Here is a 57,037-nt window from a genome sequence, read left to right on the forward strand (position 1 = left end):
CAGGCACAGCTTGCCCAGGAAGCGGCGGTGCTTCGTCTGTTCCGGCGTGAGCCGGGAACCGCCGGGGGAAGTTTGCATGCTCGTAGAGGTCACGGGGGATTTTCCTTCTCTTCTGTGGGGAGCGCGAGGGTCCGGAAAACGACGTGTGTGGAGGCTTCAGATGCTCCACTGCCCGCGCTGAGAGCGTTCACTAATCGAACGTTGCGTTCGAAGATATGGCACCCATCACACCACCGTCAACCCCCACTACGGCCATGGGGCAGAGCATTGACAGTGACCCATCTAACAGATAAATTGAACGTCACGTTCATTTAATGAACGCCCCATGTTTCCCGTTTCGCCAACGGCCAAGGAAGTAGCATCCATGAAGAACCAACCGCTCAGCCTGTTTGCGTTTGATGTTTTTGCCCCCACCCACCTGACCGCCGGCACGTGGCGGAACGCGGCGGACCAGGGCCACCGCTACACGGACCTGTCGTACTGGACGGGTGTGGCGCAGATGCTGGAGAAGGCCGGGTTCGACGGCATCTTCTTCGCCGACAACGTGGGCTACCACGACGTGTTCCGCGGGAACGGGGATGCCGCGCTGCGCGACGCCGCGCAGTTCCCCATCAATGACCCGACAGTGCTGATCAGCGGCATGGCCGCCGTGACCAAGCACCTCACCTTCGGGGTAACCTGCTCGGCCACCTACGAGCCGCCCTACCTGCTGGCCCGCAAGTACAGCAGCCTGGACCACCTGACTTCCGGCCGGGTGGGCTGGAACATCGTGACCTCGTATTCGGAGGCCGCCGCCCGGAACCTCGGCAAGGAACAGCAGCTCACTCCCCTGGAGCGCTACGACATGGCCGACGAGTACATGGACGTCGTCTACAAGCTCTGGGAATCCTCCTTCGAGGACGACGCCGTCATCCACGACGCCGCATCGGCCACCTACATCGACCCGGCCAAGGTGCACCCGATCAACCACGCGGGCACGCACTTCACGGTGCCCGGATTCCACCTGTGCGAGCCCTCCCCGCAGCGGACCCCCGTGCTGTTCCAGGCCGGCTCCTCCTCCCGGGGCATGGAATTCGGCGGCAAGCACGCCGAGGCCGTGTTCATCCAGGCCACCTCCGTGGAGGGCGCGACGCGCACCGTGGCCAAGCTCCGCCAGGCGGTGGCCGACGCCGGCCGCGATCCCCGGGACGTCAAGATCGTCATCCTGCTCACCGTCGTGGTCGCCCCCACCGACGAGGAAGCCCGCGCCAAGTACCAGGCGGCCGTGGACAACGCCCCGATCGACGGGATCCTGGCCCGCTTCAGCGGCTGGACCGGCATCGACATGTCCGACTACGACCTGGACACCCCGCTGCGCTCGGTCGGAACGAAGGCCGGCCAGTCCATGGTGGACATGTTCTCCAAGGCCGACCCCGACCGGGACTGGACCCCGCGCCAGATCGCCGAGTTCCTCGCCGTCGGCGGCAGCGGGTCCACCATCGTCGGTTCTCCGCAGACGGTCGCCGCAGAGATCAAGCGCTGGCGCGACGAGGCGGACATCGACGGGATCAACCTCAGCTACATCACCAAGCCCGGCGGCTGGGAAGAGTTCATCGACCTGGCGCTGCCGGAACTGCGCGCCCAGGGACTCATCGCCCCGGCCCCCGCCGCGGACCAGGAGCCGGTCACCCTGCGCGAAAAGCTCTTCGGTGCCGGCAACCGGCGCACCCTCCCGGGCCACCCCGCCACCGCGTACCGGGCTGCCGCCCGCGTCGGTTCCGCCGTCTAGCGGCACCCTTGGCACGAGCAACAGATACAGCACAAGCAACAGATACAGACAAGCAGGAGAGAAGCACCCCATGACTGAAACCACCGACGTCGTCGTCATCGGCGCCGGCCTTGCCGGCCTGGTCACCGCCCGCGAGCTCGGCAACCGCGGCCACCGGGTCGTCGTCCTGGAGGCCCGGGACCGGCTGGGCGGGCGCGTGTTCACCGAGAACCGGCTGGGCCGGACCCTGGAGCTCGGCGGGAACTGGCTGCACTGGACCCAGCCCCACGTCTGGGCCGAGGTCACCCGCTACGGGCTTGAGGTCTCCCGCGGCCCCCGCTCGGAGGAGACCTACTGGCTCGCCGGCGACCAGGTCCGCCGCGGCAACCTGGACGACTTCATGAACCTGATCGACCCGGGCATGACCCGCCTGCTTGAGGACACCACCAAGTGGATCCCCCGCCCCGACGCGCCCCTGACCAACCCCGATCTGGCCGAGGTGGACCGGTACAACCTGCAGGAAATGCTGGACAAGCTGGATCTGTCCGAGGACGAGCGCAACGCCAACGAGGCCGCCTGGGTGGGCCACTTCAACGCGCCCCTTGACCAGTGCGCCTACGTCAACGCCCTGCGCTGGACCGCCGGCTCCTCCGGCCACTGGCACCTGATGCACGAGGCCTCCGCGATCTACCGCCTCAAGGACGGCAACGACGGGCTCGTGAACGCCATCGCCGCCGACGCCAACGCCGACATCCGCCTCGACTCCCCGGTCACCTCGATCCGCCACCACGAGGACGGAGCCGTCGTGACCTACGGGGAGGACAAGCGGATCTGGGCCCAAAAGGTCGTCATCACCCTGCCGCAGAACATCCTGCACCGGCTCGACGTCGAACCCGCCCTCTCCGAAGGCAAGCTCGCCCCCAGCCGCGAGCGCACCGCCTCCCAGGGCGTGAAGGCCTGGATCCGGGTCAAGGGACCCATCAAGCCCTTCTTCGCCTACTCCGCCCAGGACAAGCCCCTCTCGGTGATCCGCACCGAGTTCGTCGGCGAGGACGACGCCGTGCTGGTGGGCTTCGGCGCCGACGCGAACCGCATCGACGTCACCGACAAGGACCAGGTCCAGGCCGCCATCAGGGTCTGGCGCGACGACCTCGAGGTCCTCGAGGTCACCGGCCACAAGTGGGGCGAGGACCCCTACGCCGAGGAAACCTGGCAGATCCAGCGCCCCGGCCAGCTCACCAAGTACCACGCCGCCCAGCAGGCCAGCGAGGGAGTCCTGCACTTCGCCAGCAGCGACACCGCCAACATCTGGGCCGGCTTCTTCGACGGCGCCATCGAATCCGGCCTGCGCGCCGCCCGCGAAATCCACGCGCAGGTTTCCGCCGCCTCCGCCACCCCTGCAACCTAAGGAAGAGCCATGAGCCTCGAGACCCTCTCCCCGGCGATCGAGCCGGACCACTACCGTGCGGTCATGCGCCACTTTCCCACCGGCGTCGCGGCGATCTGTTCGACCGACCCGGTGACCGGCAAGCCCTGCGGGCTGATCGTGGGCACGTTCCAGGCGCTGTCCATGGAACCGGCGCTGGTGACGTTCAGCGTCACCCGGACCTCCACCAGCTGGCCCAAGATCTCCCGCTCCGGGTCCTTCAGCGTCAGCCTGCTCGCCGACGGCCAGCAGGGAGTGTGCAAGGCCCTGTCGGGCAAGGCCGAAGACAAGTTCGCGGCGATCGGCTGGGAGGAGTCCCCACGCGGAAACCCGCGCATCGACGGCTCCCTCGGCTGGATCGACTGCACCGTCCACCAGGAGCTCGACGGCGGGGACCACGTGCTGGTCGTCGCCAGCGTCCAGGAGATGCGGGCCGCCGACGGCGAACCCCTCGTCTTCCACGGCGGCAGGCTCGGCGGCTTCCGCGAAAGCACCGCCGCCTGACCCTTCGCACGGCAGCGCCACAACCACACGGCAGCGCAACAACCCCACCGGACGGCCGCGCGGCCCCGGATGCGGACGGCCCACCCGCCCGCATCCGGGGCGTTTCCGCCAACCGACCCCCAGGAGAAGATCCATGACCGCCATCACCACAGCTTCCACCGCCACCACCTCCCTTGAGCTGGAGGAGATCCTGGCCGTCGCGCACCAGGCGGCCCGCCCCTGGGCCGCCCTGCGCCCGGCCCAACGGGCGGACATGCTCGATGCGGTGGCCTCCGCCCTGGACGAGGCGGCCGCTGAACTCATCCCCCTCGCCGCCAAGGAGACGCATCTGGGCGACGCCCGGCTCGCGGGCGAACTCAAGCGCACCACCTTCCAGCTGCGCCTCTTCGGCCGGGTGCTGCGCGACGGCGCCTACCTGGACGCGCGTATCGACCACGCCGACCCCGACTGGCCCATGGGCGCCCCGCGTCCGGACCTGCGGCGGGCCCTGCGTCCCCTCGGTCCGGTCCTGGTCTTCGCGGCGAGCAACTTCCCCTTCGCCTTCTCGGTCGCCGGCGGGGACACCGCTTCCGCCCTGGCCGCCGGCAACCCCGTCCTCCTCAAGGTCCATTCGGGCCACCCGGAGCTCTCCGCCCGCACCGGCCAGATCGTGGAGTCGGCCCTGCGCGCCGCGGGGGCACCGGAAGGCGCCTTCGCCCTGGTCCGCGGGCTCGAGGCCGGAGGCGCGGCCCTGCGCGATCCGCGGATCAAGGCCGCCTCCTTCACGGGCTCGATCCCGGGTGGGCGGGCCCTGATGGACATCGCCGTTTCCCGGCCCGAACCCATCCCGTTCTACGGGGAGTTGGGCAGCAACAACCCGGTGTTCGTCACCCCGCGGGCCGCCGCGGCGCGGGGCACGAAGATCGCCGAGGAGTTCATCGCCTCCTTCACCCTCGGCGCCGGCCAGTTCTGCACCAAGCCCGGAACGATCATCGTCCCGGCGGGCTCCGGCATGGTCGAGCACCTGCGCTCCGCCGCCCTGCCCCAGGGCGCGCAGCTGCTCAACGGACGCATCCAGTCCGGCTACGTCGAGTCCCTCCAGCAGCTTTCCGCCCACCCCCACGTCAGCGTCTTGGTCCAGGGGCCGGAACCGCTGTCCGACGCCCCGTCGCCGACCCTGCTGCTCACCCGCGCAGAGCACGTCCTCGCCGCGCCGCGCGAGCTCGAGGCCGAATGCTTCGGGCCCACCGCCGTCGTGGTCGAGTACGACGACGAGTCCCAGCTGGTGCCCCTGGCCCAGACCTTCGAGGGCCAGCTCGCCGCCACGGTCCAGGCCCAGGACGACTGCCCCGTCGCCGAACTGGTGCAGGTGCTGGCCGAGAAGGCGGGCCGCGTGCTCTGGAACCAGTGGTCCACGGGCGTCTCGGTGACCTACGCGCAGCAGCACGGCGGACCCTACCCCGCCACCACCGCTCCCGGCACCACGTCGGTCGGCACGGCCGCGATCGAACGCTTCCTGCGCCCCGTCGCCTTCCAGGGGTTCCCGCAGCACCTGCTGCCCGAGGCCCTCCAGGACAGCAACCCGCTCTCCGTCCCCCGGATGGTCAACGGGCAGCGCTGACCGGCAAACACGATCCTGAGAACACAGTGAAGCCCGGCCCCAAAGGGGCCGGGCTTCACTGTGTTCCTGCCTCGGCGGCTTGGACAAAGACCTACTCCACGGACAGGCCGACCCATGGCAGGCACGTGACGGTTCCAAACCCGCAATAGTCGCACGGTTCCCCGGGGCGCTCGTGCACCGCCCGGCCGGAGCCCGGGAGGGTGCGGCTCCGCTGGCCGAAAACAAAGGTGTACAGGCTACGCATGCTCGCTCCTCACCGTGATCACGTTCCCGGTCCGAAGCGCTCGGGGTTGCAGGAATCCAGTCACTCAATAATTTGAACGTCATGTTCATAAGTTGAACATGGTTAAAGAGTGGCATGGATCACACCTCGCGGCAACCCCCAGAGTGCCTCTTTTTTCGTTTCGGGGGTCCTCTTCCACCCTCCCGGAGTCGCCGAAAAGGGGCCCCCGCCCGCCGCGCACGGAAGCGGTGCCGCGCCGGGTTTTTGCCTCCGCCCAAGGGTTGTCCCGTTTGGACCGGCGTGCCTACGGTGGCACTCCCGACCCTTGGTTAAGGAGCTACGGAAATGACCACTGTACGAGAAATCATGACGTCCGGCGCGGAGTGTATCGGCGAGAACGAGACCCTTGAGCAGGCCGCCCGGAAGATGAAGGACCTCGACGTCGGATCCCTTCCCATCTGCGGAGAGGACAGCCGGCTCAAGGGCATGGTGACCGACCGCGACATCGTCATCAAGTGCCTGGCCGAGGGCCGGGACGCGCGCGAGGTCCGGGCCGGCGAACTGGGCCAGGGCAAACCGGTCACCATCGGGGCCGACGACTCGGTCGAGGAGGCCATCCGGACCATGAGCGAGCACAAGGTCCGCCGCCTGCCGGTCATCGATGGGCACGACCTCGTGGGCATGCTCACCCAGGCGGACATCGCCCGCACCATGCCCGAGGACCGCGTGGGCGAACTGGTCGAGCTCATCTCCTCCAGCAGGCACTGAATCGGGAAAACGCCGAGGTGCAGGACGCGCCGGAGCGCAGCGATCCCACCTCCAATAAGCCGCCAACGCAGGCGGAGTGACGCGTCCCGCCCGGATGCCGGGGACGGCCATGACATCATGGCCGTCCCCGGCCCCTCCAAGGTAAGGAGCATTTGATGAGGATTGCGATCATCGTCGGAAGCACCCGTCCGCACCGGAATGCCAAGGTGGTCGCGGATTGGGTGTTCGAGCGGGCCCAGGCGCGCACCGACGCCCGGTTTGAGCTGGTGGACATTGCCGATTACGACCTGCCGCTGTTGGACGAACCGCTTCCGCCCTCCATGGGCCAGTACAAGAAGGAGCACACCAAGCGCTGGGCCGCGACGGTCGAGTCCTTCGACGGATTCGTCTTCGTCACCCCCGAGTACAACCACTCCGTTCCGGCGGCGCTGAAGAACGCAGTGGACTTCCTCTACGCGGAATGGAACAACAAGTCCATCGGCTTCGTCAGCTACGGCAGCGCCGGCGGAACCCGGTCCGTGGAAGCGTGGCGGCTCATTGCCGCAGAAATGCAGATGGCCGATGTGCGCGCGCAGGTCTTCCTGCCGTTCGACACGCATTTCACCAAGGAGTTTCGGTTCGCGCCCCGCGACGAGGCGGCGGAGGCCCTGGAAGTGGTCTTCAACCAGGTGATCGCTTGGGCCACGGCCCTGCAGCCGCTGCGAAACGGATAACACCCGCACCCGAACAGGTCCCCGACCGCCAGCGAACCGGGGACCTGTCCTGCGCCACAGCCCAATCAGGACTTATTCAGCTAGGTTGCGGAGACGAGGTTGGAGTCCTCCAGCAGCACGCCGTCCCGTGCGGACCAGAAGACGACGGCGTCGTCGCCCGGGCGCAGGCCGTTGCTTTCGGACAGCGGAGTGCGCACGATGCCCGTGGAGCCGTCGGCCAACCGCAACTCGTACTTGTGCCCGGAACCGAGGTAGATGTTCTGCACGACCTTGACCGGGACGGTCACGGCGCCGCGCGGGGCTTCGTCCGCCCGCGGGGCGACGCGCAGCTGCTCGGGCCGCAGGACCAGGGCGCCCCTGCCGGAGACGGGCCGCGCCGCCGGTCCGCGCAGCCGGGCGCCGTGGAAGTCCATGGACCAGTCGGAGCCGGAGGCCTCGACGTCGGCGCGGAACACGGTCGACTCCCCCATGAACTTGGCCACGAACAGGCTGGCGGGCCGCTCGTACAGCTCGGCGCTGGTGCCCACCTGCTCGATCCGGCCGTTGTTGAAAATGGCGATCCGGTCACTGAGGATCAGCGCCTCCTCCTGGTCATGGGTGACGAAGACGAACGTCCGGCCCACCTCCTGGTGGATCCGCTTGATCTCCAGCTGCAGCTTCTCGCGCAGGTTCTTGTCCAGGGCGCCCAGCGGCTCGTCCATCAGCAGGGCCCGCGGGTTGAACACCATGGCGCGGGCGAACGCAACACGCTGCTGCTGGCCGCCGGAGAGTTCCTTGGGGTAGCGCTCCCCGTAGCCGGCCAGCCCGACGGTCCGCAGCGCCGCATCGATCAGCGCCTTCTGCCCGGACTTCGGGGTCTTGCGCTGCTGCAGCGGGAACGCAATGTTTTCCGCCACGCTCATGTGCGGGAACAGGGCGTAGTGCTGGAAGACCACGCCCAGGCCGCGCTTGTGCGCGGGCACGTTGTCCACGCGCTGGCCGTCGATCTCGATGGACCCGCTGCTCAGGTCGGTGAAGCCGGCAATGAGATTCAGCGTGGTGGTCTTGCCGCTGCCGGACGGGCCCAGCAGGGTGATGAACTCGCCGGGCTCGATGGTCAAGGAGACGTCGTCGACCGCGACGGACTTGGCGTAGCGCTTGGTGACGTTCTGGATGTCGATCCGGGTTCCGGCCCCGGTCAGCTTATTGGACACGTTTCCTCCTGCGAATGCTGAGCAGCCCCACCGCGATGATGGCGGTGGTCAGCAGCATGATCATGGTTGCGGCGGCGGCGATGGTCGGGTCCGTGTCCCTGGTGACGGACGCGTACATCTTCACGGGCAGCGTCTCCAGGTACGGGCTCTTGATGAAGATGGACAGGACAACCTCGTCGAAGGAGGTCACGAAGGCGAACAGGGCCCCGGAGACGACGCCGGGCATGATCAGCGGCAGCATGACCCGGCGGAACGCGGTCCAGCGACCGGCACCCAGGCTCGACGCCGCCGTCGTCAGCCGCCCGTCATAGCCGGCGAGCGCGGCGGTCACCGAGACGACGACGAACGGCACCGCGAGCACGGTGTGCGCCAGCACGAAACCGGTCAGCGTCCCCAGCAGGTGCAGCCTCAGGAAGATCGCGTACACGCCGATCGCCAGGATGATCGAGGGCACCACGATCGGGGCCAGCAGCAGCGCCTGCGTCGACTTCGCGGCGCGGCGCCGCGTCCACCGCTGCAGCCCGACCGAGGCGGCGGTGCCGGTCGCGGTGGCCGCCACGGCGACGACGACGGCGATCAGCACCGAATTGCCGAAGGCCGACGTCCACGCCGGATCGCTGAAGAAGTTCCCGTACCAGCGCAGCGACCAGCCCGACGGCGGGAAGTTCAGCGACGCCTTGTCGGTAAAGCTGAGCGGGATGACGACGGCGGTGGGCGCGATCAGGACGAACGCCACCAGGCCCGTGTAGGCCCACAGGATCGAGCGGGTCGGCACCGAATGCCTCACAGCAGCCCTCCTTCGTCGCCGGCGGCACGTTTGGCCTTCTTCATGAGCAGGGCCAGCACGGCCAGCAGCGCCAGCGTCGCCACCAGCAGGATCACGCCGAGCACGCTGCCGTGGCCCCACTGGAGCTGACCGTTCACCTGCAGGTAGATGGCCTGGGAGATCAGCAGCTCGGACGGCGAACCCAACAGCGCCGGGGTGATGTAGAAACCGAGCGCCTGGATGAACACCAGCAGCGAGCCGGACACCACTCCCGGCAGCGCCAGCGGCATGAAGATGCGGGTGAACGTGACGAACGGACGGGCGCCGAGGCTGCTGGAGGCCTGCAGCAGCCGCAGGTCCACGTTGCTCATGGCCGCGTACAGCGGCAGCACCATAAACGGCAGCAGCACCTGGACCATGCCGATCAGCACGCCGGTGGTGTTGCGGATCAGTTCGAACGGGCCCAGCCCCAGGAAGCCGAGGATTCCGTTGATGATCCCGCTGTCCTGGAGCAGGATGATCCAGGCGAAGCTGCGGATCATCAGCGAGGTCCAGAACGGGATCAGGACGATCACCACCAGCGCGGCACGCACCCTGGGTCCGGAAAGCACCATGAGGTACGCGTACGGGTACGCCATCCCCAGGCAGATCGCCGCGGACAGCAGCGCGATCCACAGGGTCCGGCCGAGCACCGCCCAGTTGGCGGCGCCGGAAGCGAACCATTCGTAGTTCTGGCCGCCGAGCACCGGATCCGAGACGCTGCGCCACATCGCCTCGGCCAGCGGGTAGGCGAAAACGCCCACCATCAGCGCCAGTGCCGGCACCAGCAGGAGCACCGGGCTCAGCCGCGGGCCGCCCCGCGGGCTGGCGGTGGGCCCGCCGCCGGTGCGGCCGGCGTCACCGGCCGGCCGCACCGGCTCCTTGAGCGCCAAACTCACTTGGCGACCCAGGCCGTGAACTTCTCGAGGACGCCGGCGTAGTTCTCGCCCCACCAGGCGAAGTCGGAGACCAGGGTCCTTTCCGCGATCTCCGGCTCGGTGACCAGGAACTTCCGCCCGTTCTCATTCACCTGGGGCTTCGCGTCCACGTGGGCCGGGGAGTAGGAGGTCTCCACGCTGAGCTTCTCCTGCTGCTCCTTGCCCAGGTAGTAGTTGATCAGGGCCATGGACGCCTTCGGGTTCTTGGCGCCCGCGGGGACGCTGAGCACGTCCATGTTGACCACGCCGGTGTCCCAGGCCGGCTCGAACGGGGCGCCGTTCTCCACCGCGCCGAAGGCACGCCCGGACCAGATCACCGCCATGTCCACTTCCTGGGCCTCGAGCATCTGCTGCGACTGGGCGCCCGTCATCCAGTAGACGAGGCTGCCCTTGATGGTGTCCAGCTTCCTCAGCGCCCGGTCGATGTCCAGCGGATACAGGTCCTCCGGCGCCACGCCGTCCGCGATCAGGGCGCCTTCGAAGATGCCCGCGCCTGCGTCGTTGCCCTGCACGGCGCGCTTGCCGGGAAACTTCTTGGTGTCGAAGAAGTCCGCCCAGGTCTTTGGGCCGTCGCTGAACTTGTCCTTGTTGTAGACGACGACATTGGCGTACTGCACCGCGGGAACGGAGCAGTCGCTGGCCAGGCCCTCGGGGATGCTGGACTTGTCGATGATGGTGTAGTCCAGCTTCTGGAGCAGCTTGCCGCACTGGCCGAGCGCCCAGTTGGAGTCGGTGTCCACCACGTCCCAGGTGACGTTGTTGGATTCGACCTGCGCCTGGACCTTGGCGTACTCCATGGGCCCGTCGGAGAGGACCCGGGCACCGGATTCCTCGCCGAACGGCGTGACCGCGGCCGCCATCTGGCCGTCCTGGTAGATGCCGCCCCAGGACGCGAAGGTCATGTTCATGCCGTCGAGCGCGCCGGCCTTGACGGTTCCGGCCGTCGCGGGGCCGCCACCGAGGTCGACCTCGGCCGAAGCCGCGCCTCCGGATCCGCCGCAGGCGGTCAGGAGCAGTGCGGCGGTGGCCATCAGGCCCAGCGGCAGGGCCTTCATACGGCGGCGCGAAGTGGTTGCTGACATCTTTTCTCCTTCTGACGGAAAGACTTTGCTGACTTGTGGGGATGGTTCAGGGGCTGGGTGGACTGAGCCCCGGGGTCGCCCCGCTTCTCCACCTCAGCCTTGGCGGACTAGCGCGGGACGTTGACGCGGGCCTCGGTGATGGCGCCACCCTCGATGCCATATTTGGCCAGCACGGCGGCATACTCGGCCGAGTGGATGATCTCCTTCATCGCCGCCGCAACGGCCGGGGTCAGCTGGCCACCCTTCGGCAGGCCCATCCCCACCGGCAACACGTTCTTCGTGCCGGCAATCTCAATGCCCGGTTCCTGTTTGGCGGCGTGGCCGAGAATCGGCAGGTCCGCGAAGACCGCGTCGTTGCGGCCCGAGGCCATGGAGGTGATCGCTTGGCGGGTGTCGTTGAACTGCCCCACAACGATCGCGGGTTTGCCGGCCGCGGCGCATTCGGCATCCATCGCGGGCACGTAGGCCGTCACTTGGTACGAGCCGGTCAGCGCGGCGACCTTCTTGCCGCACAGGTCCGTAATGCTGAGCTTGCCGGGGTTCCCTGCCGGCACCGCCAAGGCGCTGCCCATCTTGACGTAATCGACGAAATCTAGCGCGGCGAGCCGTTCCTTGCTCACAGCCATCGAGGACACGGTCATGTCGAAGCGGTCCGCGCTGAGTCCCGGGATGATCGAATCAAACGTGCTCACCACGATCTCGATCTTGAGGTCCAGGGCCCCCGCGACGAGCCGGGCAAGGTCCGGATTGATGCCCGTCATGATTTCCGTTCCCTCCCGGAAATACTGGGTGGGGGGTTCGTTGGTAGGGATGGCGACCCGCAGGACCCCGGCTGCGCGGATGTCCGCCGGAACGAGTGCCGCGGCCTCCGCAATGGGCGCCATGGTGGGCTCCGCGACGGCGGCCGGCGATTCCGTCTGCGCGGCGCCGCCGGCGGCGCACCCGCTGAGCGTCAGTGCCGCGACGACGGCGACGGCGGCGAGCGCCGCCGGGGCCGTACGGCGGGGAGCCGACGGGATGGAATTGCTCCGGACGGAACCGCGCAAAATCGAATTGCGCAAAATCAGATTGCTCAAAGGCACATCCTCCTTGATGTGGTGGAACAGGGTCTTAGCTAATGCGGCTGGGGGTGATGGCACGGTGTCGGAGCAGTTCGGCGCCCCGCTCACGAACCTCGGCTACCGTGTCGCAGCCCAGCAGGCACATGGTGCGGACAATTTCCTGGCGGAACAGATCGATGACGTGCGCGACGCCGGCTTCCCCTTCGGCCGCAAGGCCGTACAAGTAGGGCCGGCCGATCGAAACCGCGTCGGCGCCCAGGGCGAGGGCCTTGATGACATCCGTGCCGCGGCGGATGCCGCCGTCGACGTAGATCTCGATCCGGCCCTGGACCCGCTCGACGATTTCGGGCAGCACGTCCAGCGGGCTCGCCATGTGGTCGAGCTGGCGCCCACCGTGATTGCTGATCTGCGCGGCATCCAATCCCATGTCGGCCGCCCGAACCACGTCGTCGGCGTTCACGCAGCCCTTGAGGACGATCTTTCCGGCCCAGCGTTCGCGCAGGTCGGCCAGGTCGTCCCAGCCGATGGGCACGAAGGCGCCGCCCATCAGGCTCCGCCACATGTCCGGAGTGCTGGTGAGGGGGCCTTCGGGCCGGCGGCCGTCGAGGTTGGGGAACGCCACCGCGTCGTTGAGCAGGAAGCCCAAGGACCAGGCGGGCCGGGTGATGCCTTCGATGACGGTTCCGAGCTTGATGGTGGGCGGCGCAGTGAACCCGTTGCGATAGTCACGCTCACGGTGGCCGATGGTTCGGGCATCGATGTTCACGAGCAGCGCCTCGTACCCGGAATCGGCGACCCGATCCAGGAGTGCCTGGGTCGCGCCACGATCGGGCCGCGGCTTCATGTTGAACCAGCGCCGCGCATCGGGCGCCGCCGCTGCGACGTCCTCCATGGGGGTGTTGCTCAGGCTGGCAAGGCCATAGGGCACCCCGGCGCGTGCAGCGCCGCGGACCACGGCAACCTCGCCCTCCGGGCGGAAGAGCCTGGTTCCCCCGGTCGGGGAGAGCATCAGGGGCAGCTCGCTTCTTGCGCCCAGGATCGTGGTGCTCGGATCCGGGTAGCGGAGGCTCCCCCAGCGAGGCACGAAGGCATAGTCCCTGTAGGCATCCTGGTTGCGGCGAAGCGAGGCCTCGTCTTCGCCGCCACCCTCGATGTAGTCAAAGATGCTGCCGGGGAGGCGGCGACGGGCGCCCTGGCGCACGTCCTCGACCGTAAGGTACTTGCTCCGGACACGCTCCTGCGGCGTCCGGGCGCGTTGCGGCAGTTGCACGAGCCCGAACAGGTCTGAGGGCTTCATTCCACTCCTTGATTTCTGTGTTCTGTCCCACCAGTTTGGGTTCCGGGCGGGACAGCCGTAATGGAGAAATCACCGGACATATGGGGCAATCACTATAGAATCCTCCTATGACCTCGACTCCGGCTCCCCCGGCTTCCGCGTTCACGGTCTCCGGTTGCGCCGAGCTCCTCACGTCGAGCCTGGTGACGGTGTTGGGCAGCGAGAAGCAGCTCGCCCGCATCGTTCGGGGCGTGACCCTGCACGATCCGCTCGCCCCGCACGCGGAGGTCGGCGGCCACCTCGTCCTGGGGATCGGCCTGGACCCCCATTCCCCGGAGTTTCCCTCCAGCGTGTCCGCGTTCGCGCTGAACGGCGCGGCTGCCGTGATCGTCAAGGCGCGCGACAGCCGCGACGCCTTTGTCACCCACGAGTTGGCGGAAGCCGGCTGCGCCATCATCGTCATCCGGCCCGACGCCGACTGGGCGCTCATCGCCTCCGTTGCGCGTTCCGTTGCAGAGAGCCGTCCCACCGCAAGCGCGAGCGGCGTCCCCATCGGCGATCTCTTCGGACTGGCCAATGCCTTGGCGAGCCTCGCGGGCGGTGCCGTGAGCCTCGTGGACTACGTGGGCCGCGTGGTGGGCTATTCAACCCTGCCCGAGCAGCCCATCGACGAGATGCGCCGGCAATCAACCCTTGCGTTGCAGGAGCCTGTGCCGCCGGCCGCCAGCCCCAGCTACGCCGCGCTTTACCGCAGTGCCGGTGCAGTCTTCATTCCGGGCAGTGAGGGAAAATACGGAAGGGTGGCAGTCGCCATCCGGGCAAATGGTGAGGCCCTCGGTGCCATCTGGGTCATCCAGGTAGATCCCGGTGGCGCGGAACAAACCCTGGCCCTGTTGGACTCGGTCGAGCCACTCGTGGCGCTGCACATGTCGCACGCCAGGCGGGCGATAGCGGGCAGCGAGCAGCGCAGCACCGACCTGCTCCGTACGCTGTTCGAGGACCAGGGCCACGCCCACCTTGCGGCAACCCAACTCGGGCTGCTGCCGGAGTGCTCCCACTTCGTGGTGGCCTTCGGCCTGCGCGACGACGCGAACCGCACCCTCGGCGGCGGGCAGCAACGGCTGCTCCACCTCATCCGCACGCATGCGCACCTGCGGTTCCCGTGGGCACAAACCGCCTTGCTCGGCCCCGCCGTCGTCGCCCTGGTGGCGAGCGACTCGGCGCCCGCCGTCCGCGAGTTCGCCGAACGCACCGTACGGGTCTCCGAACAGGGTCCCGAGCACCTGGCCTGCGCGGGCATCGGCGGCTCTGCCGCAACGATCGCGGAGATTGGGCGCAGCTACCGTGAGGCCATGCAGGCCACGGGCGCCCTGCTCTCCCCCATGGGCTCGCGGGCAAGCACCAGCGGCGGCCACATCGCCGCCTTCGACGAGGTCCGGGTGGAACTCGGGTTGGCCCGCCTCGGCGAGCTGCTCAGCGAGCAAGGCCTTGACTCCGGCGACGACGTGGCCCGATTGCTCGCACACGACCGCGAGTACGGCGGAAGCTTCGCGCTCACCCTGCTCACACTGCTCAACCGGCAGGGCAGCGTGAGCGAGACCGCGGCGGAACTGCACGTGCACCAAAATACGGTGCGCTACCGGATCGAGCGCGCCAAAAAGGAACTCGGCATCGACCTCAGCGACGCCTCGGCGCGGCTCTGGCTGTGGCTGCGGCTCGCTACCGCCCGGCAGCCCTGACTGCGCACACGGAAAGGTCCCGGCCGGTGCGCCTTTGCGCACCAACCGGGACCGCTTCCGACGGAATTTGCGGAATTCCCGGGATCGCTAGGGGATGACGGCGACGGCGTCGATCTCGACGAGGAAGTCACCCAGGAACGAACCGACGGTGGTCCGTGCCGGGTAGGGGGCCTCAACGAACTCTTCGTAGCTGGCGTTGAACCCCGCGAAGTCCCGGCCGGGATGGTGCAGGTGGACCGTTGCCTTCACGACGTGGGAGAAGTCCAGGCCATGGGCGTTCAGGACGGCGCCCAGGTTTTTCATGGCCTGTACCGTCTGCTCCCCGATGGTGGTGCCGACCGTGTCTCCGGTGACGGGGTCGTGCGGTGTCTGGCCCGCGGTGTAGAGGAAGCCGTTGGCGGCGATGGCCTGGGAGTAGGGGCCGGCCGGGCTGGGCGCGAGGTCCGTGGTTACCTGCTGTCGAGGCATGGGGATGGTTCCTTTCTTGCGGCCGGCGCAGCGGCCGGCCTGGGGTGGTGATGTTCTAGAGGACCTTGGAGAGAAAGGCCTGCGTGCGTTCGTGCTGCGGGTTGCCCAGCACGTCGGCGGGGTCTCCGCTCTCGACGACGACCCCCTGGTCCATGAAGACGACCTGGTCGCTGACCTGGCGGGCGAAGGCGAGTTCGTGGGTGACGACGACCATGGTCATCCCGGCCTCGGCCAGGGACTTCATGACGTCGAGCACCTCGCCGACGAGTTCTGGATCGAGCGCGGACGTCGGTTCGTCGAAGAGCATGAGCTTGGGCTTCATGGCCAGTGCCCGTGCGATCGCGATCCGCTGTTGCTGCCCGCCGGAGAGTTCCTGGGGGTATGAATGCCCCCGGTTGCCCAGTCCGACGCGGTCCAGCAGGGCCTGTGCTTCGGCGGTGACTTCCTGCCGGGGACGGCCGAGCACGTGGATGGGCGCCTCCACGACGTTCTCCAGCACGGTCATGTGCGGGAAGAGGTTGAACCGCTGGAACACCATGCCCGCGTTCAGCCGTGAGCGCGCGGTCTGGCGCTCCTTCATTTCATAGAGCCGCCCGTTGCGCTCCGCGTAGCCGACCAGGTGCTCGTCCACGTACAGGCGGCCGGCGTCGACCTTTTCCAAGTGGTTGATGCACCGGAGGAAGGTCGTTTTTCCGGAGCCGGACGGGCCGATCAGGCAGGTCACCGAGCCGCGTTCGACCCTCAGATCAATGCCCTTGAGGATTTCCGTTGAGCCGAAGCTCTTGCGGACTCCCCGGGCCTCCACCATGGCGGTGCTCATCATGCTGTCCTTGTCTTTGGGCTGCGGGTCCGTCGCGGCGTTGCGTCGAAGCCGCGGCCATAGCGCCGTTCGAGTTTGGTTTGGAAGAAGCTCAGGATGGTCGTCATGAGCAGGTACCAGAGGCTGGCGACGATGAGCAGCGGGATCGTCTGGTAGTTGCTCGCGTAGATGATCTGGGCCGAGTAGAGCAGGTCGGAGATCGCCAGCACGCTGACCAGGGCCGTGCCCTTGAGCATGGAAATGACCTGGTTTCCGGTCGGGGGGACGACCACACGCATGGCCTGGGGCAGGATCACCCGGCGCATGAGCTTTCCGCCGCCCATCCCCAGGGCCCGGGCCGCCTCATACTGGCCCTTGTCCACGGATCCGATGCCGCCACGGATGATCTCGGCCATGTAGGCGGCCTCGTTCAGGGACAGCCCCAGCAATGCGGCGCTCAGGGGCGTGATGAGCACGTTGGCCGATCCCAGGACCAGCGAGGGACCGCCGAAGGGAAGCCCGAAGGCAATCACCGGATACAGGGCGGCAATGTTGTACCAAAAGATCAGCTGCACGAGCAGCGGCGTGCCGCGGAAGAACCAGATGTAGCCGCGGCTGATGGTGCTCACGATCGGGTTGGCCGAAAGCCGCATGATCGCCAGGACCGTGCCCAGGGCGATGCCGGCAGTCATCGATACCACGGTCAGGAGAATGGTCAGCCCGGCGCCGGTCATGACCTGCGGGGCGAACAGATAGGAGATGACCACGTCCCAGCGATACCGCTGGTTCGCCGCCACGTCCCACGCGGCGCCGAACGCCACGAGAATCAGGACGACGGCGAAGGCCAGCCGGACCGGATGCCTCAGCGGCACCACGGGGATGGAATCGGCCGCAGCCGCGGGAAGGTTCCGGCGGGTGTCAAGGGTGGAGCGTTGTTGCTGCATGGTGGTCACCTCCTATTGGGCGAAGTTGACGCGGGCGTCGGTGATGGCGCTCGACTCGAGCCCGTACTTCCCGAGCACCTGGAGGTAGGAGTCGCTCGTGATGACCTCGGACAGCGCCGCGGAAACGGATTTGACCAGGCCGGAGTCCTTCGGCATGCCAACGCCGACCGGCGTGAAGTCGAATTTTGCGGCAATCTCGATCTGGGGGTTCTGCGTGGCCGCGAAGTTCAGGATGGGTGAATCCGCCAGCACGGCGTCCAGCCGTCCACTGGTCAGGGCGGAGATTGCCTGCCGCGTGTCCTGGAACTCGCTTCGCTGGATGGCTTCCTTGCCGGCCGCCGTGCAGGCCTTGTCGTAGTCGGGGACATTGACCGTGAGCTGGTAGGACCCGGTCAGGAGGCCGACCTTCCTGCCGCACAGGGCGTGCTGGTCAGTGATGCCCTGCGGGTTCCCGCTGGCCACCGCAATGGAATTGCCCATCTGCATGTAGTCGACGAAGTCCAGGACCTCCATGCGCTTCTCCGTCGGGGTCATCGAGGAGACGGTCATGTCGTACCGGCCCGCGGCAATCCCCGGGATGATGGAGTCGAAATTGGCGACCTCGATCTCCACCTCCACGCCCAACGCCTGGCCGATGAGGCGTGCGATGTCGGGGTTGGTCCCCGTCATGTCCCGGGTTCCCTCACGGTAGAACTGTGTCGGTGGCTCGTTGGTGGGGATGGCAACGCGCAGGACCTTTGTTGACTTGATCGGTTCCGGGAGCAACTGGGCTGCAGCCTGGTTTACCTCAAGGGCGGGGACCCCGGTGCCCTGCCCGGCCGCGTCGCCGGAGGGAGCCGACGGCGAGGGGGTGCCGGACGGGCCACACGCGGTGACGGCCAACATCAGCGCTGCCGTCGCGACGGCGGCGGGCACACCGAACCGGCGGCGTTTCGGGCAAGCGGCTTCTGGGGGATTTTTCATCAGGAGGTCCTCATTTCGGCGAAGTCCATCCGGGCCTCCGGGCCTGGTGCGGTGCGGGTAAAGGCTTCATTGCGGTGCCGGATCAGCTCGCGGCCTTCCACCCGCAGTTCCTGGATCGTGGAAACGCCCAGCAGCATCATGGTGCGCGTCATGTCGGCGGCGAACATTTTCAGGACATGGGCGACTCCTGCCTGGCTGGCAGCCGCCAAGCCGTAGAGGTAGGGACGGCCGATGGAACAGGCGTCGGCACCCAGGGCGAGGGCCTTGACGATGTCCGAGCCCCGGCGGATGCCGCCGTCGACGATGATTTCGACCCGGCCGGCCGTCTTGTCGACGATTTCGGGGAGCACGTCCAAGGGCGAGGCCATGTGGTCCAGCTGCCGGCCGCCGTGGTTGCTGACCTGGATGGCGTCGATGCCGATCTGGGCTGCGATGACGGCGTCGTTGGGATTGACGACGCCCTTGAGGATGATGGGACCGTTCCAGCGTGACCTCAGGTCCCGGATGTCGTCCCAGTCGGTCGGTTCGTACGAGCCGGCAAGCAGCGTCCGCCACATGTCAGGCGTGCTGGAGAGCGGGCCTTCGGGAATCTCGGCGTCCAGATTCGGGAAGGCAATCGCATCGTTGGCCAGGAAGCCCAGGGCCCAAGCCGGATGTAGCGCCCCCTCGATGACGGTCTTGGGCTTGATCGACGGCGGGGCGGTGAACCCGTTGCGGTAGTCGCGTTCGCGATGGCCGATGGCCCGGCAGTCGACGTTGACCACCAGCGCCTCGTATCCGGCGTTCGAGACCCTGTCCAGGACGGCCTGGAGCAGGCCCTTGTCCGAAGTGGGCTCCAGGTTGAACCATCGCCGGAGCCCCGGCGAAGCGGCGCTGACGGCCTCCATGGTGGTCGTGCTCAGGTGCGCCAGCCCGTAGGGGATGCCCGCCTCGAGCGCGGCCCGCGCGACGGCGGTCTCGCCGTCGGGGTGGAAGAGCCGGGTGCCGCCGGTGGGCGAGAGGGTCAGCGGCATGGCGACCGGGCCGCCCAAGAGGGTCGAGCGGAGGTCGAGGTTCTCGACCGACCCCCACTTCGGAAGGAACGTCCAGTCATCAAACGATGAGCGGTTGCGCCGCAGGGAGACTTCGTCTTCCCCGCCACCCTCGATGTATTCGAAGACGCTTTTCGGAAGGCGCTTGGCGGCCATGATCCGCATGTCCTCGACGCTGTAGCAGCGCCGGGACAGGCGCTCCGCCGCGGACCGGGCCGGTCCCTGCCCTGCGGCGAGAGCCTTGATGTCCTTGAATTTCATTGTCTGTCCTTGGGTTTCTAACTGGGATTCTCTGTCGCTTCCCTCGTCAATGGTGACGTAGATCTCCACCCATATATATGTGAATTCCCCCAAAGCGCTTATCCATGCCTTGTGATAACTTCCATGCATGAACACTGCGGAACAGGGCATGGGAGAGGGCGGCCTCCAGGGGTCCGTCGTGCGGCTGTCCGACTGCATCCAGCTGATGCAGGCGGATCTGGTGCATGCCAACCCCACACCGGAGAACCTCGCCCATCCCGTCTCCGACGTCCTCATGTACGACCCGTTGGACGAATGGACAAGCGTCGATGACCGCATCATCCTGGCCGTCGGCCTGACCTGCGGCTCGCCGGATTTCGACCAGCTGCTGCACCGGGCCTCCAACAGCAACGCCGCAGCAGTGGTGGTCAAGGCCCATGGCGCTCCCATGGATCGGCTTCGTTCCGCCGCGGTCCTGCACAGCCTGGCCGTGCTGGTGGCTCCGGACAGCGTGGATTGGACGCGCCTGGTGGCGCTGGCGAGGGCCTCCGTCGTGGGGGCGGCCGTGGATTCGGTCTCCGGTGTCCGCCTCGGGGACCTTTACGCCTTCGCCAACGCCGCCGCATCAATCACCAACGGCGCGGCCAGCATCGTGGATCCCCTGGGCAGGATTCTGGGATATTCGACGCTGCCGGGCCAGCCCGTCGACGAACTCCGCCGCGTCACCACCCTTTCCCTGCAGGAAACCACGCCACCGGCATTCGATACGGATTTCAAGACCGTCTACGCATCGGCGGGCGCGGTGCTGATCCCCTCAAGAGGCGAGGAGATGGACCGGATCGCCCTGGGGGTGAGGGCCGGCGGGGAACTGCTTGGCACGATCTGGATCCTCGATCCTGGCGCGGACAAGCGCGAGTCCGCGCTGGAAGCACTCGACAAGATGGCGCCGCTGGCCGGGCTGCACATGCTCCATGCCCGCTCGGCCTCCGACTTCGGGGAACGCCGCAACGGGGACCTGATCCGCACGCTCATGGACGACACCGCGCATGCCTCATTTGCCGCCGCCCAGCTCGGACTCGACGCGGCCAACGGGCTCGCCGTCGCGGCCTTTTCGATCGTCCGTTCCGAAACCGGGAGTCTGGAGGCCGTGCGCGAAATCCAACGGCTGCTGCATCTTGTCACGACCGTCTGCAACCTCCAGTTCAACACCAGCCACAGTGCCCTCATCGATTCGGTCGTCTACGCCCTCCTGCCCTGCGAAGGATCCACCCCCAGGGCCGCGCATCGGCGCCTGGTCCAGGAGATCGGCGCCTACTCCCACACGATCAGTTCCCACCCGCTCATCGCAGCCGTCGGCGGCATCGCACCCCGGGTGGAGGACCTGCCCGGATCCAGGTCGGAAGCGCTGCAAACCCTGCAGTACCTGCTCCACCGCCAATCGGCGGTGGCGGACGCCCGTGCCGGGCAATCCCCCGCCACCGGGCTTTTCGAGGACTACCGGGTTCCGTTGAATCTCCTGAAGATCGGGGCGTTCATCGATGACAACGGACTTGCCGGCCTCGACGACATCGTCAAGATCCAGGCCCATGATGCCGAACAGCAGACCGACTACCTGGACACCCTGCGGGCCTATCTGGCGTCGAACGGAAGCATCTCCACGATGGCGGCCCGCCTCCACGTGCACAACAACACCGTCCGCTACCGGGTCTCACGCCTGGCCAAGGACTTCGACATCGATCTGGACGACCCGCAGAAGCGGCTCTGGCTCTGGCTGCGCCTCACCACCATGGATCTGGCGCCCCAGGCAAAGCCAACCACGCAGAGGTAGCGGCAGGGCATTGGAAATGGGGAGCTTGGCCCCCAAGCGGGATCATCAGCCGCCACGCGGAGGGAATTCGGCCGGTGGGTGGGTCAGGCGTCGTCGTGGGCCAGGTGGCTGGAAAGCTCGCGGTGGGCGTCGGCCTGGTCCTGGAGTTGTTTGGCCCGGGTCTCGAATACTCCGACGGCATCCGCGCCGGCGGCGAAGCGCAGCGGCGGCTCGTCAAGTTCGGCCAGTTGGATCAGGGTGTCGGCGAGCTTGGCCGGGTCCCCGCCCTGCTGCCCGTTCATGCCCTGCCACGCGGTGACCGTCTGCTCGGTCCTTTCGGCATAGTCCTCGATGGTGGAGGCGGCGTAGCTGGTGGATTCCGGGGTGAGAAGCTCGGTGCGGAAGAACCCCGGTTCCACGATCATGGTGCGGATGCCGAACGGGGCGATTTCGGGGGCCAGGGACTCCGCCCAGCCCTCCACGCCGAACTTCGACGCGGCATAGGCAGTCAGGAACTCCCCGCCTGCGATGCCTGCGGTCGAGGAGATGGTGACGACCAGGCCGGAGCGCTGGGCCCGCAGGACGGGCAAGGCCGCACGGGTAACGTTCATGGGCCCGAACATGGTGGTTTCGATCTGCGTCCGGAAGTCCTCCGGGGTGATCTCCTCGAAGAACCCGGCGTAGAAGTTGCCGGCGTTGTTCACGATCACGTCAATCCGGCCGAACCGGTCCACGGCGGCTTGGATGGCGTCCGCCGCGTCGTTGGAATCAGTGACGTCCAGCTTCACCGCCAGCAGGTCCTCGCTTTCACCCACGGCTTGGGCGACCCTTTCCGGATTGCGGCCCGTGGCAACGACCGCGTGGCCGGCCGCGAGGGCCGCCTTCGCGATGTCGGTGCCCATCCCGCGGCCGGCGCCGGTGATGAACCAGACCTTCTTCTCGGTCATGTTTTCCTTCTCAGTCATGTGAGGGTCCTGTCTTTCCTGGGTTACGCGTTCTCGGTTGCGCGTGGGAGCGAGTGTCCGGGACGGAGGATCCACCGGCAGGATCGCCGGCGGTGGTTGTTTGGGGAGGCGATGCCGCCCAGCTGGCGAGGAATGCCAGCGCGTTTTCGGATGCGGAACCCGGCTCGGCGGTGAAGGTGAAAAGGGTCTGGCCCTCATCGCCGGGAAGGTCCAGCGTTTCGTACTGCAGGGACAGGTCTCCGGCGACCGGGTGGTGGAAGCGTTTGGTCCCCGTGGTGTGGATCCGCACGTCATGTCCGGCCCAGAGCGAGGCGAACAGCGCGCTGCGCGTGGTCAGTTCGCCAATCAGTTCGTTCAGGGCCCGGTCGTGGGGGTTCCTGCCCGCTTCCGTGCGCAGCATGGCGACCGTGGTGGCCGCGATGACGCGCCCATCGGGGTAGAAGTCGCCCGCGTGCGGATCGAGGAAGAGGTAGCGCGCCTGGTTCGGCAGCCGGCCCGGACTGGCCGAAGCGGCGGAGGTGAACACCTCCGCGTACAGCGCGCGGCCCAACAGGTTGGCGGCCAGCACGTCCGAACGGCCGTTCTGCACCAGGGCGACCACTCCGACCATGCCGTCCAGCAGGCGCACTACCCCGGCGCGGACCCGCTGCTGGGGCGGCCGGCGGGCCGACCCACGCGACGGCATGTTGGCCGTCCGCGCCAGGTCCAAAAGGTGTGCCCGCTCGGCCTCGTCCAGCTGGAGGGCGGCAGCCACGGCCTCGAGCACCGAGTCTGAAACGCCGCGGATGCTGCCGCGTTCCAGCCGCGTGTAGTAGTCCGTGCTCACTCCGGCGAGCTGGGCGACTTCCTCGCGGCGCAGGCCCGGCACGCGGCGCAGCTCCCCGTAGCTGGGGATCCCGGCCTGCTCCGGGCTGATCTTCGCGCGCCGTGAGATCAGGAAGTCCCGGATTTCTTCTTTTCTGTCCACATCCACCACGCTACGCAGGCCGGGCGGCCGGTGGCAGTGTCTGTCAGACACCCCCAACCGGCAGGACAATGTGCACCACAAGGCCATTTGACGCGGTGTTGGCAGCGTTTTTTGGCGAGGGTGCTCCGGAAATCAGGCGGGCTGGTGCTGGGACCAACGTGGACGGGATCGCTCGTGCCGGTGGTTTTGCCTGGAGGCAACAGGGAGGACCGCAGCCCCGTTGGGGCCGGGGCGAAAAGTGTCGGCTGCGCAGCTGCTGACGTGCCATCATCCTCACATGACCAAGGAACGCACTGAACTGAAGAGCATCGGATACGAGATCTTCATCGGTATCCTTTCGATCCTGTCGATCGTCAATCTGGTGCTCTTGTATGCCGTGCAGGACACGTCGCTCGACACCGTGCTCACCGTGATGAACGCCCTTTTCAGCGTGGTCTTCCTCATCGACTTCCTCTACCGGATCGTCACCGCGCCAGCGGCGGGCGCCTATTTCTTCAAGCACTTCGGCTGGGCCGACCTGTTGGCCAGCCTGCCTTTCGCGCAATTCAAGATCCTGCGCGTCTTCCGGCTGATTCGGGTGTACCGCCTGCTCCGCGAAGTCGGCATCCGCACGATCGGCCGCACGTTGAGCAAGGACCGGGCCGGCAGCTCCCTGTACATCCTGCTGCTCATGGGCATATTCGTGCTGGAATTCGGAAGCCTCGCGATGCTCCGCGTCGAACAGGACGCCCCAGGGGCCAACATCACGACCGCCTCGGACGCCCTCTGGTACACGATCGTCACCATCTCGACGGTTGGCTACGGCGACCAGTATCCGGTCACCGATGCGGGCCGTTTCATTGGAGCAGTCGTCATAGTCATCGGTGTGGGCATCTTCGGAACGTTCACCGGCTACCTGGCCAACTTCTTCCTCTCTCCCAAGAAGAACCCCGCGCCTTCCGTCGAGGCGGCCGGCACCGGTACCGCGAGCGTCGAAGCACTCCGCCTTCGCCTCGAAGAGTCCGAGGCCAAGCTCACCGAGATCAGGAAGCTGGTTGTCGAGCCAACCTGAGTGAACGCCGGCACCGGGTCAATGGCCGGGTCCGGTGACGATCTTCTTTCGTTCGGATTCGTGCGCGCCGCCCTTCTTCGCCAGCGTGGAGCACGCCTCTTCGATGTCTCGGGCGAGCGTGTCGACGTGCTCGCGGCTCAGCGTTTCCTTGACCAGGGCGCGCATGATCGTCACCTCTTGGGCGTTCGGCGGCAGGGTGTAGGCCGGCACCATCCAGCCGCGCTCGGCCGCGAGCTGCCAGGCGATGTCGAACTCGTCGTACCCGGTGTCCTCGGCGAGCCGGAACGCGACCAGGGGAAGCTGCTCCCAGTCGCGGCCGATGATCTCGAACCTGCCCATGGCGTCCAGCTTCTCGGCGAGGACGCGGGCGTTGGCCTGCATGTTCTTCATGATGTAGGCGTAACCGGCGCGGCCATAGCGCACGAAGTTGTAGTACTGGGCCAGAACCATCGACGAGCCGGTGGAGAAGTTCAGGGTGAAGGTCGAGTCGACCTTGCCGAGGTAGTTCTCCTCGAAAACCAAGTCCTTGGCCAGGTCGGCCTTCTCCCGGAAGATCAGCCAGCCGATGCCGGGATAGACCAGTCCGAACTTGTGCCCGGAGACATTGATCGAACGGACCTGCTCGAGCCGGAAGTCCCACGCGGAGTCCGGGTAGAGGAAGGGCCAGACGAATCCCCCGCTGGCCCCGTCCACGTGCAACGGCACATCAAGGCCCCGCTCGTGCTTGATCCGCAGCAGCAGGTCGTTGATGCCGACGACGTCGTCCTTGTGCCCGGTGAACGTCGTACCCAGCACTGCTGCGACACCGATGGTGTTCTCGTCGATATGGGCCTGCACGTCCTCCGGGCCGATCGTGTACTTCCCCGGCTGCAGCGGCACGATCCGCGGCTCGACGTCGAAGTAGCGGCAGAACTTCTCCCATACGACATGCACGTCGCCGCCGAACACCAGGTTCGGGCTCGACGCCGACGCGCCGGCGGCCTCGCGACGCTTGCGCCAGTTCCACTTCAGCGACAGGCCGCCGAGCATGATCGCCTCGGACGATCCCTGGGTTCGGGCTCCCGTCGTCTCGCCGGGCGCATGGAAGAGGTCGGCGAGCATGCGGATGCAGCGCTGCTCGATCTCGGCCGTGCGGGGATATTCGGCGTGGTCGATGAAATTGCGGTGCAGGTTCGTGGCGATGATCCGCTGGGCCTGCGGCTCCATCCATGTCGTCACGAAGGTCGCCAGGTTCCGGGCCGGATCGCCCTCCAGCGCCAGGTCCTCCGCCACGAGCCGGAAAGCGTCCTCAGCAGGCATGCCGGTCTCCGGGAACTCCCGGGTCGGAACCTCCTGGGTGACGAATCGGTTGCCGAACAGCGCCGCGTCGGCGTCCGTCGGCTCGAAATTTGCTGACATCACTTCTCCTTCAGGGACTGTTGAAAAGGGATTACGGATGGGCTCCCCGCTCCGCGGGAACCGGGGATCCGGTGGATTCCGGACTCAGCATCAGGATCGCGCCGGTGAGGAAGCACAGGGCTCCCGCGAAGGTGCCGAGATTGGACAGCTCGGCGTTCCAGACATCGCCGGTCGACGGCACGATGAAGGCTCCGACGGCCGAGAAGCCGAACGCAATGGAGCCGGCCAGGTTGATCACGGCGATCTTCCAGGCCCGAGGCCTTCGGCCGGCAATGCGCCCGGCAATGCCGCGGCCGGCATCCCGCAACGCCACACCGCTTGCCAGGAGGAAGGCGATTGAACCCAGGGCGTCGGGCCGCCACACCCGCTGCTCTGTCAGCGCCACACTGAGATTGACCCGCAGGGCCTCTCCCGTACTCAAGTTGAACCACAGCGTGCCGGCAAGTTGAATCGCGGCAGCGAGCCAGCCGAGATTCCGCGGCGCCCATACCCAAAACGAATGCCGCCGGGCGGCACCCACGGCCGGGAGCGCGTCAACGGCTTCGCGGTACTGCAGGAACGCCGCACTGGTGAAGAACAGCGAACCGACGAAGAAGGTGAGCGCATCCAAGCGCAATCCCACGGCCTCGGCGTAGAACGGCACGGCCCCCAAGGCGAACAGGCTCGAGCCAATGATGAACAGCCAGGCGATCCACCGGTCCCGCGCGGCCGAAAGGTCCGCGCTCGAGATCGCAGTTCCAGCCGCAGGGGAGGTCCTCGAGGGAGTCCGATGGTGGACACTGCCGGCATCGTCAGCCGCTGCGGACGCCCTCGGGACCGGGAGCACGCTGGTGATCACGAAGGCCACCGCGACAGCCACCACCACCTGGGGCGTTACGGCCACACCGTCCACTCCCAGCAGCAGCGTGGCCAGCAGCGTCGATGTCAGCGGCAGCCGCAGCATGGCCGCGCACATGGCTCCCATGCCCATGCCGATCCCTGCCGCGAGATCCATTCCGGGCAACCCGCTCGCGGCGATTCCGAGCGCCGCGCCGATGAACATCGACGGGAACACGGGTCCGCCGCGAAAAGCGCTCAGCGAGAGCCCGTAGACCAAGGTCTTGCAAGCGATCAGCAGGAGCAGCACGGCAAGCGAGTAGTCCGCGGCATGTTCGACCAGTTCCGGAAGCGCGTCCTGCCCCGAGAACAACACTTGCGTAAAGCTGTGCCCGGAGATCAGCTGGTACGCCATCGCGGTCAGGCCGATCAGCAAGCCGAGCGCGGACGTCACCAACACCCGGTTCAGGTGCACGAGAGGACGAAGCGACAGCCCGACCCAGCGGATCAGCCATCCCAACAGCGCGCCAACCGCGCCCATGATCACCGCCCAGGCCAGCATCGCCACCGTCGGCGGCACCGCTGGCGGCACCACGGGCAGCGCCAGCGAGAAGGTGCCCAGCCCGGTCCAGCCGTCCAAGCCGACGAACACCAGCGCCCCGACGCCGGAAGCGATCAGTCCGGGCAGGGCCACCAGGCTCAGCGTCATTCCTCCAATCCCGGCGACCTCCATGATCAGGAAGGCACCGAGCACGGGAGACCCGAGAAGGGTACTGATCGCCGCGAAGCTGCCGGCCGACGCCATGATCGTCGCGGCCATCGGTGGAGCGTCCTTCTTCACCAAGTGCACCGCCAGCGCCCCGAGGCCGCCACCGATCGCGATCAGCGGCGCCTCCGGCCCGAGCACCGCACCCAGGCTGAGCGTGGACAGCGCCGCGAGGACAATGCCCACGAGCTCCCGGCCGCTGGCCGGACCGCCGCCCGTCTTGAATCCGAAAGCGGGTGAGTGGCCCCCAGTCCCCGGCAGGTACCGGATGGTCAACGCCGTCAACAGTCCACACAGCACCAACCACGGAACCGGCCACCACGCGGGAGCAGGACTCCCAAGGACTTGATTCGGCAGTTCGACGAAGACGAACTGCTGGACCGCCGTGACCAAAGCGAGAAAACCGTACGCAATGATCGAGATGGGAACCCCCAGGACCGCTGCCAGCACGAGCGCAGCGATGTACGCCTTGGAACGAATCACGGCGGCGGCATCGATACCGGACTGATCGATGCCGGGGGGCGGCGCGGCAGGGTCGCTCATTCCCGGCAACCCGGCGCGCCAGTGACGGTTCGGATCACCCCAGCCAAAGGAGGCGTCAAGAGGACCGGGCGAACGGGTTCGGTGCGGCCGTGGTATCGGTTGAGCATCCCTTGTCCTTCCGCTGGCCGTCCGCTAGGCGGCGGGAGCCCTCAGTGAGGTCTCACAAGCGATAGAGGCTGGTCGATCACCTTTTCTCCACGCTAACGCTTCCAGTGGGGGCAGGCCTCACCCACTGCGGGTGAAAGAAGACCAAAGAACACCGCCGTCCGTCGCGGACGCCGCACTGAAGCCGCAGCCGGTCGGCGCCGAGGGACTAGGCCTCCTTGATGACCGAGATCTCGAATTCCAGCAGGACCTTTTCGGAAACCAGCAGGCCGCCCGAATCGAGCGCGGCGTTCCATTCGAGCCCGTACTCGCGGCGGTCGATGCGGCGGCTGCCCTCAAAGCCCGCCCGCAGGTTGCCGAAGGGGTCCTTTTCCACGCCCGTGAACTCGATGGGCACGGCCACTTCCTTGGTGGTGCCCTTGATGGTCAGGTCTCCGTTGACGATGAAGCTGTTCTCATCAACCTGGTCGATCCGGGTGCTGGTGAAGGTGATCTCCGGGTACTTCGGGGCATCGAAGAAGTCGTTGGTGCGCAGGTGCTGGTCGCGGTCCGCGTTGCGGGTGTCGATGCTGGCGACCTTGACGGTCAGCGACACGGCGGACTTGCTCGGGTCCTCGACGTTCACGTCCACGTAGCCGTCGATGTCGTTGAAGGCACCGCGCACCTTGGTCACCATGGCGTGGCGCGCGTTGAAGCCGATCCGGGTGTGGGACGGATCGAAACGCCAGCGGCCGGCGTGCGAAGGGTCGAACTGAGTCATGCCTTCCCCCTGGGGTCAAGGTGTGCCCGCGGGAAGCCCCGCAGGCCCTTTCCATAATCTACCAACGGCCACCGCCGGAATGTCGATCCCTTGTCAAGTTCGTCTTCCGGACTCTATCGCTCGCGCAGGGCCACCGCACCCTTACCGGGTCCACTTCGACGATTTGCTTGCCCAGCGGGGCCAGCGAGACCGGAATCATCTTCAGGTTGGCGATGCCCAGCGGAATGCCGATGATGCTCAGGAACATCGGGATCGACGTGAGGACGTGCCCGATGGCGATCCAGATGCCGGCAACCACGATCCAGATGAGGTTGCCGATGCTGGTCACCACTCCGATCCGCCCGCCGCGATCCACCACGGTGCGCCCGAACGGCCACAGGGCGTAGGAGGCGATCCGGAAGGATGCGATGCCGTAAGGGATCGTCACGATCAGCAGGCAGCAGACGACGCCGGCCAGCATGTAGCCGAGGGCCAGCCAGATGCCGCCGAACACCAGCCAAATGAGGTTCAGGGCATTCGAGAGGATTCTGCTCATGCGACCATTCTGCGCCCCTCCGACGCCCGGCGCATCGGGAACCCCCGGGTTCCATCCCTACCCCGTAGGCGGGGCACCTCCTGGCATTGGTTACCCGAATCGGTTTAGATTTACCGGCTCTCTTGAGAGGCTTTGAGATATGCCAAGCCTCCATCCTTCGAAGTCCTGTCCCGATCCGGCGTGTCGGCGCATCGGGGAGCCGGGGTTCCACCCTGGACATAATGGGTCCATGACGCCCAACGCAGCATCATTCGCCCTGTCCCTGCGTCCCTCCCGCCCCGCCCGAACGGCGGCCGGTGCGCTTGCCGCCGTGCTGGTGGCCGCCGGGCTGGCCGCCTGCACTCCGCAGCGGCCGGACCCGCGGCCCGCGGCGGAGGCCCTCGCCGCCGGCCTGCAGGCCGGGGACCTGTCCGCCGTCGCCCTGGCCGGGGACGCGGCCGCGGCAACGGAACAGCTGAAGACCGCCGTCGCCGGCCTCGGGGAGACCGCGCGCACGGTCGCGCTCGAGGACGTCGCGGCCGACGCCGGATCCGCGGATCCCGCGACCGCCACCGCGCGGCTGCGCACCACGTGGGACCTGGACGGGAAGCCGGAGGACACGGGCGGGGACTGGACGTACCAGACCACGGCAACGCTTGAATACGACGCCGACGCGTCCGCCTGGCGCGTCCGCTATGCCCCCGAGGTGGCGGTTGCCGGACTGCAGGCGGGCGAGGGGCTGCGCCTGGAAAGGGTGGCCGGGGCCCGCGGGGACATCCTCGGCGCGGGAGGCACGGAACTGGTCACCGCGCGCCCGGTAGTCAGGGTGGGCCTGGACAAGGCCCGCGTGGACGCCGCGGACGCCGCCGACTCGGCGCGGGACCTGGCCGAACTGGTGGACATCGACGCGGCCGCGTACGCCGCCAAGGTGAAGGCCGCCGGCGCCAAGGCGTTCGTCGAGGCGATCGTGCTGCGCGACGACGCCGACCGCACCGTGACCAACCCAGACATCGAAGCCATCGCCGGCGGACGGGCGATCGGCATGACGCTGCCGCTGGCGCCCACCCGGACCTTCGCCCGGCCCGTGCTGGGCACGGTGGGCGAGGCCACCGCCGAAATCGTCGAGAAGTCCGGGGGTACCGTCAAGGCCGGCGACCGGGTGGGCCTGTCCGGACTGCAGGCCACGTACCAGGAGCGGCTGGCCGGCACGCCGGGGCTGCGCGTGTGGACGGTCCCGGCGAAGGCCGAGGGGTCCGGCGCCGGGGAGGGCACGGCGTCGGACGGGGACACCGCATCCGGGGACAATGCATCCGGGGAGACCACGACGGCGGAACCGCGCCAGCTGTTCGAACGCGCGGCCGTGGACGGCGTCGCCCTCACCACGACGCTGGAGAAGGACATGCAGGAGGTCGCCGAAAACGTCATCGCCGACGCGGACTCCCCCAGTGCGGTCGTGGCCATCCGCCCTTCCGACGGCGCGATCCTCGCCGCCGCCAACGGGCCGACGTCGAACGGGTACAACACCGCGATGGTCGCGAAGTACGCGCCCGGGTCCACGTTCAAGGTGGTCTCCGCGCTCGCGATGCTGCGCTCGGGCTACACGCCCTCCTCCAAGGTCGAGTGCCCGCAGACCACCGAGCTGGACGGGCGCACCTTCAAGAACTTCACCGGCTACCCCACGGACAGCCTCGGCACGATCACGCTGGCCGAGGCGATCGCGCAGTCCTGCAACACCGTTTTCATCAACGCCAGCAAGAAGGTGGAGATGTCCGCCGTGGCCGACGCCGCCGCCTCGCTGGGCCTGACGGCCGAACCGGCCACCGGGTCCGCCTCGTTCCTCGGGTCCGTCCCGGCCGATTCGACCGGCACCGAGCACGCCGCCAACATGATCGGTCAGGGCGTCGTCGAGGCCTCCCCGCTGGGCATGGCGACGGTCGCCGCCTCCGTGGCCAAGGGCTCCACTGTCTCCCCGCACCTGGTCGCTGACCCGGCCCCCGAGGCGGCCGCCGCGCCGCAGACCCCGCTCACCGCCGAAGAGGCGGAACAGCTCAAGAAGCTGATGTCCGGGACCGTGGACCACGGGACCGTCACCGACCTGCAGGACGTGCCCGGCCCGGCGGTCCAGGCCAAGACGGGGACGGCGGAGTACGGGGACGGGTCCAAGGATCTGCGCCACACCTGGGTGATCGCGATCCAGGGCGACCTGGCCGTCGCGGTGTTCGTGGAGACCGGGTTTTCCGGGGCGGAGACCGGCGGGCCGCTTATGAAGGAGTTCCTCACCAAGGCGCAGGCAGTGGGCGGGGACGACTAACCTAGAACGAATGAGCATTCCCCAGGAGCACAAGCCCCCGGTCAGCGGCCGAGCGGCCGAGGACCTGTCCTACTACCGGTCCGAGCCGGTCTCATTCGTGCGCCGCGGCAGCCGCCTGCACGGCAAGCGGGAAGAGGCGTGGGAGCGCCAGGCCGACCGCTTCGTCATCGACGTTCCGCGCCACCACGCGGACACCTCCGTGCATGAGGACGCCGCCTTCGACGCCGACGCGGTGTACGGCCGACGGGCCCCGCTGACGGTGGAGATCGGCTCCGGACTCGGCGAGGCGATTGCCCACGCCGCGGTGGACCATCCGGAACGGGACTTCCTGGCCGTGGAGGTGTACCGGCCCGGGCTGGCGCAGCTGATGGTGCGCATCGAGCAGAAGGGCCTGGAGAACGTGCGGGCCGTGCAGGCCAACGCGCCGGAGGTCCTGGACGTGATGCTGGCGCCCGGGTCCGTCGACGAGCTGTGGGTCTTCTTCTCGGACCCGTGGCACAAGGCCAAGCACCACAAGCGCCGCCTGGTGAAGGAGTCCTTCGCCGCGAAGGCCGCACGGGCGCTGGCGCCGGGCGGAATCTGGCGGCTGGCCACCGACTGGTCCAACTACGCCGAACAGATGCGCGAGGTGCTGGACGCCTCCCCCGACTTCGAATCCCTGCACCCCGGCGAGCGCACCGGCGAGGACAGCCCGCTGACGCTGGTGCGCCGCGCCGGGCTCGAGGGCCACGAGCCCGATCCCGACTTCACGGACGACCGCGGCGGATGGGCCCCGCGCTGGGACGGGCGCATGCTGACCAGCTTCGAGGGCAAGGCGCACAAGGCGGGCCGGCTGGTGTTCGACCTCGCCTACCGGCGCATCTAGCAGGCGCATCCAACCACGGCACGACGGCGAAGGGGCGGCCCCGGACGAAAGTCCGGGACCGCCCCTTTCGGTTGTGCGCCGTGCAGGCCGCTAGGCGGCCGGCTTGCTGGAGCAGAGCACCTTGGCATCGGCGAAAACAGGGATTCCCTGTTCCCCGAGTCCATAGGAAGCCGTTTCCGATTCCCAGGCCCTAAGTTCCACCTCGTCAAACTTTGCAACCGAGTAGCTCCGTTTGGCTGAGGCATTGCCAGTTTCAAATGTCCCCGCGTAGAACTCCTCGTAAACGTCGGGGGCGCTGGCGTCCGGGACGCCGTAGACGACGAAGTCGGCGGCGGCACCCGGGGCGGAGTCGTCGTCCATACCGATCGTGACTTCCAGCGTCTGGCAGCGCCGGTCGACCGTCCACACGGACCACGTTGGCTGATCGGGACTGATGCGTTCTCCATCGCCGTCGTAGCCATGGAAATCGGCCAAGGCATCAGCAAAGGTTTTCCCGTTGATGGATGCCTGGCCGGGCAGGAAGCCCTTCCATCCGCCCACCCATTCAGAAGCGGAGGACGGCGCCGTCTGACTCAGCTTGAACCACTGGTACACGGTGAACGCCTTTTCCGCGCTGGTGGCGGACTTGGTCGAGGCGCTCGCCGGGGCGTAGACGCGGTACGTCGCCTTGCCGGCGCTACCGGCCTTCGTCGAAACCGTGAACGTCTTTTCCTGAGTGACCTTGGAGGAGGCGGATTCGAAGGGGACATTCTTCCACGTGGTTCCGAACTTCTGCTGAAGGTACACCTTCTTGCCGGCCAGGCCGGAAGTCGTGGTGCCGGAGAGCGTGATGTCCGCGCCCTTGGTCGGCTTGGTGGTGGAGGTCTTGGTGACGGTGACCTTCTGGGTAACCGTCACCTTCTTGGCGGAGCTCTTGGAGGCCTTGTACTTGGAGGTTCCGGAGAAGACCGCACGGATTTCGGTGTTCTTCGCCAGCTTGGAGACCTTGGCGGAGACCTTGCCCTTGGAGCTGGTCTTGGTCTTCTTGACCGTGGTCCACTTCGAGTTGCCGGCGGTGCGCTTCTGCAGCGTCACGTAAACGCCGGACACCGCCTTGCTGCCCCGCTTCAGGGTGCCGGTCACGGTCACCGAGGCGCCGGAGGACACCGAGTAGTCGGAGGCGGAGACCGTCAGCACGGTCGTGGCCGCCGCGGCCTGCGCCGGGGCGGCCAGGCCACCGGCCAGGAACAGCGCCGCCACCACGGCGACGAGCGCGGCCAGCCAGCGCGGACGGCGTCCGGCCCGCGGCGCTGATGTGTGCAAATGGTCCATGATTCCCCCAGACAAACGGGAGGACACCGTGCGGTGCGAGCAGGTGTCCCCAAGCGTGGATTCTCGTCGAAACGCCCTCCCAACGGGTGCGGGGGGCGTTTTCCTGAGAGCCTACCGGGCATTTGGCCCATTCGAGGGATGAACCGCCGCGCGTCCCCTGACTAGGGCCTCCCGGTTTGGCAGGCGTGTCGCGGAGCCCCTAGAGTTGACGGCTTGTCCGGCCCGGCCGTGCACACCCCAGGCACCGGCCCGGGTTCGGACGCGACCTGAACCCGACCCGAGGAGACCTCCGTGGACGCACAACGTCCCGTGCCAAAGTCCGATCACACCACCGGCGCCGGCCACCCCGGCTCCCCCGGCCAGCCGCCCGGCGACCCGGAATCCGCAGTCCCCTATCCGCACGACACCCACCCGGGCTTGGTGCCCGGCATCTCCGTCGACGAGCAGCGCATTCGCTACGGCACGGACCGACTGGTCTTTGGCGTCGCGGCCGCCCTGATCGTCGCCTTCATTGCGTGGGGGATCGTGTCCACCGACTCCCTCAAGGCCGCTTCCGACCTCGCGCTGGGGTGGGTGGTGACAAACACGGGATGGCTGTTCAACATCCTGGTCGCCGTCGTGCTGGCCTTCCTGGCCTACCTCGCCTTCAGCCGCTATGGGCGAATCCCGCTGGGCGTGGACGGCGAGAAGCCCGAATACGGCACGCTCTCATGGATCACCATGATGTTTTCGGCCGGCGTGGGCATCGGCCTCTTTTTCTTCGGCCCCTACGAGCCGCTGAACTACTTCATCGATCCGGCACCGGGCATGGCCGAACCGGAGACCCGCGAAGCGATCCACAAGGCCATGGCCCAGACCCTCTACCACTGGGGCCTGCACGCCTGGGCCCTCTACGCCCTGGTCGGCGCCGCGGTCGCCTACGGCGCCTACCGCCGCGGACGCGTGCCGCTGATGAGCGCGATCCTCACGCCGGTGTTCGGCAAGGAGCGCACCGCAGGGCTGCCCGGGCGGATGATCGACATGTTCGCCATCATTGCCACCCTGTTCGGCACGGCGGCCTCGTTGGGCATCGGCACCCTGCAGATCGGCCGCGGCGTCGAAATTGTTTCCGGCATCGGCACGCTGGGCAACGCCGGGCTGATCATCATCATTGCCGTCCTGACCATCGCGTTCATCGCCTCCGCGGTGTCCGGCATCGGCCGGGGGATCCGCTGGCTGTCCAACATCAACATGTCACTGGCCCTGGTGTTGGCCCTGTTCATCTTCATCGCGGGTCCCACCCTGTTCCTGCTGAACCTGCTGCCCTCCGCGGTGGCCGAGTACTTCAACGACTTTTTCGCGATGATGGGCAAGAGCGCGTCCTGGGGCCCGGAGTCGGCGGAGTTCTCCCAGACCTGGACGGTTTTCTACTGGGCCTGGTGGGCGTCCTGGACCCCGTTCGTCGGCATCTTCCTGGCCCGCATCTCCCGCGGCCGCACGCTGCGCGAGTTCATCCAGGTCACCCTGCTGGTCCCGTTCGCGGTCAACGTGCTGGCCTTCGGCCTCCTGGGCGGCACCACCATCTGGATGCGGATGAACGGCGCGGGCCTGTCCACCGAGCAGTCCCCGCAGGACCTGCTGTTCGCGCTGCTGGCTAACTTGCCCTTGGGCGAGGTCACGCCGTACGTGGCCATGGCGTGCATCGCGATCTTCTTCATCACCTCGGCCGACTCCGCGTCCCTGGTGATGGGCAGCCTCTCCCAGCGCGGCAAGCCCGAACCCGACAAGAGGGTCACGGTCTTCTGGGGCCTGGCGATGACGGGCATTGCCGTGGTGATGCTCCTGGTCGGCGGCAACGAGGCGCTCACGGGGCTGCAAAACCTGGTCATCGTCTCGGCGCTGCCCTTCACCGTGATCCTGCTGCTGATGATGGCCGCGTTCTACAAGGACCTGCGGACCGATCCGGCGGTGATCCGCGTCGAGTACGCGCAGGCCGCCCTGGAGAACGCCGTGAAGACAGGCATTGACGAGCATGGGGACCGGTTCGCGCTGGCCGTCGAGTGCGCCCCCGAGGGCGGAGGCGCCGGCGCGGAGTTCGACTCCCACGCCGAGGAGGTCACCGACTGGTACCGGCGCACCGATGAGGACGGCGTCCCGGTGGAGTACGACTACGCCTCCGGCGAGTACGCGGACGGCTGGACCCCCCACCAGGACGGCACGGACCGGGACGGCACGGCCCAAAACGACGCGGACCAGGACGACGACGGCGGCACGGCCACCGGCGGCGGTCGGGTGCCGGAGCCTGCGGGCTCGGGCACCCGACCGTAGGTTTACGGGGCGGTGCTGCAGAGCACCCTGGCATCGGCGAAGACCGGGTAGCCCTCGGCCCCCTCCGCCCATTCGGCCTCGGTGGAGTCCGTGGCCCACAGCTCAAGGAAGGTGAAGCCGGCGATGGATGCGGTCACGGTCTTGGCCTTGTCACCCCGGGCCGATTCGCCAAACTCCAGCAGCGTGTCCGAGGCGCCGGCGTTGTCCAGCGAGGTGAAGGCCTCGCCCAGGAACGCGGCGCGGGTCCCCTCCGCGGAGGCGTCGTCGATGCCGACCTTCGCGGTGAACGCGACGCAGCGGTTGTCCAGGTTCCAGGTGGAGTAGGAGGCCAGGAGGTCGGAGTTGTCGGCGCTGAGGACGTCGGAGAGGGCGCGGTTGAAGGGCACCCCGGCGATCGTGCTCGGGGTGGCGTCCAAACCGATGCCGCCGTCGGCCCATTCGGAGCCGTCGGCCGGCGCGACGTCGTTGAGGAAGAACCACTGGTGGACGGCGAAGGACTTCTCGGAGCTGGTCGCGGATCCGGTCGAGACGCTCGCCGGGGCGTGGACGCGGTAGGTCGCCTTGCCGGCGTTGCCCGCCGTCGTCTTCACGAAGAACGCGTTCTTCTTGGAGACCTTGGCCGTGGCGACCTTGGTCCACTGGGTGCCGGACTTCTCCTGCAGTTCAACGGTCTTGCCGGACAGGCCAGGGGTCGTGGTGCCGAAGAAGGTGATCGACTCGCCCGTGGTGGGCTTGCCGGTGGAGGTCTTGGTGACGGCCACCTTCTGGGCGACCGTGATCTTCCGGGTCGAGCTCGTGGCCGACTTGTACTGGGCCGACTTGTTCTTGGAAGTGCCCGCATAGACCGCGCGGATCTCGGTGTCCTTCTTCAGCTTGGAGACCTTGGCGGAGACCTTGCCCTTGGACGTGGTCTTCGCCGTGGCAATGGTGCTCCAGCCCTTGCTTCCGGCGGTGCGCTTCTGCAGCTTCACGGAAACGCCCGCGACCGCCTTGCTGCCCCGCTTCAGGGTCCCGGTGACGGTCACCGACGCATCCGGGGACACCGAGTAGTCGGAGGCGGAAACCGCCAGGGTGGTCTTGGCCGGGGCGGCCTGCGCGGGGGCGGCCAGGCCGCCGGCCAGGAAGGCCACGGCCACCGTGGCGGCGAGCGCGGCCAGCCAGCGCGGCCGCCGCCGGTTCCGTGGAGTTGAAGTGCGTGAGATGTCCATGTTTCCCCCGTTTCGGGAGGACCCTGCGCCAGCAGGTGTCCCCGGTGCGTGCGATGCCTGTGAAGTGTGAGGCTCGTGGCAGTGGCGCCCGCACATCGCCGGGCGCCCTCCGTTGCAGGCTACGAGCGCTAGACCATCGAATGCCGTCGAATGGCATAACAACAGGTGAAGGTCAGCTTTCGGGCCATTCGGGGTAGGTTGGGGGAACCCGTACCAGACGGTTGGTCATTTCCAGGAGGACACGATGCCCAGAAACCAGGCAAGCAAGCCGGCCAAGCTCCTCTACCGCCCCGTCGGACTGGTAGCGAGCGTGGTGGGTGGCCTGATCGCCAGCCAGCTCTTCAGGCAGCTGTGGAAGCGCGCGACCCCCTACGGACACGCCGGAGACGATGCCCCGAAGGCACTGAGCACCGCATACCCGCTGAAGCAGATCCTCATCGCCAGCGTCCTCCAGGGCGCCATCTATGCCTTGGTGAAGACCATCACCGACCGTGGGGGCGCACGCCTCTTCGAAGGCGTCACCGGCAAATGGCCGGGCGACTAGGGTTTGGCCTTCATGGCTTAGCAGCGCGCCCTAGCAGGCCGGGGGCGGCGCGGCCGCGTCTTCCCCGAAGGCCATCCGGTAGCGGCGGAACAGGTCGTCGCGGTCCTTGTCCGCGTCCTCGACATACCCGCCCACCGACTCGCGCAGGTGCGCCAGGCACACGTGCCAGCGCGCGGCTTCGTAGACTCCCCTCCCCCGCGCATCGAGGGAGACGGCGAACACCAGCCGCGTGCCGGCGTCGTACGGTTCCAGGGTGATGCGCAGCGAATCGGCGCCCCAGACGAAGGCGAGCAGGCGGCCGATCTCGGCGTCCACCACCTCGCCCCAGACGGGTTCGTCGGCCTCGTCGTCGGGAACGTAGAAGGCCAGGTCGCGGCCCACGGTCCATTCGCCCACGATGACCGCCGGGAACCAGCCGCGGAGCCCGTCGCGGCTGGCCACCGCGATCCACGCATCCGTGGCGTTCACTGGCAGGTCACCGCGGAAGGTAAGCACCCAACGCCGCCCGGACGGAGCGAAGGCCGCCGGATCCATGGTGAATCCGCTCATGGGGACAGAGTACTGCGCCCGCCGCCGCGGCGCTCCGATTGGCCGCCGCCGCGCAGGCGGGCACATCGTGTCCGGACGTGAGCCGGATCAGCCCGGCTCACGTCCGGCGTCGGGTCCCTCCACCAGGCTGCTCCCTCCCACCAGGCCGCTGCCGTCCACCGAGCCGCCGCCTCCGGCCAATCCCCTGCCGTCCGTCAACCCGTTGCCGTCCATGAATCCACTGCCCTCCATCAGTCCGCTGTGCGGGCGGACAAAACGCAACGGCGGTTCGGGATTGCGGATGACCACGTCGATCCGTTCATCCAGTTCGTCGCTGTGCCAGCCGTCCTCCTCAAAGGCCGGCGCGGCGGGCACATCCGCCATCCAGTCGGCGCTGTCAAGGAAATCGTCGTTGCGGTCCGAATCGTAGGAACCAGAGTCGTTGTAACCCAAGGATGCCTCCGGGAAGGTGCGAAGTATCGGAAAGCGGCAGTCCCCACCGCAGTGTCTTCGTCGAGGCCGGGTAACGCGCTCCCCACAGCCCGTTCAGACGCCCTGCCGCCCCAAGCACGGGCAGCGCGTAGGAGGCACTTTACCCACTACTCCAGCGGAAGGAACCCCGTGGTGACCAGTGCAAGGTTGCGGAGCGATAACGTGCCCGGATCGCGGTAGCCGCGCTTGCCGCGCACGGCGCCCGGCACGAACCGTGAGGTGTTGTGCCCGGTGACCGGCAACAGGCCCGATTCCGCGAATCCGTCCACGTCGAAGCGCCGCCCCACCACGGTGCGCCCGCTCAGGAACCTGCCGGCGCGGGCCAGCAGGTCATCGGCCGCCACCGCCTCGAAGATGTGCCCTTCGGGGATGCCCAGCAGGCCCGGGTCGCCGGCGATCCGGCGCGGCATGCCGGCCGACCCCGTGGTGGCCAGCGCCGAAACGGCCGGGGCGGCGGATTCGCCGCGCAGCTTCTCCAGCGCGTGGGCCGCAAGCGTGGCGCCGTAGGAGTGTGCCTCCATCGCGGTGAACGGCCGGTCCGGGCGCAGCCGGGCGAACGTGAGCAGGTCGTGGGTGAGGCGTTCGACGGCGGTGCGCGCGGCCCGGTTGGACACGGCCCGCAGCAGCCCGGGCGAGGAGTATCCCAGCCAGGCGACCACGGCGGGATTGGGGGCGCCGACGACCCGCTGCTCAAGCAGCAGCTGCCCGGCCTCGCGCGCAGTCCCCCACATCGCGGTGCGGACCCGGATGCCGGAACCGGAGAGCTGCCAGGTCACGTGCGTGGCCGCGTCGAGGTCCCCGACGGCGACAGCGGCCAGCGGTTCCGGGCCGTCCAGGTCCAGGTAGAGCAGGTGCCGGGGCGGGATGGCCGGGTCCATGGAGTCGGCCAGGGCGTGCGCCACCCCGTCGATCGCCGCCTTGCGGCGCTGCGGCATGGCGTCGCGGACCCGCTTGAGGCGCTCGAAGCGTTCGGTCGCGCGTTCGGTGAGCGCACGGTAGGTGTGCGGCGGGCCCGGCGTGCGCGGCGGCCACGGTGCGCCGGCGTCGTTCAGCATCCCCTGCCGTCCGCCGGGCCGCTACTTCTGCGGCCGCCAGACCACAACGGCCTGGCTGCGGGCCCGTGGACGCTGGCCGCGGGCCAGCGGAACCACCTCGCCGGCGGTGCCGGCGGCGAACACCCGGCCCAGGCTGACGCCGCGCCGGTCGGTGCGTTCGCGCTCCAGCTGTTCGCTCAGCTCCCCGACGCGGCGGCTCAGGGCGGCGACCTGGTTCTCCAGCTGCAGGATGCGCCGGATGCCCTCCAGCGACACCCCGTCCTTGGAGAGGCGCTGGATCTCGCGCAGCAGGTCGACGTCGTGCTGGCTGTAGCGGCGCTGCTTGCCGCGCTGGCGCAGCGGCGAGACCAGCCCCAGCCGGTCGTACTGGCGCAGCGTCTGCGGGTGCATCTCCGCCAGCTCGGCGGCCACGGAGATCACGAAGATCGGAGCGTAGCGGTCGATGTCCATGCTTCCCCCTGACTGCCTTCCGTGGCCCGCCCGGGCCCTAGAGCGTTGCCTTGGCGGCGAGCCCGGCGCGCGGGTCCGCGTCGCCGGTGGCGGCGGCGAAGTCCTTGATGGCCTGTTCCGCCTTGGCGTTGAGGTTCTGCGGAACCACGACGTCGATGGTCACCAGCAGGTCGCCGGTGCCCTTGGCGGTGTGCACCCCGCGCTCCTTCAGGCGCAGCGTGCGCCCGGAGCTGGTCCCGGCCGGGACCTTGACCTTGACGGTCTCGCCGGTGAGCGTCGGAACCTCGATCTGGCCGCCCAGCGCGGCCTCCGCGAAGGTCACCGGCACGTGGATGCGGATGTTGTTGTCCTCGCGGACGAAGAACGGGTGCGGCTTCACGCTGACCTTGACGATCAGGTCCCCGTTCCCGGCCGGGCCGGGCTGGCCCTTGCCGCGCACCCGCACGCTCTGGCCGTCCTTGATGCCCGCGGGGATGCGCGCCTCGATGACCTCGCCGTTGGGTTCGCGCAGCCCCACCGTGGTGCCGTTGATGGAACCGGCGAAGGAGATGCTGGTGGAGGCGGTGCGGTCCGCGCCCTTGGTCGGGGCCTGCTGGAAGCCGCCTCCCCCGAAGCCTCCGCCGCCGAACAGGTCCGCGAATTCCGGCGGAACCTGGCCGCCGCCGAATCCTCCTCCGCCGCCCCGGAACCCGCCGCGCTGGCGTCCGCCGCCGAAGAGGTTCCCGAAGACGTCGTCGAAACCGCCCGCACCTCCCTGCCCGCCGGCGCTGAAGCGCGCCCCGGAGCCCATGGCCCGGATGGCGTCGTACTGCTGGCGTTCCTCCGAATCGGAAAGCACCGCGTGCGCCTCGGTGATGTCCTTGAACTTCTGTTCCGCGGCGGCATCGCCCTGGTTGGTATCCGGGTGGTACTTGCGTGCCAGCTTCCGGTAGGCCTTCTTGATGTCGGCGTCGCTGGCGTCCTTGGAGACGCCAAGGATCGCGTAGAAGTCCTTCTCCGCCCAATCCTGGCTGGCCATCTGGCGGCTCCTTCTGTTTCCCAAAGTCTTGTGGTGCTGATGTTACGGCTTGACGGCCCCGCCCGGAGGCGGGGCCGTCAAGCCCGGTCCGCGTTCGCGGTATTGCTGCCCGCGTTCGCGGTGGTGCTACTCGGCGCTTCTATTCGCCGGTGGAGACGATCACCTGGGCGGCGCGGAGGATCCGCTCGCCCTTCCGGTAGCCGTTGCGCAGGATCTGTCCGACGTGGTCCGCGGGGATCCCGGGGATCGGCTGCTGCAGCAACGCCTCGTGGACGTTCGGGTCGAACGCCACTCCGGCCTCGGCGATGCGCTCCAGGCCCAGCCCGGACAGGACGCCGTCGAGCTTGTTGGCGATCGCCGCGAACGGCCCCTCCTCAAGGTCGCCGGCCGCGCGGCCCGCTTCGATGTCGTCCAGCACCGGCAGCAGGTTGGCGAGCACGGACTGCACGGCAAGCTCCCGCACGGCCTCGCGGTCCCGCTCGACGCGCTTGCGGTAGTTCACGTACTCGGCCTGCAGGCGCAGCAGGTCCTCGCGGAGCTCGGCCTCGCGGTCCGACGGGGCAGCGGCGTCGGCCGCGGCCTCGTTGAGGATCGCCTCGGCCTGGGCGAGCGCGTCGCCGTCGTCGTGCGGCTCGCCTACCGGGGTGACTTCCTCGTGCTCGTGCTCGTGGTGCTCGTCCTCGTTGCCGTGGTGGGGCATGTCGCTACCGTCCTACTTCTTCTCGTCTTCGTCGATGACCTCGGCGTCGACGATGTCCTCGTCGCCGGCGGCGGAGGGGTTGCCCTCGTTCGCCGCGCCGGCCGGGGCGGACTGGGACTGCGCGTAGATCGCCTCGCCGAGCTTGCCCTGGGAGGCCTGCAGCTTCTCGAACGCGGCCTTGATCTCGTCGTCGTTGTCCTGCTTCTCCAGGGCGGCCTTCAGCGCGTCGACGTCGGCCTGGACCTCGTTCTTGACGTCCTCGGGCAGCTTGTCGGCGTTGTCCTTGATCAGCTTGTCCACGGAGTACGCGGTGGTCTCGGCGTGGTTGCGGACCTCGGCGGCCTCGCGGCGCTTCTTGTCCTCGGCAGCGTGCTCCTCGGCGTCGCGGACCATGCGGTCGATGTCGTCCTTGGACAGCGCGGTGCCGCCGGAGATCGTCATGGACTGCTCGGTGCCGGTGCCCTTGTCCTTGGCGGAAACGTGCACGATGCCGTTGGCGTCGATGTCGAAGGTGACCTCGATCTGCGGGATGCCGCGCGGGGCCGGGGCGATGCCGGTGAGCTCGAAGGTGCCCAGCGGCTTGTTGTCGCGGGTGAACTCGCGCTCGCCCTGGAAGACCTGGATGGACACGGACGGCTGGTTGTCGTCGGCCGTGGTGAAGGTCTCCGAACGCTTGGTCGGGATCGCCGTGTTGCGCTCGATGAGCTTGGTCATCACGCCGCCCTTGGTCTCGATGCCCAGGGAGAGCGGGGTGACGTCGATGAGCAGCACGTCCTTGCGCTCGCCCTTGAGGACGCCGGCCTGCAGGGCGGCGCCGACGGCGACGACCTCGTCCGGGTTCACGCCCTTGTTGGCTTCCTTGCCGGCGAGCTCCTTGACCAGGTCGGCAACGGCCGGCATGCGGGTGGAGCCGCCGACGAGGATCACGTGGGCGATGTCGGAGACCTTGACCCCGGCCTCGGCGATGACGTCGTGGAACGGCTTGCGGGTGCGCTCGAGCAGGTCGGCGGTCAGTTCCTGGAACTTGGCGCGGGACAGGTGCTCGTCCAGGTGGACCGGGCCGTCCGGGGTGACGGAGAGGTACTGCAGGGAGATGTTGGTGCTGGTCGCGGAGGACAGCTCCTTCTTGGCCTGCTCGGCAGCTTCCTTCAGGCGCTGCAGGGCGATCTTGTCCTTGGACAGGTCGGAGCCCTTGGACTTGGCCTGGGCCAGCAGCCAGTCGACGACGCGCTGGTCCCAGTCGTCGCCGCCGAGGCGGTTGTCGCCGGCGGTCGAGCGGACCTGGATGGTGGAGAAGTCGTCCTCGTCCTTGCCGACCTCGAGGAGGGAGACGTCGAAGGTGCCGCCGCCGAGGTCGAAGACCAGGATGAGCTCGTCTTCCTTGCCCTTGTCCAGGCCGTAGGCCAGCGCGGCGGCGGTCGGCTCGTTGACGATGCGCAGCACGTTCAGGCCCGCGATCTCGCCGGCCTCCTTGGTGGCCTGGCGCTCGGCGTCGTTGAAGTAGGCCGGGACGGTGATGACCGCGTCCGTGACCTTCTCGCCCAGGTAGGACTCGGCGTCGTGCTTGAGCTTCATCAGGGTGCGCGCGGAGATCTCCTGCGCGGTGTACTTCTTGCCGTCGATGTCGATCGACCAGTCGGTGCCCATGTGGCGCTTGACGGACGCGATGGTGCGGTCGATGTTGTTGACGGCCTGGCGCTTGGCGATTTCGCCGACCAGGACCTCGCCGGACTTGGCGAAGGCGACCACGGACGGGGTGGTGCGCCCGCCTTCGGCGTTGGCGATGACGGTGGGCTCGCCACCTTCGAGGACGGACACGACGGAGTTGGTGGTTCCGAGGTCAATGCCGACGGCACGGGACATGGTGCTTCCTGCCTTTCTGGGGAAAACTGATTCACGGCCCCCTCCGGAAACCGGATTGAGCGTTCTGCACTCAACTTTACCCAGAGGCTCTCGAGTGTCAATCCAAAGTTGAGCGAACAACGCTCAACTTCGTCGTCGCGATCGCATCCTTCCCCGGTTTTCCGCCCTTTTCCGCGCGCGACGGCGGCATTAAGCCCAGCGCGAAGCCCCGCCGGCCCTCCCCCACGCAAAAGGTCCCCGCCTCCCAAGGGGAGGCGGGGACCTTCGTCCGTGTGGCCGCCGTGGCGGCCTCCGCGGGGTTAGTGCTTCTGGTTCGACTGGGGCGCGGTGGCGCGGCGGTTGCCGCGGGCCCGGCCGGTGGCGGCCTGGGCCAGGTCGCGGCCGATCGCATCGCCGATGGTGTTTCCGCCGCGTCCGGCGGCCGGACGCTGGGCCCCCCCGGCGCGGGTCCCCCGGCCCGCGGGCACTCCCGGCTTCTGGGCGCTGCGCGCGGACTGGCCTTCGGCGCCGGCGCGGCTGCCACGGCCGGCGCGGGACTGGCCCGACCCTGCGGAATCCTGCCGAACCGAATCGGACCGAACCGCGCCGGAGCGGCCGGAACCACGGCGCCCGGAGGCTTCGGAACGCCCGGATCCCTCGGAACGCCCCGCTGCCTCGGAACGCCTGGCCGGCTGGCGGTTCTCCGTGCGGCGCTCGCCGCCGGCCTCCGCCGCGACGGCGCGCTCGGCACCGCGGCCTCGGCCACGGCTACGGCCACGGGTGCGTGCGGCCCCGTCGCCGGCGGCCTTGCGCTGCGGCTGCTGGACCACGGGGGCGGCGTAGGCCACCTTCGCGGCCTTTTCGCCACGGACGGCGGCCACGGCGTCGGAGTCCGGGGAGACGGACTCGAACGGAACCTTCAGACCGGCGGCCTTGAGCAGCGAGCGGACGTCGCCCTGCTGGTCGGGGGTCGCGATGGTGACGACGGTTCCGTCGGAGCCGGCGCGGGCGGTGCGGCCGGAGCGGTGCAGGTAGGCCTTGTGCTCCGCCGGCGGGTCGACATGGACCACCAGCTCGACGCCGTCGACGTGCACGCCGCGGGCTGCGACGTCGGTCGCCACGAGCACGCGGGCGGCACCGGAGGAGAACGCCTCCAGGTTGCGGTCGCGGGCGTTCTGCGACAGGTTGCCGTGCAGGTCCACCGCCGGCACGCCGGCCTTGGACAGCGACTGGGCCATCTTCTTGGCGTGGTGCTTGGTCCGCATGAACATGATGCGCCGGCCGGTGCCGGAGGCCAGCTCCTGGATGAGGTCCTTCTTCAGGTCCGCGTCCACCACGAACACGTGGTGCTCCATGGTGTTGACGGCGGCCTTGGGGGCATCCACGGAATGGATGGTGGGGCTGGACAGGTAGCGGTCGACGAGCTTGTCGACGCCGTTGTCCAGGGTGGCGGAGAACAGCATGTGCTGGATGCCGCGCGGAGCGCGGTCCAGGATGCGCTTGACGACCGGCAGGAATCCGAGGTCGGCCATGTGGTCGGCCTCGTCGAGCACCGAAATCTCGAGGCGGGACAGGTCGGCGCACTTCTGGTTCAGCAGGTCCTCGAGGCGTCCGGGGCAGGCGATGAGGATGTCGACGCCGGCGTTGAGGTCCTTCTCCTGGCGCACCTGGGACACGCCGCCGAAGACGACGGCGGTGCGCAGGTTCTTGGCCTCCGCCAGCGGGGTGACGGTGCGGGAGATCTGGGTCGCGAGTTCGCGGGTGGGCGCCATGATCAGGGCGCGCGGGAAGCGGGCGCGGCGCGGCTTGGGGTCCGCGGCCAGCCGGGCCACCAGGGGCAGCGAGAAGGCGATGGTCTTGCCGGAACCGGTCTGTCCGCGGCCCAGGACGTCGCCGCCGGCCAGCGTGGTCGGCAGGGTGGCTTCCTGGATGGGGAAGGCCGCGTCGATGCCCTGGCGGGCGAGGACGTCGGAGAGGTCGGCGGGCACGCCGAGGGAAGTGAAGGTAGCGCTCACGGGCTGCTTTCGGTCGTAGCTGCGCGCGCCGGGACCGGCGCGCTGGTGTCGCCGAAGGAAGAGAAGTTCTGGGCCCGCAGGGGGCCGGAGCAGGCGGATCCGCCCGCCGTCCCGGCGTCGGGCCCGCGCTCTGTGGCGCGGGCCCGACGGGAACGGTCAAATCTGTCGACGTTCGGCCACGATTCCGGTTCCGGACGTGGCCGAACCCCAATTCTACCAGCCGCGGGGCCCTGCCCCGGCGGAGGCCTCCGCGGGCTCCCGCCGCTCCCCAGCCGGAACAGGGACCGGCTCCGCGGCGCGGGACAGGCGCCCGGGCCACCAGATGCTCCGGCCGAGGTCGTGGCACAGGGCCGGCACCAGCAGGGTCCTGACCACCAGTGTGTCCAAAAGCACGCCGAAGGCGACGATGAAGCCGAGCTGGACCAGGAACATGATCGGGATGACGCCCAGCGCCGCGAACGTCGCCGCCAGCACGACGCCGGCGGAGGTGATCACCCCGCCGGTGACGGCCAAGCCGCGGCGGATGCCTTCGCGGGTGCCGTGCTTCACGGACTCCTCGCGGACGCGGGTCATCAGGAAGATGTTGTAGTCCACCCCGAGGGCCACGAGGAACACGAACCCGAACAGCGGCACCGAGGGATCCGCGCCGGGGAACCGGAAGAGGCCGTTGAACACCCAGGCGGAGACGCCCAGCGCCGTTCCGTAGGAGAGCACCGTGGTGAGGACCAGCAGGACCGGGGCCAGGATGGAGCGCAGCAGCAGCATCAGGATCACCAGGATCGCCACAAGGACCAGCGGGATGATCTTGGCCAGGTCGGCCCGGGCGGTGGTGTTGGTGTCCAGCGCGGTGGCCGTGGTTCCGCCGACCAGTCCGCCCGGGCTCTGGGCATGGACCAGTTCGCGCAGCGCGACGACGGTGGCCTCGGCCTCCGCCGAGTCGGCGGCGTCGGTGAGGGTGATCGAGACCATGGCGCGGCCGTCCACCTCCTGGGCGGGGCGTTCCTGCGTGGATCCTTCGGCGGCGTCGATGCCCGCGGGCGGCCCGGCGGCCGCGTCGTCGGAATCGCTGGGGACGGCGGCGGGGTCGATGGCGGGGCCGCCGTCCTCGGCGCGCAGGTAGGCCGATCCCACCCCGTCCGTTTCGAGGACCTTCTCCAGCACGGCCCATCCGTCCCCGGCGTCGACGATCGCGTAGGCGGGGCTGCCGGTGCCGGCGTCGAAATGCCGGCCCAGCGCGTCCTGCCCGGCCGCGGACTGGGTCTGCCCAAGCACCAGTTCGCTCTGCGGGACGCCGGAGGCCTGCAGTTGCGTCAGGCCCAGGGCGCCGGCCGCCAGCAGCACGGCGGTGCCGATCCACACCGGGCGCGGGCGGCGCAGGACCGCGTTCGCGACCCGGGCCCACAGGCCGGCGGGCTCGTCGGTGGGGGCCGCCGGCTTGGGCAGGAACGGCCAGAACGCCGCCTTGCCGAACAGCAGCATCAGGGCCGGCAGCAGGGTCAGCGCCGCGACCACCGAGAAGATGATGCCGGAGGCCGCAATCGGCCCCAACGCCTTGTTGGAGTTCAGGTCGGAGAAGACCAGGCACAGCAGGCCGACGGTCACGGTGCCCGCGGAGGCGAGGATGGGTTCGGCCGAGGCCTTGAGCGCGGCCAGGACGGCCCGGTGTTTGGGTTCCCCGTGCGTGTACGCCTCGCGGAGGCGGGCCACGTAGAGCAGGGCGTAGTCGGTCGCGGCGCCGATGACCAGGATGGAGAGGATGCCCTGGCTCTGGCCGTCGAGGTTGATCCACCCCGCCTTGGCCATCCAGAACACCGCGAGGATGGCCGCGCACAGGGCCGCCATGGAGGTGAACAGCACCGCCAGGGGCAGCAGGATCGAGCGGTAAACCAGCAGCAGGATCAGCAGCACCGCGCCGAGGGCGACGCCAAGGAGGATCCCGTCGATGCCGCCGAAGGCCTCGACCAGGTCCGCGGTGAAGCCGGCCGGGCCGGTGACGTAGGCGGTGGTCCCCTCCGGCACGGCGCCTGCCACCAGGCCGCGCAGTTCGGCGACGGCTTCCTCCGTGTCCCGGGCGGAATCCAGCGGAACCACCATCTGCACCGCGCGCCCGTCCTCCGCCGCAATGGGGCCGACCACGTCCCCGTTGACGGAGGGCAGGTCCCGGATCCGGTCGGCAATCCCTGACAACTCGGCCATGTCCGGTTCGGAGCCGTCCGTCGCTGATGCGTCCTCGATGACGACCACCGCCGGGATGGAGGAGGAATCGACGAACTTCGCTTGCCATTCCAGGGCCTGGGTGGCCTCGGCGGAGGCCGGCAGGAAGGTGGCCTGGTCATTGGATTGCACCTCCCCGAGCTTGCCGAAGGTCGGCCCTCCGACCCCGGCGACGCCCAGCCAAAGGAGCACCAGCAGCACCGCCGCCAAGGCACGGCCGACGGCCCCGCGAGTCCGGGGCCGCCGCGGGCCGGGGGTCCGGGGCCGCCGCGGGCCCGAAGTGGATGTGGTCAACACGTTCATGCGCAGGCTCCCACCATGCTGCGAGGGCCGGGGCCCTCCGCCCATTAAGTTCCATCGCAGAATAATTCGATAATGGAGGAATATCAAAGCTGACCTACACTGTGCCCATGGCCACCCCGCTTCCCCACCCGCTGATCCGCCAATTGCAGGACTTCGGCCAAGCCTCCGAGCGCTACGTGGACGCCGTCAGCGGCCACAACCACATGCACCGCACCGACATGAACGCCCTCTCCGCGATCATGGCCCACGAACGGGCCGGGCACGCGCCGGCACCGACCGAGATCGGCCGGGAATTGCACCTGAGCTCCCCGGCCACCACCGCCCTGCTCGACCGGCTCGAACGCAGCGGCCACCTCTCGCGCGGGCGGCACGAGAGCGACCGGCGCCGGGTGACCCTCCACCTCACCGAGAAGGCCTACGCGGACGGACGGCGCATGTTCGCACCCCTGGCCCGGATGCTGATGCAGGCCCTGGAGTCCTACTCCCCCGACCAACTGGACCTGATCCACCGCTTCATGGCGGACGCCACCGCCGCGGTGGACGCCGCGACCGCCCAAGGAACCGCCGCGGAGGGCGACGCTCCCTACAAAACCGCGCAAAACGGAGCAATCTGAGCGGACATCCCGGCCCCGAGGTCCTAGGCTCTGACCATGAACGACGAGGTCTATTCCCACGGGCACCATTCCAGCGTCGTCGGCGCGCACGCGCGGCGCACGGCGACCGACTCCGCCGCATACCTGGTACCGCACCTGCGTCCGGGCTTCCGTGTGCTGGACGTCGGCTGCGGGCCGGGCACCATCACCTGCGGGCTGGCCGAGCTGGTCGCCTCCCCTGACGGCTCCGGCCGTGCCACCGGCCTGGACCGCTCCGAGGAGGTCGTCGCCCACGCCCGGCGGCTCGCCGCCGAACAGGGGGCGCGCGGCGTGGACTTCGCCGCCGGCAACATCTACGACCTCCCCTTCGACGACGGCACCTTCGACGTCGTCCACGCCCACCAGGTGCTGCACCACCTCGTGGACCCGGTTGCGGCGCTGCGCGAAATGCGCCGCGTGGCCCGCCCGGGCGGGATCGTGGCTGTCCGCGAGGCCGACTACGGGGCCATGTCCTGGTACCCGCAACTGCCGGAGCTGGACCAGTGGCGGGCGGTGTATGAGAAGACCTCGCGGTCCAACGGCGCCGAGCCCAACGCCGGACGCCACCTGCTCGAGTGGGCCATCGCGGCCGGCTTCGGCCCGGAAGAGCTGGAACCATCGGCCTCCGTCTGGCTCTACGCAACCGAAGCGAGGCGGCGCGAGCACGGATTGTCCTGGGCCGAGCGGGTCCTCGAATCCGGCTACGCGGACCAGGCCCTGGAACGCGGATTCGCCACCCGGGAGGATCTGGAGCGGATCTCCGCGGGCTGGCGGTCGTGGACCGCGGATCCCGGGGCCCTTTTCCTGATGCCGAGCACGGAGATCGTCGCCAAAAAGCCGCTCGAGGCGGACGCCTGACGCCGGTCCGCCGGAAGGGGGCCCACTAGACTCTCCGCGTGACCGTTTCCCTCTGGCTGTCCCTGTTGGGCGCCTCCGCACTGATCAGCTTCACCCCCGGCGCCGGCGCCATCAACACCATGACCAACTCCCTCAACGCGGGGTTCCGCCGGTCCATCTGGGGCATCTTCGGCCAGCAGGCCGCCCTGGTGGCCCACGTGGCCATCGTGGCCGCCGGGGTGGGGCTGCTGGTCAGCGGTTCGCCCGTCGCCTTCACGGCCATCCGCTTCGCGGGCGCCGCCTACCTGGTCTTCCTCGGCGTCCGGCTGTTCCTGGCCAAGCCCAGCCCCGCGGCGCCGGAGCACGAGGCGGTGGGGGGCTTGGCCCGGAACGAAGCCGGCTGGAGCGAATCCGGATGGTCCATGTTCCGGCGCGGACTCTGGGTGAACCTGCTCAATCCCAAGGCGATCGTCTTCTTCCTGGCCTTCACCCCGCAGTTCGTCCACCCGGAGGAACCCCTGCTGCCGCAGTACGCGGTGCTGATCGCCACCGTGGTGGCCGTGGACATCCTGGTCATGTGGTTCTTCTTTGCCGCGGCCGCCAAGAGCGTGCGCCGCTTCACCCGCGGGACCCGGGGGCAGCTGGTGCTCAACCGCACCTTCGGCACCCTGTTCATCCTGGTCGCGGCGCTGCTCGCGTTCGTGCACTAGGCTCTGGTTCCCGTGGACACCCCCCGCACGAACTCCGCCCGTAACACGCCGGCCCGCCGCCCTGCCGACCGGCCGGTCGTGATCGCCATCGACGGCCGTTCCGGGGCCGGCAAGAGCACGCTCGCCCTGGAACTGGCCACCGCGCTGCGCCGCCACCGTCCGGTCGCCCTGTTCCACCTCGAGGACATCTATCCGGGTTGGGACGGCCTGGCCGGCGGGATCGAGCGCTACCTGCGCGAGGTCCTGGGCCCGCTGGGCCGCGGCGAGGACGCCGCCTGGACCGCCTGGAACTGGGCCGCCGACCGCGACGGCGAGCGCCGCACCACCACCGCCGCGCCGGTCGTGGTGGTCGAGGGCGTCGGTGCCGGCGCCGCGGCCGGGCGCGCCGGCCTCGACGCCCTGGTCTGGGTCGAGGTGGACGACGCCGATCGCAAGTCGCGCGCGCTGGCCCGCGACGGCGAGACGTATGCCGCCCACTGGGACCGATGGGCCGGGCAGGAGGAAGCGTGGCTGGCCGGCGACGACGTCCCGGCCGCGGCCGACGTCGTGGTCCACAACCCCGCCGACGGCAGCGCACCCGCGGACACGCTGCGCGTGCTCTCCGCGCTGCCCGCCCTGCAGGAGGCGCTGCGCCCCGAAATCGACGCCGCCGCGGCCCTCCCGCTGCGGGCCCGGCGCGTCCGCCTGCCCGCGGGCCCGGCCCCGACCGCTGTTGCGCCGGCCCTGTTCGAGGACCTCTACGCGCACAGTCCGCACGCGGTGCTGCTGGATTCTTCCAACACCGGGACGCCGGACCCGGGCGGCCGCAACCGGTTCAGCATCCTCGCCGATGCCTCCGGGTCCCTCGGGGCCCGGGCCCGCCACGGCGGAGGAACCACCTGGCTCGCCGCCGGCTGCGCCGAGGCGCGGATCCAGGGACCGTTCTTCGGCTGGCTGGAACGGGTGTGGGGCCTGCCCCGCGTCCAGGCACCGGACGGGCTGGAGGCCGGTTTCGTGCTGGGCTGGCTGGGCTGGCTGGGCTATGAGCTCAAGCGCGAAACCGGAGGGTCGGACCTGACCGCGCCGCTGCCGGACGCGGCGCTGATCCATGCCGCCCGCGGCGTCGTCCTGGACCACCACGCGGGCGAGGCGTGGCTGCTCGCGCTCGCCGCCCCCGAGGCCGAGGCGTGGCTCGACGCCGCGGAGGCCGCCGTCGTCCGACTGGGCACCGTCCAACTGGGCACAACCCCCGGCGGGGAAACCGCGGCGCAGCCGGCCGTCCCGCCGGGCTCTGTTCCACCTGTTTTTGGCTGCGCCGACACGCGTGCCGGATACCTGGCGAAGGTGCGTGCGGCGCAGGCCGAGATCACCGACGGCAACACGTACGAGGCCTGCCTGACCACCATGCTGGCCGCGCGCGTACCGGACGGGTTCGACCCGTGGCGGGCCTACGGGGCGCTGCGCCGGCGCAACCCGGCCCCGTTCGCGCACTTCGTGCGGTTCGGGGGGACGGCGGTGGCGAGCACCTCGCCCGAACGGTTCCTGCGCATCAATGCCGACGGGTGGATGCGTGCGGAGCCGATCAAGGGCACCCGCGGGCGCGGGGCGGACGCGGCGGCCGACGCGGCGCTCCACGCGGACCTGGCCTCCTCCCCCAAGGACCGGGCGGAGAACATCATGATCGTGGACCTGCTGCGCAACGACCTGGTCCGTTCGGCGGATCCCGCCACGCTCGCCGTGCCGCGGCTGTGCGCGATCGAGAGCTACGCGACGGTGCACCAGATGGTGTCCACGATCGATGCCCGGCTTCGCCCCGACGCGGTGCGGGCCGAGGCCGTCGCCGCCGCGTTCCCTGCCGGGTCGATGACCGGTGCCCCGAAGATCTCCACCATGGCGATCCTGGACCGCCTTGAGGAGGGGCGGACGCGGGGCGTCTACTCGGGGGCGGTCGGGTACTTCTCCCACACCGGGGCGGCCGACCTGGCCGTGGTGATCCGGACCCTCGTGGCCGCCCGGACCCCGGACCAGGGCAGTCCCGACGGGCAGGACCCAGCCGGGAGGGGCCCAGCCGGCTGGGACTTGTCCCTCGGGGTCGGCGGGGCGGTCACCGCGGACTCGGTGCCGGAGGAGGAGTGGGACGAGGTCGTGACCAAGGCCCACGGGGTGCTTTCCGCGCTCGGGTCCCGGTTCCCCGACTGCTGACCCGCACTCTTCCGGCCGGCCCTTCGGCACGGGACAGTGGAAACGGGACAGTGGGAACGGCGGGGGAAACCAAGCCGGGAGGGAAGCGGCATGAAGGCAGTGGTGGTCGGTGCGGGCATCGCCGGACTGGCCGCCGCCGGCCAGCTGGCTGACCGCGGCTGGGAGACCACGGTGCTGGAACAGGCACCGGGCCCGCGGACGGGCGGCTACATGATTGATTTCTTCGGCCCGGGTTTCGCCGCCGCGGAAGCCATGGGCGCGCTGGCGGAACTGCGCCGCCGAGGGCACGTCTACGGCTCCGTGCGCTACGTGGACCGCAGCGGCCGCACCACCGCCCGGCTGGATGTCGCCGCGCTCGTCCGGGCCACCGGAGGGCGCTACTTCAGCATCCTGCGCCCCGACATCGAAGCCGTTCTGCGCGACTGGCTCCCCGCGGGCGTGCGGCTGCGGCAGGGCGCCCAGGTGGTCGCCGTCGAACCGGGCACGCTGCCCGGCAGCGGGGTTGATGGTGCCGGGACGGGCAGCCCCGCGGCGGCCCTGCTGGCGGGAGGGGAACGGATCGAGGCCGACCTGCTGGTCGGGGCCGACGGAATCCATTCGGCGGTGCGCCGCGGCCTGTTCGGGCCCGAATCCGCCCACCTGCGGCTGTTGGGCTTCCACGTCGCCAGCTTCATCGCCGAGGACCCGGCGCTGGCCGCCAGCCTGGGCAACGACGTCGTCCTGACCGACACGCTGGAACGCCAGGCGGGGCTCTACGCGCTGCCCGACGGACGGGTGGCGGTCTTCGCCGTGGAGGCCACCGACGAGCCGGCGGTGCCGGGCGACGCGCGCACGGCCCTTGCCGAGCGGTTCGGTCCGCTGGGGTGGAGGATCCCCGAGGCGGTGGCCCACGCCGGCCGGGAGATCTACTACGACGTCGTGGCCCAGTCCGTGGTGCCGCGCTGGTCCCGCGGCCGCTGCGTGCTGGCGGGGGACGCGGCGTTTGCGGTGTCCCTGCTCGCCGGCCAGGGCGCATCGCTGGCGCTGGCCGGGACCCGGCTGCTGTGCAACGAGGTGGGCGATGGCTCCGGCCTCGGGACCGCCTTGGCCGGCTACGAACGCCGCTGGCGTCCCACGGCCGAGGAGCAGCAGCGGGCGGGCCGGCGCAACGCGGCGTTTTTCGTCCCGCCGCACCGGGCCGGGCTGTGGGCCCGCCGGGTGGCCCTGCGGCTGCTGGGCAGCGGACCGCTCTCCGGGCCGGCCCTGCGCTGGGCGTTCGGAAAGGGGGCGTTCGGTGACGGGGTGGCGGGCGACGCGCCCTCCGGGGCACGGCATCCCCGGGCGTGAGGGCCCCGACGCTACTGCAGCGCGGCGGAGAGGCGGGCGACGTTGTCCACCCACCGGTTCCACACCGGGCGGGACTTCCACTCCTCCAGGCTCAGCCGGACCGAATTGTGCCGGTACATGTTTTGCACCTGGGTGATCTCGGCGACCATTTCGGGGCCGAGCAGCATCACGGACACCTCCAGGTTCAGCGAGAAGGAGCGCATGTCCATGTTGGAGGAGCCGAACACGGCCACCTCCTTGTCCACGGTGAAGCACTTGGAGTGCAGCACCATCGGCGTCCGGTAGCGGTAGATCTTCACCCCGGCCTTCAGCAACGCCCCGTAGTAGGACTGCTGGGCGTGGTGGACCATGAACTGGTCGCCGGTTTCGGAGACGAACAGCTCCACGTCGACGCCGCGCTGGGCCGCCGTGGTCAGCGCGTACAGCAGGGAGTCGTCCGGGACGAAGTAGGGGCTGGTGATGCTCAGCCGCTCGGTGGCGGAGTAGATCAGGGTGTTGAACAGGCGCAGGTTGTTTTCCGCCTCGAACCCGGGTCCGCTGGGCACGATCTGGCCGATGATGCGCCCGTGGGGCTGCGGCTGGGGATCGGGTGCTTCGGCCAGGTCCAGCAGCAGGTTCTCGTCCGTCTCCTGGGACCAGTCGGTGGCGAACACGACGTCCAGGCTGGTCACCAGCGGGCCGCGCACCCGGGCCATCAGTTCCACCCACTCGCGGCCGGCGCGGCGGGCTCCCGGGCGCTTATAGCTGGGTTCGATGAGGTTCTGGCTGCCGGTGAAGGCGACCTCGCCGTCGACCACCAGGATCTTGCGGTGGTTGCGCAGGTCGGGCCGGCGCCACTGCTTCTTGACCGGGGCCAGCGGCAGCATGGGCCGCCATTCGATCCCGCCGGCGTCGAGCCGCCGTTTCAGCTTCCCGTAGCCGGACACGCGCAGGGTTCCGAGGTGGTCGAAGAGCAGGCGCACCTTCACCCCGCGCGCCACCGCGCCGTCCAGCGCATCCAGGAACGGGGACATGTACTCGGGGTCGTCGCCGACGATGTAGAACTGCACGTGCACGTAGCGTTGGGCGTCCTCCACGGCCTTGGTCATCGCCTGCAGCGACTCCTTGTAGCCGGTGATGAATTCCACGGAGTTGCCGTCCAGGATCGGGAACGCGCCGAGGTTGCGGTTCAGCTCCACCGACGACTTCACCCACTCCGGGGCGTGGTACTCGGTGTCGTCGATGTCCAGGTGCCGGGTGGCGTCGAGCACGCGCCGGTTGACCTCCGCCTGGCGTTGGATGCGCCGGTGGGACAGCCGGAAGTTGCCCAGCATCAGGAACAGCGCCAGCCCCAGCAGCGGCATGAAGAAGATGGCCAGCAGCCAGGCCATGGCGGTGGTGGGGCGCCGGTTGCCGGGGACCACGCCCAGCATCACCACGCGGATGCATATGTTCAGGACGGTGGACACCACCACAATCCACGTGGGCGTCCATTCCCACACAAAGAACGCGTCGAACACGCGGCCCCTCCCCAGCAGTCGTTGCCCCCAGCCTACCGGTGGCCGGGCCCACGTGAGGTGCCGGGCGCCGGCGGTAGGGTGGATCCATGACTGTTCTGGTGTTCGTCGACCCCGAGTTCCCCGCCGGCCGCGTCGCCGACCCGTCCCAACCGCAGCTGTCAGTCCTGGACCAGGGCGTCACGCGCGGTGACGGGGTTTTCGAGACCCTCCTCTACACCGGCGGCGTCGTCCGCAAGCTGGAGGCGCACCTGTCCCGGCTGGAGTCCTCCGCGGCCATGTGCGAACTGGCCGTCCCGTCCGGGCCGGCCTGGCGGGCGGCGGTGGAGACGGCGGTGGCCGCCTACGACGCCGCGCGCTCGGCCGCCGGCGACGCGGAAACCCCCGGCACGCGCCACGAGGCGACGCTGAAGCTGGTGGCCACCCGGGGCCCCGAGGGCGCCGCGCACGGCACCGCGTGGGTGGCCGTCTCCCCCGCCCCGGAGCTCGGACAGCGCCAGCGTGAGACCGGGCTGTCCGTGATCACCCTGGACCGAGGCTACGATTCGGATGCCGGGGACCGCGCCCCGTGGCTGCTCATGGGCGCCAAGACGCTCTCCTACGGGGTGAACATGGCGGCGCTGCGCCACGCGCGCACGCAGGGCGCCGACGACGTCATCTTCGTCTCCAGCGACGGCCGCGTGCTGGAGGGGGCCACCTCGACCGTGCTGCTGGCCCACCGCGAAGGGCCGCTCAAGCGCCTGGTCACCCCCACCCTGCAGACGGGCATTCTGCCCGGCACGACGCAGGGCGCGATCTTCGCCGCCGCGCAGGCCGCCGGGTGGGAGCTCGGTTACGGCCCGCTGGAGACGCGGGACCTGTTCGACGCCGACGCCGTCTGGCTGGTTTCCAGCGTCCGGCTGCTGGCGCCGATCAACTCGATCGACGGGGTGGAGATCCCCCGCGACCGCGAACTGCACGCCGAACTCGCCCGGATGGTCGACGACATCCGCTGAACCCCGCGTTTCGCCGAAGGTTTCCGCCGACCCCCCGCGTTTCGCCAAAGGTTGTTGTGGGTTTGAGGCCCTCCAACCCGCAACAACGTTCGTCGAAACGCAGGCCTCGGACGGCTGCCTTCGCCCAAATCAGGTTCCGGCTCCGGACCAATCGCGGGCCGGTTAGCTCCAGACCAGGTTCCAGGTCCCGGCAGCCAGGGCGGCCCCGATCGCGGCGGCCCCGACCGCCGCGCCGCCGAGCAGCACCCACGCGTCCAGGCCGGTGAACACGGACGCCCGCGCCCAGGTGCGCGGGCCCTCGCCGAAGCCCTTGGCCTCCATGGTCACGGCCAGCCGCGACGCACGCCGGATGGCCTGCACCAGCAGCCCGAACGCCTGCCCCAGGTTCGCGCGCAGGCGAGCTCCGGCGCTGCCGTGGGAACCGACGCCGCGGGCCCGCCGGGCCATGCCCAGCGTCCGCCATTCCTCGGCCAGCAGTCCCAGCA

Annotated in this window: 50 protein-coding genes (2 of these 50 only partly in view); 19 read left to right on the plus strand and 31 right to left on the minus strand. The window is 69.0% G+C overall.

Annotated features, from left to right (window positions below; all coding sequences use genetic code 11):
• On the minus strand, positions 1-93 hold the 5' end (the start) of the coding sequence (locus ABD912_RS06085; RefSeq protein WP_345149239.1) for an MFS transporter. The gene continues 1,257 nt to the left of window position 1, outside the view; the window shows 93 of its 1,350 coding nt (coding positions 1-93); it begins with the start codon at positions 91-93; its stop codon lies beyond the left edge, outside the window.
• A 271-nt stretch (positions 94-364) separates the two neighbouring features.
• On the opposite strand from ABD912_RS06085, the gene ABD912_RS06090 reads away from it, so the two are divergent.
• The 6 genes from ABD912_RS06090 (at position 365) to ABD912_RS06115 (ending at position 6,981) form a co-directional block, all read left to right on the plus strand.
• Entirely contained in the window at positions 365-1,768 is a 1,404-nt protein-coding gene (locus tag ABD912_RS06090; protein ID WP_345149241.1) for an LLM class flavin-dependent oxidoreductase, read from the plus strand.
• Positions 1,689-3,155, plus strand: coding sequence for an FAD-dependent oxidoreductase (locus tag ABD912_RS06095; RefSeq protein WP_345149242.1), 1,467 nt, complete (start codon positions 1,689-1,691; stop codon positions 3,153-3,155). The genes ABD912_RS06090 and ABD912_RS06095 overlap by 80 nt, the downstream gene beginning before the upstream one ends.
• Before the next feature lie 9 nt (positions 3,156-3,164).
• Positions 3,165-3,677 carry a flavin reductase family protein gene (locus ABD912_RS06100; protein WP_345149243.1) on the plus strand — a complete coding sequence of 171 codons (513 nt, stop codon included), beginning with the start codon at positions 3,165-3,167 and terminating at the stop codon, positions 3,675-3,677.
• A gap of 133 nt (positions 3,678-3,810) precedes the next feature.
• On the plus strand, positions 3,811-5,277 hold the full coding sequence (locus tag ABD912_RS06105) for an aldehyde dehydrogenase (NADP(+)) (RefSeq protein ID WP_345149244.1): 1,467 nt from the start codon (positions 3,811-3,813) through the stop codon (positions 5,275-5,277).
• Between the two features lie 568 nt (positions 5,278-5,845).
• Entirely contained in the window at positions 5,846-6,268 is a 423-nt protein-coding gene (locus ABD912_RS06110; protein WP_345149245.1) for a CBS domain-containing protein, read from the plus strand.
• A gap of 155 nt (positions 6,269-6,423) precedes the next feature.
• Positions 6,424-6,981 carry an NADPH-dependent FMN reductase gene (locus ABD912_RS06115; protein ID WP_345149247.1) on the plus strand — a complete coding sequence of 186 codons (558 nt, stop codon included), beginning with the start codon at positions 6,424-6,426 and terminating at the stop codon, positions 6,979-6,981.
• A gap of 80 nt (positions 6,982-7,061) precedes the next feature.
• On the opposite strand, the gene ABD912_RS06120 is transcribed toward ABD912_RS06115, so the two are convergent.
• From ABD912_RS06120 to ABD912_RS06145, 6 genes are all read right to left on the minus strand, one after another.
• Complete coding sequence (locus ABD912_RS06120) at positions 7,062-8,174, minus strand: ABC transporter ATP-binding protein (protein ID WP_345149249.1); 1,113 nt, start codon at positions 8,172-8,174, stop codon at positions 7,062-7,064.
• On the minus strand, positions 8,164-8,961 hold the full coding sequence (locus ABD912_RS06125; protein ID WP_345149250.1) for an ABC transporter permease: 798 nt from the start codon (positions 8,959-8,961) through the stop codon (positions 8,164-8,166). The genes ABD912_RS06120 and ABD912_RS06125 overlap by 11 nt, the downstream gene beginning before the upstream one ends.
• A complete protein-coding gene (locus ABD912_RS06130) occupies positions 8,958-9,878 on the minus strand; it encodes an ABC transporter permease (RefSeq protein WP_345149251.1) in 921 nt (306 codons plus the stop codon). Before ABD912_RS06130 ends, ABD912_RS06125 begins: the two co-directional genes overlap by 4 nt.
• Positions 9,875-10,999: an ABC transporter substrate-binding protein gene (locus tag ABD912_RS06135; RefSeq protein ID WP_345149252.1), complete on the minus strand. Its 1,125-nt coding sequence runs from the start codon at positions 10,997-10,999 to the stop codon at positions 9,875-9,877. The genes ABD912_RS06130 and ABD912_RS06135 overlap by 4 nt, the downstream gene beginning before the upstream one ends.
• A 107-nt stretch (positions 11,000-11,106) precedes the next feature.
• Complete coding sequence (locus tag ABD912_RS06140; protein ID WP_345149253.1) at positions 11,107-12,075, minus strand: ABC transporter substrate-binding protein; 969 nt, start codon at positions 12,073-12,075, stop codon at positions 11,107-11,109.
• Positions 12,076-12,109: 34 nt separating this feature from the next.
• Positions 12,110-13,357, minus strand: coding sequence for an alpha-hydroxy acid oxidase (locus ABD912_RS06145; RefSeq protein WP_345149254.1), 1,248 nt, complete (start codon positions 13,355-13,357; stop codon positions 12,110-12,112).
• Positions 13,358-13,464: 107 nt separating this feature from the next.
• Between ABD912_RS06145 and ABD912_RS06150 the strand changes: the two genes are divergently transcribed.
• Positions 13,465-15,075 (plus strand): PucR family transcriptional regulator, encoded by a 1,611-nt coding sequence (locus ABD912_RS06150; protein WP_345149255.1) that lies wholly within the window; start codon positions 13,465-13,467, stop codon positions 15,073-15,075.
• Between the two features lie 87 nt (positions 15,076-15,162).
• Here the strand turns inward: ABD912_RS06150 and ABD912_RS06155 are convergent, their stop codons facing one another.
• From ABD912_RS06155 to ABD912_RS06175, 5 genes are read right to left on the minus strand one after another with little or no spacing between them, the layout of a single operon-like run.
• A complete protein-coding gene (locus tag ABD912_RS06155) occupies positions 15,163-15,543 on the minus strand; it encodes a RidA family protein (protein WP_345149256.1) in 381 nt (126 codons plus the stop codon).
• Positions 15,544-15,598: 55 nt separating this feature from the next.
• Positions 15,599-16,363, minus strand: coding sequence for an amino acid ABC transporter ATP-binding protein (locus tag ABD912_RS06160; protein ID WP_345149257.1), 765 nt, complete (start codon positions 16,361-16,363; stop codon positions 15,599-15,601).
• Positions 16,363-17,286, minus strand: coding sequence for an amino acid ABC transporter permease (locus tag ABD912_RS06165; RefSeq protein ID WP_345149259.1), 924 nt, complete (start codon positions 17,284-17,286; stop codon positions 16,363-16,365). The genes ABD912_RS06160 and ABD912_RS06165 overlap by 1 nt, the downstream gene beginning before the upstream one ends.
• Positions 17,287-17,298: 12 nt before the next feature.
• Positions 17,299-18,249 carry an ABC transporter substrate-binding protein gene (locus tag ABD912_RS06170; protein ID WP_345149261.1) on the minus strand — a complete coding sequence of 317 codons (951 nt, stop codon included), beginning with the start codon at positions 18,247-18,249 and terminating at the stop codon, positions 17,299-17,301.
• Positions 18,249-19,541, minus strand: a complete 1,293-nt coding sequence (locus ABD912_RS06175) for an alpha-hydroxy acid oxidase (RefSeq protein WP_345149263.1) — start codon at positions 19,539-19,541, stop codon at positions 18,249-18,251. Before ABD912_RS06175 ends, ABD912_RS06170 begins: the two co-directional genes overlap by 1 nt.
• 127 nt (positions 19,542-19,668) lie before the next feature.
• Between ABD912_RS06175 and ABD912_RS06180 the strand changes: the two genes are divergently transcribed.
• Complete coding sequence (locus ABD912_RS06180; protein ID WP_345149264.1) at positions 19,669-21,348, plus strand: PucR family transcriptional regulator; 1,680 nt, start codon at positions 19,669-19,671, stop codon at positions 21,346-21,348.
• Between the two features lie 83 nt (positions 21,349-21,431).
• Here the strand turns inward: ABD912_RS06180 and ABD912_RS06185 are convergent, their stop codons facing one another.
• Together ABD912_RS06185 and ABD912_RS06190 are read right to left on the minus strand one after the other, a co-directional pair.
• Positions 21,432-22,292, minus strand: coding sequence for an SDR family oxidoreductase (locus ABD912_RS06185; protein WP_345149266.1), 861 nt, complete (start codon positions 22,290-22,292; stop codon positions 21,432-21,434).
• Complete coding sequence (locus ABD912_RS06190) at positions 22,285-23,259, minus strand: helix-turn-helix transcriptional regulator (protein ID WP_345149267.1); 975 nt, start codon at positions 23,257-23,259, stop codon at positions 22,285-22,287. Before ABD912_RS06190 ends, ABD912_RS06185 begins: the two co-directional genes overlap by 8 nt.
• A 277-nt stretch (positions 23,260-23,536) precedes the next feature.
• Between ABD912_RS06190 and ABD912_RS06195 the strand changes: the two genes are divergently transcribed.
• Positions 23,537-24,310 carry an ion transporter gene (locus ABD912_RS06195; protein WP_345149268.1) on the plus strand — a complete coding sequence of 258 codons (774 nt, stop codon included), beginning with the start codon at positions 23,537-23,539 and terminating at the stop codon, positions 24,308-24,310.
• 18 nt (positions 24,311-24,328) lie between these two features.
• Here the strand turns inward: ABD912_RS06195 and ABD912_RS06200 are convergent, their stop codons facing one another.
• The 4 genes from ABD912_RS06200 to ABD912_RS06215 all read right to left on the minus strand — a co-directional run bounded on the left by ABD912_RS06200 (position 24,329) and on the right by ABD912_RS06215 (position 29,233).
• Positions 24,329-25,708 (minus strand): glutamate decarboxylase, encoded by a 1,380-nt coding sequence (locus ABD912_RS06200; RefSeq protein ID WP_345149269.1) that lies wholly within the window; start codon positions 25,706-25,708, stop codon positions 24,329-24,331.
• Between the two features lie 31 nt (positions 25,709-25,739).
• Positions 25,740-27,833 carry a chloride channel protein gene (locus ABD912_RS06205; RefSeq protein ID WP_345149270.1) on the minus strand — a complete coding sequence of 698 codons (2,094 nt, stop codon included), beginning with the start codon at positions 27,831-27,833 and terminating at the stop codon, positions 25,740-25,742.
• Positions 27,834-28,146: 313 nt separating this feature from the next.
• A complete protein-coding gene (locus tag ABD912_RS06210) occupies positions 28,147-28,698 on the minus strand; it encodes a YceI family protein (protein ID WP_345149272.1) in 552 nt (183 codons plus the stop codon).
• A gap of 58 nt (positions 28,699-28,756) precedes the next feature.
• Entirely contained in the window at positions 28,757-29,233 is a 477-nt protein-coding gene (locus ABD912_RS06215) for a YccF domain-containing protein (RefSeq protein ID WP_345149274.1), read from the minus strand.
• Positions 29,234-29,462: 229 nt separating this feature from the next.
• On the opposite strand from ABD912_RS06215, the gene ABD912_RS06220 reads away from it, so the two are divergent.
• On the plus strand, positions 29,463-31,523 hold the full coding sequence (locus ABD912_RS06220) for a penicillin-binding transpeptidase domain-containing protein (RefSeq protein WP_345149276.1): 2,061 nt from the start codon (positions 29,463-29,465) through the stop codon (positions 31,521-31,523).
• 10 nt (positions 31,524-31,533) lie between these two features.
• Complete coding sequence (gene trmB, locus ABD912_RS06225) at positions 31,534-32,388, plus strand: tRNA (guanosine(46)-N7)-methyltransferase TrmB (RefSeq protein WP_345149277.1); 855 nt, start codon at positions 31,534-31,536, stop codon at positions 32,386-32,388.
• A 90-nt stretch (positions 32,389-32,478) separates the two neighbouring features.
• On the opposite strand, the gene ABD912_RS06230 is transcribed toward trmB, so the two are convergent.
• The gene (locus ABD912_RS06230) at positions 32,479-33,699 is read right to left on the minus strand and encodes a hypothetical protein (protein WP_345149278.1); all 1,221 of its coding nucleotides are present in this window, start codon (positions 33,697-33,699) and stop codon (positions 32,479-32,481) included.
• 291 nt (positions 33,700-33,990) lie between these two features.
• Between ABD912_RS06230 and ABD912_RS06235 the strand changes: the two genes are divergently transcribed.
• On the plus strand, positions 33,991-36,006 hold the full coding sequence (locus ABD912_RS06235) for a BCCT family transporter (RefSeq protein ID WP_345149279.1): 2,016 nt from the start codon (positions 33,991-33,993) through the stop codon (positions 36,004-36,006).
• 2 nt (positions 36,007-36,008) lie between these two features.
• Here the strand turns inward: ABD912_RS06235 and ABD912_RS06240 are convergent, their stop codons facing one another.
• Positions 36,009-37,214: a hypothetical protein gene (locus ABD912_RS06240; RefSeq protein ID WP_345149280.1), complete on the minus strand. Its 1,206-nt coding sequence runs from the start codon at positions 37,212-37,214 to the stop codon at positions 36,009-36,011.
• A gap of 244 nt (positions 37,215-37,458) precedes the next feature.
• Here ABD912_RS06240 and ABD912_RS06245 point away from each other — a divergent pair, with 244 nt between their 5' ends.
• Positions 37,459-37,758 (plus strand): DUF4235 domain-containing protein, encoded by a 300-nt coding sequence (locus ABD912_RS06245; protein WP_345149282.1) that lies wholly within the window; start codon positions 37,459-37,461, stop codon positions 37,756-37,758.
• A gap of 30 nt (positions 37,759-37,788) precedes the next feature.
• On the opposite strand, the gene ABD912_RS06250 is transcribed toward ABD912_RS06245, so the two are convergent.
• The 9 genes from ABD912_RS06250 to ABD912_RS06290 form a co-directional block, all read right to left on the minus strand.
• Positions 37,789-38,307 (minus strand): SRPBCC family protein, encoded by a 519-nt coding sequence (locus ABD912_RS06250; protein WP_345149284.1) that lies wholly within the window; start codon positions 38,305-38,307, stop codon positions 37,789-37,791.
• A gap of 87 nt (positions 38,308-38,394) precedes the next feature.
• Positions 38,395-38,739 carry a hypothetical protein gene (locus ABD912_RS06255; RefSeq protein ID WP_345149286.1) on the minus strand — a complete coding sequence of 115 codons (345 nt, stop codon included), beginning with the start codon at positions 38,737-38,739 and terminating at the stop codon, positions 38,395-38,397.
• Positions 38,740-38,885: 146 nt separating this feature from the next.
• On the minus strand, positions 38,886-39,833 hold the full coding sequence (locus ABD912_RS06260) for an alpha/beta hydrolase (RefSeq protein WP_345149288.1): 948 nt from the start codon (positions 39,831-39,833) through the stop codon (positions 38,886-38,888).
• A gap of 21 nt (positions 39,834-39,854) precedes the next feature.
• Positions 39,855-40,283 (minus strand): heat shock protein transcriptional repressor HspR, encoded by a 429-nt coding sequence (locus ABD912_RS06265; protein WP_345149290.1) that lies wholly within the window; start codon positions 40,281-40,283, stop codon positions 39,855-39,857.
• Positions 40,284-40,320: 37 nt separating this feature from the next.
• A complete protein-coding gene (locus ABD912_RS06270) occupies positions 40,321-41,301 on the minus strand; it encodes a DnaJ C-terminal domain-containing protein (protein WP_345149292.1) in 981 nt (326 codons plus the stop codon).
• Between the two features lie 139 nt (positions 41,302-41,440).
• Positions 41,441-42,001 (minus strand): nucleotide exchange factor GrpE, encoded by a 561-nt coding sequence (locus ABD912_RS06275; protein WP_345149294.1) that lies wholly within the window; start codon positions 41,999-42,001, stop codon positions 41,441-41,443.
• 12 nt (positions 42,002-42,013) lie between these two features.
• Positions 42,014-43,864 carry a molecular chaperone DnaK gene (gene dnaK, locus ABD912_RS06280; RefSeq protein WP_345149296.1) on the minus strand — a complete coding sequence of 617 codons (1,851 nt, stop codon included), beginning with the start codon at positions 43,862-43,864 and terminating at the stop codon, positions 42,014-42,016.
• A gap of 299 nt (positions 43,865-44,163) precedes the next feature.
• Positions 44,164-45,858 carry a DEAD/DEAH box helicase gene (locus ABD912_RS06285; RefSeq protein WP_345149299.1) on the minus strand — a complete coding sequence of 565 codons (1,695 nt, stop codon included), beginning with the start codon at positions 45,856-45,858 and terminating at the stop codon, positions 44,164-44,166.
• A 213-nt stretch (positions 45,859-46,071) separates the two neighbouring features.
• Entirely contained in the window at positions 46,072-48,375 is a 2,304-nt protein-coding gene (locus ABD912_RS06290; protein ID WP_345149301.1) for an MMPL family transporter, read from the minus strand.
• A 107-nt stretch (positions 48,376-48,482) separates the two neighbouring features.
• On the opposite strand from ABD912_RS06290, the gene ABD912_RS06295 reads away from it, so the two are divergent.
• The 5 genes from ABD912_RS06295 (at position 48,483) to ABD912_RS06315 (ending at position 54,061) form a co-directional block, all read left to right on the plus strand.
• Positions 48,483-48,989: a MarR family winged helix-turn-helix transcriptional regulator gene (locus tag ABD912_RS06295; protein WP_345149303.1), complete on the plus strand. Its 507-nt coding sequence runs from the start codon at positions 48,483-48,485 to the stop codon at positions 48,987-48,989.
• Between the two features lie 36 nt (positions 48,990-49,025).
• Entirely contained in the window at positions 49,026-49,865 is an 840-nt protein-coding gene (locus tag ABD912_RS06300; protein ID WP_345149304.1) for a class I SAM-dependent methyltransferase, read from the plus strand.
• 38 nt (positions 49,866-49,903) lie between these two features.
• Positions 49,904-50,554 (plus strand): LysE family transporter, encoded by a 651-nt coding sequence (locus tag ABD912_RS06305; RefSeq protein ID WP_345149306.1) that lies wholly within the window; start codon positions 49,904-49,906, stop codon positions 50,552-50,554.
• A gap of 12 nt (positions 50,555-50,566) precedes the next feature.
• A complete protein-coding gene (locus ABD912_RS06310; protein WP_345149307.1) occupies positions 50,567-52,735 on the plus strand; it encodes a chorismate-binding protein in 2,169 nt (722 codons plus the stop codon).
• Positions 52,736-52,825: 90 nt separating this feature from the next.
• Positions 52,826-54,061 carry an FAD-dependent monooxygenase gene (locus tag ABD912_RS06315; RefSeq protein ID WP_345149309.1) on the plus strand — a complete coding sequence of 412 codons (1,236 nt, stop codon included), beginning with the start codon at positions 52,826-52,828 and terminating at the stop codon, positions 54,059-54,061.
• Between the two features lie 11 nt (positions 54,062-54,072).
• Here ABD912_RS06315 and cls read toward each other — a convergent pair whose 3' ends face one another.
• Positions 54,073-55,560 (minus strand): cardiolipin synthase, encoded by a 1,488-nt coding sequence (gene cls / locus ABD912_RS06320; RefSeq protein ID WP_345149310.1) that lies wholly within the window; start codon positions 55,558-55,560, stop codon positions 54,073-54,075.
• 86 nt (positions 55,561-55,646) lie between these two features.
• Here cls and ABD912_RS06325 point away from each other — a divergent pair, with 86 nt between their 5' ends.
• Positions 55,647-56,552, plus strand: a complete 906-nt coding sequence (locus ABD912_RS06325) for an aminodeoxychorismate lyase (protein WP_345149313.1) — start codon at positions 55,647-55,649, stop codon at positions 56,550-56,552.
• A gap of 162 nt (positions 56,553-56,714) precedes the next feature.
• On the opposite strand, the gene ABD912_RS23535 is transcribed toward ABD912_RS06325, so the two are convergent.
• Positions 56,715-57,037: the 3' portion of an ATP-binding cassette domain-containing protein gene (locus tag ABD912_RS23535; RefSeq protein WP_425548023.1), read on the minus strand. The gene runs 2,122 nt beyond the window's last position; the window shows 323 of its 2,445 coding nt (coding positions 2,123-2,445); its start codon lies off the right edge, out of view; the stop codon is at positions 56,715-56,717.

The sequence above is a fragment of the Arthrobacter ginkgonis genome (assembly GCF_039540195.1).
GTDB classification, from domain to species: Bacteria; Actinomycetota; Actinomycetes; order Actinomycetales; family Micrococcaceae; genus Zafaria; species Zafaria ginkgonis.

Bases quoted from the DNA above. Each gene is read 5' to 3' on its own strand.
- ABD912_RS06090 (WP_345149241.1), top strand. From the start codon at position 365: ATGAAGAACCAACCGCTCAGCCTGTTTGCGTTTGATGTTTTTGCCCCC.
- ABD912_RS06100 (WP_345149243.1), top strand. From the start codon at position 3,165: ATGAGCCTCGAGACCCTCTCCCCGGCGATCGAGCCGGACCACTACCGT.
- ABD912_RS06105 (WP_345149244.1), top strand. From the start codon at position 3,811: ATGACCGCCATCACCACAGCTTCCACCGCCACCACCTCCCTTGAGCTG.
- ABD912_RS06110 (WP_345149245.1), top strand. From the start codon at position 5,846: ATGACCACTGTACGAGAAATCATGACGTCCGGCGCGGAGTGTATCGGC.
- ABD912_RS06115 (WP_345149247.1), top strand. From the start codon at position 6,424: ATGAGGATTGCGATCATCGTCGGAAGCACCCGTCCGCACCGGAATGCC.
- ABD912_RS06135 (WP_345149252.1), bottom strand. From the start codon at position 10,999: ATGTCAGCAACCACTTCGCGCCGCCGTATGAAGGCCCTGCCGCTGGGC.
- ABD912_RS06145 (WP_345149254.1), bottom strand. From the start codon at position 13,357: ATGAAGCCCTCAGACCTGTTCGGGCTCGTGCAACTGCCGCAACGCGCC.
- ABD912_RS06150 (WP_345149255.1), top strand. From the start codon at position 13,465: ATGACCTCGACTCCGGCTCCCCCGGCTTCCGCGTTCACGGTCTCCGGT.
- ABD912_RS06155 (WP_345149256.1), bottom strand. From the start codon at position 15,543: ATGCCTCGACAGCAGGTAACCACGGACCTCGCGCCCAGCCCGGCCGGC.
- ABD912_RS06160 (WP_345149257.1), bottom strand. From the start codon at position 16,363: ATGAGCACCGCCATGGTGGAGGCCCGGGGAGTCCGCAAGAGCTTCGGC.
- ABD912_RS06165 (WP_345149259.1), bottom strand. From the start codon at position 17,286: ATGCAGCAACAACGCTCCACCCTTGACACCCGCCGGAACCTTCCCGCG.
- ABD912_RS06170 (WP_345149261.1), bottom strand. From the start codon at position 18,249: ATGAAAAATCCCCCAGAAGCCGCTTGCCCGAAACGCCGCCGGTTCGGT.
- ABD912_RS06175 (WP_345149263.1), bottom strand. From the start codon at position 19,541: ATGAAATTCAAGGACATCAAGGCTCTCGCCGCAGGGCAGGGACCGGCC.
- ABD912_RS06180 (WP_345149264.1), top strand. From the start codon at position 19,669: ATGAACACTGCGGAACAGGGCATGGGAGAGGGCGGCCTCCAGGGGTCC.
- ABD912_RS06185 (WP_345149266.1), bottom strand. From the start codon at position 22,292: ATGACTGAGAAGGAAAACATGACCGAGAAGAAGGTCTGGTTCATCACC.
- ABD912_RS06195 (WP_345149268.1), top strand. From the start codon at position 23,537: ATGACCAAGGAACGCACTGAACTGAAGAGCATCGGATACGAGATCTTC.
- ABD912_RS06200 (WP_345149269.1), bottom strand. From the start codon at position 25,708: ATGTCAGCAAATTTCGAGCCGACGGACGCCGACGCGGCGCTGTTCGGC.
- ABD912_RS06205 (WP_345149270.1), bottom strand. From the start codon at position 27,833: ATGAGCGACCCTGCCGCGCCGCCCCCCGGCATCGATCAGTCCGGTATC.
- ABD912_RS06210 (WP_345149272.1), bottom strand. From the start codon at position 28,698: ATGACTCAGTTCGACCCTTCGCACGCCGGCCGCTGGCGTTTCGATCCG.
- ABD912_RS06215 (WP_345149274.1), bottom strand. From the start codon at position 29,233: ATGAGCAGAATCCTCTCGAATGCCCTGAACCTCATTTGGCTGGTGTTC.
- ABD912_RS06220 (WP_345149276.1), top strand. From the start codon at position 29,463: ATGACGCCCAACGCAGCATCATTCGCCCTGTCCCTGCGTCCCTCCCGC.
- trmB (WP_345149277.1), top strand. From the start codon at position 31,534: ATGAGCATTCCCCAGGAGCACAAGCCCCCGGTCAGCGGCCGAGCGGCC.
- ABD912_RS06230 (WP_345149278.1), bottom strand. From the start codon at position 33,699: ATGGACCATTTGCACACATCAGCGCCGCGGGCCGGACGCCGTCCGCGC.
- ABD912_RS06240 (WP_345149280.1), bottom strand. From the start codon at position 37,214: ATGGACATCTCACGCACTTCAACTCCACGGAACCGGCGGCGGCCGCGC.
- ABD912_RS06245 (WP_345149282.1), top strand. From the start codon at position 37,459: ATGCCCAGAAACCAGGCAAGCAAGCCGGCCAAGCTCCTCTACCGCCCC.
- ABD912_RS06250 (WP_345149284.1), bottom strand. From the start codon at position 38,307: ATGAGCGGATTCACCATGGATCCGGCGGCCTTCGCTCCGTCCGGGCGG.
- ABD912_RS06260 (WP_345149288.1), bottom strand. From the start codon at position 39,833: ATGCTGAACGACGCCGGCGCACCGTGGCCGCCGCGCACGCCGGGCCCG.
- ABD912_RS06265 (WP_345149290.1), bottom strand. From the start codon at position 40,283: ATGGACATCGACCGCTACGCTCCGATCTTCGTGATCTCCGTGGCCGCC.
- ABD912_RS06270 (WP_345149292.1), bottom strand. From the start codon at position 41,301: ATGGCCAGCCAGGATTGGGCGGAGAAGGACTTCTACGCGATCCTTGGC.
- ABD912_RS06275 (WP_345149294.1), bottom strand. From the start codon at position 42,001: ATGCCCCACCACGGCAACGAGGACGAGCACCACGAGCACGAGCACGAG.
- dnaK (WP_345149296.1), bottom strand. From the start codon at position 43,864: ATGTCCCGTGCCGTCGGCATTGACCTCGGAACCACCAACTCCGTCGTG.
- ABD912_RS06290 (WP_345149301.1), bottom strand. From the start codon at position 48,375: ATGAACGTGTTGACCACATCCACTTCGGGCCCGCGGCGGCCCCGGACC.
- ABD912_RS06295 (WP_345149303.1), top strand. From the start codon at position 48,483: ATGGCCACCCCGCTTCCCCACCCGCTGATCCGCCAATTGCAGGACTTC.
- ABD912_RS06300 (WP_345149304.1), top strand. From the start codon at position 49,026: ATGAACGACGAGGTCTATTCCCACGGGCACCATTCCAGCGTCGTCGGC.
- ABD912_RS06315 (WP_345149309.1), top strand. From the start codon at position 52,826: ATGAAGGCAGTGGTGGTCGGTGCGGGCATCGCCGGACTGGCCGCCGCC.
- ABD912_RS06325 (WP_345149313.1), top strand. From the start codon at position 55,647: ATGACTGTTCTGGTGTTCGTCGACCCCGAGTTCCCCGCCGGCCGCGTC.